This is a genomic window from Streptomyces sp. NPDC059169, from assembly GCF_042755225.1.
GTDB lineage: Bacteria > Actinomycetota > Actinomycetes > Streptomycetales > Streptomycetaceae > Streptomyces.
Genome location: NZ_JBHZCF010000004.1, coordinates 121,346 through 178,874, shown reverse-complemented (window position 1 = coordinate 178,874; position 57,529 = coordinate 121,346). Strand labels below are relative to the sequence as shown.

Below are 57,529 nucleotides of genomic sequence, written 5' to 3'. Positions count from 1 at the left end.
GCTGCTCGAGCTCGTACGGCTCCGCGGCGCGCACGGCAAGCGGGTCCACGAACTGTCCGGCGGCATGCGGCAGCGCGTGGCACTGGCCCGGGCCCTGGCACAGGACAGCGACCTGCTGCTGATGGACGAACCGTTCGCCGCGCTCGACGCGATCACCCGTGACGTGCTGCACGACGAGCTCACCCGGATCTGGAGCGAGACGAACCTCTCGGTCCTCTTCGTCACCCACAACGTGCGCGAGGCGGTGCGGCTCGCGCAGCGGGTGGTGCTGCTGTCCTCCCGCCCCGGCCGGGTGGCGCACGAGTGGCGGGTCGACATTCCGCAGCCCCGCCGCATCGAGGACGCCGCCGTCGCAGAACTGTCCGTCGAGATCACCGAACAACTGCGTGGGGAGATCCGCCGCCATGGCCAGCACTGACATCCGCGACGACGTCGCACGGACGGACGCTGAGCGGGGCGCCAGGGGCGACGACCTCGCCGGTCTGGAGGCCGGCCTCGACGCGCTCGACGCCGTCCAGTCGCACCGGCCGCCGGTGCGCCAGGTGCTGGTGCAGAAGGTGTTGCCGCCGCTGCTGGCGATCGCACTCGTCCTGGTCACATGGCAGGTGCTCGTCAAGCTGAAGGTGACCGATGACTACAAGCTGCCTCCGCCGTCCGCGGTTTGGGACAGCCTGTCCGAGATGTGGTTGCAGGGCACGCTGCTCGACGTCGTGTGGACCAGCGTCTCCCGCGGCCTGCTCGGCTTCCTGCTGGCGCTCGCCATCGGCACGCCACTCGGTCTGCTCGTCGCCCGAGTGACGTTCGTCCGTGCGGCCATCGGCCCGATCCTGTCGGGACTGCAGTCGCTTCCGTCGGTGGCCTGGGTGCCTCCTGCCGTCATCTGGCTCGGACTGAACGACTCGATGATGTTCACGGTGATCCTGCTCGGCGCGGTCCCCTCGATCGCCAACGGGCTGGTCTCGGGCATCGACCAGGTGCCGCCGCTGTTCCTGCGGGCCGGCCGCACCCTGGGAGCCACCGGACTCAGGGGGACCTGGCACATCGTCATGCCTGCCGCCCTGCCCGGCTACCTGGCCGGACTGAAGCAGGGCTGGGCCTTCTCCTGGCGCTCGCTGATGGCTGCCGAGATCATCGCGTCGTCGCCCGACCTCGGCCTCGGCCTCGGCCAGTTGCTGGAGAACGGCCGCAACAACTTCGACATGCCCGGGGTGTTCCTGGCGATCATCCTCATCCTGATCGTCGGAATCGCCATCGACCTGCTGATCTTCAGCCCGCTGGAGCGTTGGGTGCTCCGCAGCCGCGGGCTGCTCGTCAGGAGCTGAGTTCCCCGTGCACGCACCGGCGCTCCTCGTCATCGCCCACGGCAGCCGCGATCCGCGGCACGCCGCGACCGTGCACGCCCTGGTGCGACACGTCAGGTCGCTGGAGCCAGGGCTCCGGGTGTCGACGGCCTTCCTCGATTTCAACGCCCCGTCCGTCCCGCAGGTGCTCGAGCGGATGGCCAACGACGGGGTCCGCGAGGTCATCGCGCTGCCGCTGCTGCTGACCCGAGCCTTCCACGCGAAGGCCGACATCCCGTCCGTGCTGAACGCGGCGCGCGTCCGGCATCCGCGGCTGCGGATCACCCAGGCCGATGTCCTGGGCCCCTCGCCGCTGCTGCTGGACGCGGTGGAACGGCGGCTGTACGAGGCCGGGCTGACACCGGCGGACAAGCGCTCGACCGGGGTCGTCCTGGCCTCGGCGGGCTCCTCCGACCCGGAGGCGATCGCAGTGATCGCTGACATGGCGCGGGAGCTGCGGCACACCGGTTGGTGCGCCGTGCGACCTGCGTTCGCCTCCGCCACACTGCCCCGCACCGAGGACGCCGTCCGGGCGCTGCGTGCCGAAGGGGTGCGCCGGGTCGCGGTGGCGCCGTACGTCCTCGCTCCTGGCCGCCTGCCCGACCGCATCGCCGCCGGCGCCGCAGAAGCGGGCGCCGAGGTCCTCGCTGCCGTGCTGGGGCCGTCTTCCGAGGTGGCGGGCCTGTTGCTGGAGCGCTTCGCCGAGGCTCTCCTGGCGCCGGTGCTCGAGGCGACCGGCGCCTGAACCGCCCGAGCCTCGCCGGAAGCCGGAGCGTGTCAGGGGGTCCAGTCGGGATCCCGTCCGGAGGCGGCGAGTGCCGTGTCGAACGGGCTCGCCGAAGCGGGCAGGAGGACCGGGCCCGCGAAACCGTCGTACTGCCGGTAGAGCTCGGCGTGTTCCTGGACGACGGAGAGGACGTGTTCCGCGGCGGGTGGGGAGATCCGGTACTCCTGGCCGGTGGCCCGGGCCGCGTCCCAGCCGTGCACGGCGAGTTCCTTGACGATGAGCGAGGCGAGCTCGGGGGCGGGCAGTGCCATGGAGCCGAGGTCGACGGTGCCCTCCCAGACTGCCGGGTCCGCCCATGCGGCGACGCCGCGCTCCAGTTGGGCGGCGTAACGCTCCGCCCAGTCGGGCTCCGCGGCGAAGTCCCGACCGGTCAGCTCCTCGGGCAGTTGCGCCCGCAGGGCACGGTGCTCCAACCCGTGGGACGTGTACAGGACCCAGTGGTTGACGAGGTCGTGCACGGTCCACTCCTTGCAGGGAGAGGGACCGGACAACTGCTCGGGGGCGATGCCTCGGGCGATACGGGTGGCCTCTGCGGCGCACTCCACGAGGTGGGACCGGATGTGGTTCATGTCGGCCACGCTACGGAGGGCGAACGTAGGGGTCTTGAACGAACGCGACAGGGCTGTTCCCGCGCCCGGGCCGTTCGCCGTCCTGCCCAGCGAGCCGTCAACCGCCACGATGAGGCGGGCGAACCTCCAGGAAGCGGTGCCGGCCACGCCCCCGGTAGAGCAGGGCGTCCCAGCCCAGCCCTTCGAGTACGCCCCGACAGACGGTGAGCGCGTCCTCCTCCTGACCGCCCGCCCCGCTGCCGCGCGGACCGAGCCACTCGACGACGACGGATCCGGGCTCGCCCGTCCGCACCCGGTACCCCGTCGCCACCCTGCGGCCCTCCGCGTCCACCGCGGAGGGAGCGATGCCGGAACCTTCGAGACCGAGCGCCACGGCCTGCGCGATCCGGCCGTGCTCCCATGCCGCCGGCACCGCCTCGGGGTCGGGCGCGTCGGCGTTCGTCAGCCTGCGGATCTGCAGCAGACCCGCCAAGGCCACCCGAACCTCGGCGGCACGTCCTTCGCTTGCCCTTCCGGGGCCCGGACCCTGCTGTACGGGCCCGTCCCCCGTGGCCGCCGTGAATGCTTCGTCCATGCGTACGAGCCTGGCACATCGGAGTCCGGGCCCATCGGGTGTCCCACCACCCGACTGTTCACGACGCGCCGAGCACGGAACGGGGGCCGGGCGCCCGCACGGACCCGGCCCGAACGGCACGCTCCTGCGTGCGGGCCGGCCGCACCGCCCGGGCACGCCGCCGGGCACCGGCGTCCTGCCCTGCCCGGGGGACCACCGAGCTCGCCCATCCGGAGGAGAAACCGGGCCCGGCCGCCTTCGGGCTCGCCCCGGAGGACATGTCTGCCCGTGCGGTGACACGACCGTGGCACCGCCGTGACGGACGCCGTGCCGTGGCACGGCACGCTGGCGAAGAGGAGGTCGACATGTCGTTCCACTACCACAAGCGGATCACGCTGGTCCCGAGGCTGGTGCACCTGTACGTCACCACCCACGGGTGGTCGCTGAGTCTGGGCACCCGTCGCGCCCACGTCACTCGGGACAGCGGGGGCAACCACAGCGCCTCCGTGCGGCTGCCGGGAGGTTTCAGCTGGCACCGCAGCTCTCGTCGGCACTGAACGGCGTGGCCTGGTGGAAGTAGAGCCGCCAGGACCCGTCGCTCCACCGCCACAGCGAACTACGGTGTGCGTGGGCGCCGTTGTCGTCGGTGACGAAGGTCAGGTGGACGACGCCGGGAGCGATTTCGTCGCCCGTCATGCGTGACGCGGCGATGGGGACGGCGTCCGGGTCTGCGTCGCCCTCCCGGACGAGCGACTCGATGATCGCCGCGCGCTCCCAGCGGCGCCCGGACGCGCCGAACTCCAAGAAATCCGGGTGGAGGAGCGCGGCCAGGAGCGCCGGATCACGCCGCACCGAGGGGTCGAGGAGACGCAGTTCGCCCGCGATCGCCGCCGCGACCGCGGGGAGCGCATCAGGCGCCACCGGGTCCTCCCGTCATCGAGGCCAGCTTGACGGCCGTGTTCCAGTTGCGGGTCGTGGCCAGGACCCCCCTGAGGAGGCCCGGCCTGCCGAGCACCTCGGCGAGCTTGGACCGGCCGAGCCCTTCGGGTGCGTAGAGGTACAACGCGCGGTCGCCGAGGCGGAATTCCTCCGGGAGGTGGGCCGCGGCGTCCACGGACGCGAGCCGCGACGGGGCCACCTGCTCGGAGAGGTACCTGACGTGCAGTTGCCGGCCCTCCAACTCGGTTGCGGGGAAGGGGCAGTCCGCCACGACGGCCGAGAGGTAGGGACCACTGCGCACCAGGCAGTCGACCGCGAAGCCGAGCCGCTCCTCGATCGCACGCTCGATGTCCCGCGCGAGTTCGTCCTCGTCGGAGCCCGCCGCCGTGGTGAAGACGGCGTTGCCGCTCTGCAGGTAGGTGCGGGCGTCGCCGTGGCCGAGTTCCACCAGCAGGGCGCGGAGGTCCGCCATGGGGACCTTCCGGTGCCCACCGACGTTGATCCCTCGCAGCAGCGCTGCATACGCTTCCGTCTTCGCCATGCGCACACCATAGGACGGCCGCCGTGCCCCGTGGGGGACGGCACGGCGGCCGCCGGTCATCGCTGCGGGCCGAGGACTACTCGACGACCTTCAGCAGTTTGTTGGGCGTTCCCTCGCTGGGGTTGCCGATCTTGTCGGCGGTGGCGCCGTCCGTCAGGGCCTTGGCGACCTGCTCGGGGGTGGCGTCCTGGTGCCCGGCGAGGTAGACCGCGGCGGCGCCGACGACGTGCGGAGTCGCCATCGACGTGCCGGAGATGGTCTTCGTGCCCTCGTCGCTGTCGTTCCAGTCCGACGTGATGTCCGAACCCGGTGCGTAGATGTCCACGACCGAGCCGAAGTTGGAGAAGTCGGACTGCATGTCGTCCTTGGTCGAGGAGGCCACGGTGATGGCCTCCTCGACGCGGGACGGGGAGCCCTGGCCCGCGTCGCTGGACTCGTTGCCCGCGGCGACGGCGAAGGTCACGCCGGAGGCGATGGCCTTCTGGACCGCCTCGTCGAGCGCCGGATCGGCGGTGCCCCCGAGGCTCATGTTGGCGACCGACGGGCCCTTGTGGTTCTTGGTCACCCAGTCGATGCCGGCGACGACCTGCTCGGTGGTGCCGGAGCCCTGGTCGTCGAGGACGCGCACGGCAACGATGTTCGCCTTCTTGGCGACGCCGTGCTCCTTGCCGGCGATGGTTCCCGCGACGTGGGTGCCGTGGCCGTTGCCGTCGTCGGCGGTGTCGTCGTTGTCGATGGCGTCGAAGCCGTGCGTGGCGCGGCCTTCGAAGTCCTTGTGGGAGATGCGCACCCCGGTGTCGATGACGTACGCGGTGACGCCCTCGCCGCCGTTGTCGGGGTAGGTGTACTTCTCATCGCCCTCGGTATCGGCCTGGTCGATGCGGTCCAGGCCCCAGGACGGCGGGTTCTCCTGCGTCGCGTTGATCGAGAACGTCTTGTTCTGGACCACCTTGGCGACGGCCGGATCGGCGGCGAGGCGCTTGGCCTCGGTCTCGGAAAGGCCGCTGGCCGAGAAGCCGTTGACCGCCGAGCTGTAGTTGCGCTGCAGTGTGCCGCCGTACTCCTTGGCGAGCTCCGCCTTGTCCGCCTTCTCGTCCAGCAGGACGATGTAGCTCCCGGCGACGGCGCCTTCGGCGTTCGCGCCGTAGATCTTGCCCTCGGCCGGAGCGGGCGCGGCTCCGGCGAACGGGCCGTTCAGTACGGTCACTCCGGCAGCGGCGGCCACGGCGGTGACCGCCGCGGTGAGCTTCATCCTGCTCGCGCGCTTGTGAGATGCCATGAAGAGGGGTCTCCTCGTCATCAATTTGTGGGGGGATTCGCCTCCGAAGAGAAATCTTTCGGGGGCTGCCTCGAAACCCTGACCGATTGACGCGCCCAGATCAACCCCTTCATGCAGCTGTGACTTACTCAACAAGTATCCGTAACAAGAAAACGGCCAGCTTCGCCCAACTCGGACTACACCTCCCTTTACGCTCTCCCCTCCCTCTCCCCCCGCTCTCCTCTTCGTCTCCTCAATTCCTCCCCTCGCCCTCCCCGTTCCCTTCCCCGCGTTCAAGCGGGCGCGCGTGTAAGGGAATTCGCCGGCCAACCAGCCCCTCGGGAGAGTGGTTCCCGATCGCGCGGCAGACCGAAGCCGTTACGGGTTCCGCCGTTCGGCACGACCGGCTGTCCTGAAATCACCCCTCGGATCACCGGGAACAGGACGGCGACATCGCCACCGCGTTGCATCCGAGGAGGAACCGGCACAGGAGCACCGGAACCGACGTCGGACCGCGGCGACAGGTTGGGCCGGGGTGCGGACGGCCGGTCGCCGAGAGCCCGGATCCCGCGCGGAGTCGGAGGACACGGCCGTCTTCCTCCGGGCCAGAACGGTGGGAGGACGGCGGTGGGCACTGCGTTCCCGCTGCGACCGGGCACGGTGGAGAAGGAGCGCGGACGCGGCGGCGGAAGGGGCCACGACGGAGTCGCCCGCGAAGCTGGCGGCCCATTCCCGATGGGGTTGCGGAACGTTCGCGCAATTCCGAGCACACGGCACCCGAGAGACGGTCGACCATCGAATCGCCTCCTCGCACCGAAGGCCGTCTCGAACGTCCGGACGGAGCACGGGAACTGGGGAACGCCGGAACGGTTCCTCACGGTACGACCGCACGGCAGGACCTCCGCGGCCCCTCGACGCGGATTGTCGGAGGCGGAATTCCGCGCGGCACCGGCGACACATGGGCGTTCTCCCCGCGGCCCCCGGATAGTCCTCGCCCGCAATCGCCGCCGAGCCCGCGGTCGGCACCCCTCGTGCCGGCTGACCGACCGGCAGAGCCCCCACCGGCAGGGCAGATCTGCCGACGGTTCCGGCCCACCCGAATGCGAGAATGCGCGCCATGGACGAGAGACGCGCGCGGGAGGTTCTGGCGGCAGCCGGGTTCGATGGGGGCGGGGAACTTCTGGCGCTGGGCGAGAACGCGGTGTTCGCGATCGGCGAGCTGGTCGTGAAGGTCGGCCGTACTCCCGAGCTGCGGGAGCGTGCCGAGCGGGAAGTCGCCGTGTCCGCCTGGCTGGACCGATCAGGAGTGGCCGCCGTGCGGGCCGCCGAACCGACCGCGCGCCTGGTCGAGGGACATCCGATGACCGTGTGGCATCGGCTTCCCGAGCCCGTGCGTCCCGCGGAGCCCCGCGATCTGGCTCCCCTCCTCCGTCAGGTGCACGCCCTGCCCGCCGCTCCGTTCCACCTTCCGCGGCGGGAGCTGCTCGACGGTGTCGAACGCTGGCTGCGTCTGGCCGGAGACGCGATCGACCCCGCTGACGCCGCCTACCTGAGGGGCCGCAGGGACCACTTCACAGCGGCGGCTGCCGCGCTGACGCCGCACCTCAGCCCGGGCCCGCTGCACGGTGACGCGCTCCCCCGCAACGTGCACATCAGCGCAGACGGTCCGGTCCTGGTCGACCTGGAGACCTTCTCATCGGATCTGCGCGAGCACGACCTGGTGGTGCTGGCCCTCTCCCGCGACCGGTACGGACTCGACGCCGCAGCCTACGACTCCTTCACGCATGCTTACGGGTGGGACGTCCGGGACTGGGAAGGGTGCGACGTCCTGCGCGGTGCCCGCGAAACCGCGAGCTGCGCCTGGGTCGCCCAGCACGCTCCGTCCGACCCGAAGGCGCTGGAGGAGTTCCGCCGCCGTGTCGCCTCGCTGCGTGACGGCGATCGGAGCGCGCGCTGGTACGCCTTCTGAGGCCGCCGGCCCTTGGCGCGCCATGCCCTGACCGATGAGGTGCAACCCGACGCTGCGCTCGCCCGGTTCGGTGCCGAGGGTCGCCAAGTGCACCACCGGGCGGCAGAGCCGGTCGACCATCGCTCCGCCGCGTGGTAGGGGCTCGGCAGAGCGCCGGGGCACCCCGACCGGGCCCCGCCCGTGTGCGGCGGCGCGGGACGGAGCGTGCCGCCGGCGCAGCGGTCAGCCGGCGTAAGGGATGACGGGCCAGGCAGACTCGACCGTCGCCTCGGGGTTCGATGTGCGCCGGAGGTAGGACTGCAACGACGCCGCCTGCTCGGCCGCCGCACGCACCTGGAGGTCGTGGAGGTCCGCCGGTGCCAGTCCCCCTATGCCCCGGTGCCGGCGCCCCATGGACCGGGCCGCCCGCGCCGCCGCCACGGCATCCGCGACCGCGTTGTGCGCGTCGTCGAGCGGCACGCCGTAGTGCTCGCAGAGTGCTTGGAGGTTCCGCTTTCCCTTGCGGTACCGGTCGACGTGCTTGTCGAGGACCAGGGGGTCGATGACGGTCGACGCCCCTCCGCGCAGACGCCTGACCAGTGGCTCCTTCCCGTACCGTCGGCACTCACGGTCGAGCAGCGAGAGGTCGTAGCGCGCGTTCATCACCACGAGCGGGGTATCGGAGTTCAGTACGTCCGCGACGGCCGACGTGATCTCCTCGACGGCGGGCGCGGGCGGTGTCCCGTGCGCGCGGGCGTGGTCCGTGGAGATGCCGTGGATGGCCGCGGCCTGCTCGGGGATGGGCACCCCAGGGTCGAGCAGCCACGTGCGGGCGCGCGGAGGACCTCCCTCCGGATCCACGGCCACAAGCGCCGCGGTGACGATCCGGTCGGTCTCGACGTCGGTCCCCGTCGTCTCCAGGTCGAAGGCCACGAGCCGTCCGTTGACCCAGCTCATCGCAGCGGTCCGTCCAGCAGTGCACCGCAGGACCGAGGGCGGGACGATATTCCCCCCGGGTCGGGCTCCCCGTCCCGGGCGAAGAGCGGCACGGCCCGCGCCCGTCGGCTCCTCGACACCCCTGCCGCCTCGTGCACCACGGACCGCGCGGCGCGGCACCCCGTCGACCGTCCGCCAGCCGTGCCGTACGCCTCGACCGGCCATGCGGACACGTCGCCGCTCGGGCGCCGGGCGCTCCTCCCGCCCCGCGCCACGACGGTCGCCCCGTCCACGATGCGCTGCGCGGGCTGATGCGTGCCGGTCGCCTCCGGGTCGATGCCGGCCGGCGGCTCACGGTGCCAGGACATGCTGCCCCCTCCTCGGTTGTGCGGTGGTGCGTGGTGCTCCCCCTCGGACACACCCTCGCACGCACCACTGACAGTCAGGACGCGGCGGGCCACTGACAGGACGGATCAGGACACGGGTCGCGAATCCATCCACACCGCCTCGAATTCCTCGCGGTAGGTCTGGAAGAGCCCGTGGTCGGCGTCCTGCCCGGCCCGCACCACCGACCGCCCCCCGCCCCGCAGCACCAGCACCGGCACCTCCATGCCACGCGCCCTCCGCAGGTACGACTGCACCACGGCGAGCCCGTCCGGCCCGTCCCCGTCGACGAGGTAGGCCGTGAAACGGGGGGTCTCGTCGAACACTTGGATCTCGAAGGCCCCCGGATCGCGCAGTTTCGACCGCACGCGCCGCATGTGGAGGATGTTCATCTCCACCGAACGGCTCAGCTCACCCTTCTTCAGGCCGAGCTCTCGCTCACGCCGTTTGACCGCACTGCTCGCCGGGTTGAGGAAGAGCAACCGCACCCGGCACCCCGACTCGGCGAGCCGCACCAGCCGTCGCCCCGAGAAGTTCTGCACGAGCAGGTTGAGCCCTATGCCGATGGCGTCGAGACGCCTGGCACCGCCGAACAGGTCCTCGGCGGGCAACTGCCGCTGCAGTCGGACCCGGTCGGGATGGACGGAGACCACGTCCGCATAGCGGTCCCCGACGAGGTCCTCGACCGCGTCCACCGGCAGCCGGTCCGAAGACGGCACCCCGGCCCCGCTACCGAGGATCTCCAGCAGCCGGGCCGAGGCCCGCTCGGCCTGGGCGAGCACGGTCTCGTTCAACGCCCTGTTGCGGGAGACCACGTTGCGCGTGACCTCCAGCTCGTCCAGGGCCAGCTCCACGTCGCGCCGGTCGTCGAAGTACGGTTCGAAGCACGGCCAGTGCTGGACCACCAGCTCCCGCAGCTGCGGGAGGGTCAGGAAGCTGAGCACGTTGTCGTCGGCCGGGTCGAGGAGGTACCCCTTGCGGCGCGACACCTCGCGCACCGCGACGGCCCGCTGCACCCACTCTTGGCCGGCCGGGCCGGCGGCCGCCACGACCCAGTCCTCGCCGTGCACCGGTTCGTAGATGGGACGCAGCACGGCGGCGACCACCGCGCGCAGCCGCTGTTCCACCAGGTTCAGCCAGATGTAGGCCCGCCCGGCCCGCTGTGCGCGCGTGCGCACTTCACTCCAGACGTCCGCGTCCCAGTCCAGCTCGGCCCCGATCTCGACCGGCCGGGCGAGGGAGACCGCGCCGGGTGGTACGTCAGCGGAGTCTCCCTCGTGACCTGCGTCACCAGGTGGCAGCTCCAGACCTCCCGAGCTCACCCGTGCACCGCCTTCTGTTCCCGGACGCCCGTCTTCAACGATCAAGGAAGGGTACTCCGGGAGCGGGAGGCGGTGCAGCCGGATCCCCAGGGTCCTCGCTCAACTCCCGGACGACGGGGCTCCGTTCTCGGTGGCGAGATCTGCCGGAGTGAGGGGATTCATTGCGGTTACGTCCCTGGGTGCGAGCCGGAATCCCTGCCAGTGGACCGGCATCGGCTGCTGGTCCTCGTCACGGGCGATGTGGTGGAACCCGATGTTGACCCACACGACGGGATTTCGCAGATCTTCCCCATTGACCCATTTGTCCACACTGGTGGGGGCGTTGGGCCCGCAGTCGAGCGTGTTGTTGCTGGCGAACTGCTCACAGGCCCGGTTCTGGGTGAAGTAGACGTCGTGCTGGGTGAAGGGCCGGCCCGGGTGCTTGGCGGACGGCCCCGGCACGATCTCGTAGCTGCGAGGGTGTCCGTCCGCGTTCCGGCCGGTCGCGCTCACGACGCGCCACCAGCGCATGGACTTGGCGTCCCCGGCGAGCTCCTTCGTCACGGGGGTGCAGGTGGTCTTCGTCGTCGGACTGCCGTTGCCGTTCGGCGGGGTGACCACGGAGTCGTACTGCTCGACCCGGTCCCGGGCGCCGCCGTCGAGCCCGAAGTTCAGCCGCCAGAAGACGTTGTGGCTGTGGCTGGTGGCGTAGTCCTCTGCACCCTTACCGATCGGCCACCCCCGACCGTCGCCCGCGTCGTAGTCGACGGGCGAGAGACTGCCCGTAGCTCCGATGTTGGCGGATATCGTCCCGTCGGAGGAGAAGCGCCACTCGGTGATGTACTCGTACCAGGAGACCTTGTTGACGGTGTAGACGAGGAGGTCCCGGCCCTCCTCCTGCCAGACCCTGGTGCCGTCGTCGCTCGCCATCCGGTAGGCGTGGCCGCGTGAGCGGGTGGTGGTGCACAGGCCCTTGACGTAGCCGGAGTCCGGGACCTTGACGGAGCGGATGGTGCCGCCCGGACACTCCGCCGGCTTGAGCTCCTGCAGGCCGTAACCGAACCCGAAACCGGTGAGGTCGTCGAACTCGGCCTTCCCGTCGTCATAGGGCACGTGGACCTGGGCGAGCTTGGCACTGGTGAGCACCTGCAGGGGGCGCGGCTCGCCCTTCGGACGGTAGCCGACCCGATCCAGCACGAGCCCCGCTGACGAGTCGTAGTGCCAGCACATGTTCCAGGTGGTGCCCCCGGCGAGCCTCTCGGTGATGCGCTGCGGGGCACTGCATCCCGGCGGCGGGACGGGTCCCCGGGGGGCGGCGGCACGTGCAGCGGGACCGGCCGAAGTCAGCGCGCCGGCCGCCAGGACGACGGCGGCGAGCACCGGACCGGCCTTGCGGGCGGCCGGGAACGGTACCGGGACACGCGTGAATCTACTCTTGTCCATGCGACGGGACCCCTCAGGCGGACGGCGTGGCGACGACGGTGCGGGCGCTGAGGTCCACGACCAGATGCCTGGTGTCGATCCACGGCCCGTTGGTGATCTTGGTGATGATCCGCACGCAGCGGTGCACCCCGCAGGCGTCGAGCCGCTGCGGGACCCTCGCCTCGCTGTCCTTGCGGTACACGTAGCCACTCAGGGTGAGGGGTTCCACCGACGTGAGGGCGCTTCCGGTGGCATCCAGGTAGTCAGCCTTCATCCCCGCGCCGAGGGGGCTGGCCAGGATCAGCCCGGCTGCCTCCCGCAGCTCCGCGCGGCGCGGTGACGGCTGGACGCCCTGCTGGGCACCCCGGGTCTCCACCCGTGAGGCGGTGAGGTTGACGGTCGCCGTCACGAGCTGGTCGGTCCGGTAGTCGTAGTAGGACACGACGGCCCGGCGCGGGGCGGCGACGTTGTCCCCCGACGGCTCGGGTTCGGCCAGATCGGTGGCGAGTACCTGCGGGCCGTGCCCGCCCGAGACGTTCTCCCCGCTGCGCACCACCGGCGCGACGGCCAGCTGCTTCGCGCGCTCCAGTTCGCCGTCCGTGAGCGGGTCCCTCCCGACGCCCTTGTCGCCCTCCGTGGGGGCCGCGGCGACGACACCGGGGCCGGGAGACGCGGCGCCCGGTCCTGCACCGGACCCGCCCCGGCCTGTATCCTGCTCCCCTGACGCTGCGGACAGGCCCTCAGGAGCGCCTTCCGCTCCCGCCGCTCCGGGCAGGGTGATGCCGACCATCACAGCGGTACCCGTCACTGCAATGGCCGTGCCCGCCACCACCTTCCCCAGATGGCGGCGCACTAATTTGCGCACTTTTTCCCCTTCTGCCGCCCCCCGTTCGATGTGGTCACCCGGTAGGACGGTGGTAAGTCCTAGGTGGTTGCCCTTCTTTCGGGAAGGATCGGCCGAGAGGTCCCCCGCACCCGGATCAGAAGTGGAAGAGTCTTATCTATGCAGGTCTGGCCGGGACAGGCGTATCCCCTCGGCGCCACCTACGACGGCGCCGGCACCAATTTCGCGGTCTACTCCGAGGCCGCGAACCGCATCGAGCTGTGCCTTCTGCACGACGACGGCTCGGAGACCGCCGTCGAGCTGCGCGAGACCGACGCGTTCGTCCGCCACGCCTACCTGCCGGGGGTCATGCCCGGGCAGCGGTACGGCTTCCGGGTGCACGGGCCCTACGCCCCGGAATGCGGCCAGCGCTGCAACTCCGCGAAGCTGCTCCTGGACCCCTACGCCCGGGCGATGAGCGGTCGCATCGACTGGGGTGAACCGGTGTACGGCTATCACTTCGACAGGCCGGACGCGCGCAACGACCTCGACTCCGCCCCGCACACGATGGCGTCGGTCGTCGTCAATCCGTACTTCGACTGGGGCGACGACCGCCCGCCCCGCACCGACTACCACCGCACGATCATCTACGAGGCCCATGTGAAGGGTCTCACGATGCTCCACCCGGCGCTCCCCGAGGAGCTCCGCGGGACGTACGCCGGCCTCGCCCACCCGGCCGTGATCTCCCACCTCACCGAACTGGGCGTCACAGCACTGGAATTGATGCCGGTGCACCAGTTCGTGAACGACCACCGGCTGGTCGACGCGGCGCTGAACAACTACTGGGGCTACAACACCATCGGGTTCTTCGCCCCGCACAACCGCTACGCGTCCTGGGGCGACCGGGGGCAGCAGGTACTGGAGTTCAAATCGGCGGTGCGGGCCCTGCACCAGGCGGGCATCGAGGTGATCCTCGACGTCGTCTACAACCACACCGCCGAAGGCAACCACCTCGGCCCGACCCTGTCCTTCAGGGGCCTCGACAACGCCTCGTACTACCGGCTGACCGAGGACCGCCGCTACTACATGGACACCACGGGGACCGGCAATTCGCTGCTGATGCGCTCCCCGCACGTACTCCAGCTGATCATGGACTCACTGCGGTACTGGGTCACGGAGATGCACGTGGACGGCTTCCGCTTCGATCTCGCGGCGACGCTGGCCCGGCAGTTCCACGAGGTGGACCGGCTGTCGTCGTTCTTCGACCTCGTACAGCAGGATCCGGTGGTCAGCCAGGTGAAGCTGATCGCGGAGCCGTGGGACGTCGGGGAGGGCGGCTACCAGGTGGGGAACTTCCCGCCGCTGTGGACCGAGTGGAACGGCAAGTACCGAGACACCGTACGGGACTTGTGGCGCGGCGAGCCGCGTACGCTCGCGGAGTTCGCGTCACGGCTGACGGGCTCCTCCGACCTCTACCAGGACGACGGCCGCCGCCCTCTCGCCTCCGTCAACTTCGTCACCTGTCACGACGGCTTCACCCTGCACGACCTCGTCTCGTACAACGAGAAGCACAACGAGGCCAACGGGGAGGGCAACCGGGACGGGGAGAGCCACAACCGGTCCTGGAACTGCGGGGTGGAGGGCGACACGGACGATCCGGAGGTCCGGGAGCTGCGCAACCGGCAGATGCGCAACTTCATCGCGACGCTGATGCTGTCCCAGGGGGTGCCGATGCTCAGCCACGGCGACGAGTTCGCCCGCACTCAAGGGGGCAACAACAACGCCTACTGCCAGGACACGGAGCTCTCCTGGGTGCACTGGCCGGATACGACGACCGACGAGCCGGGCACGCTGCTCGCCTTCACCCGGGCGATGGTGTGGCTGCGCCGCGACCACCAGGTCTTCCGCAGGAGGCGGTTCTTCCACGGCCGGCCCGTGGAGGGCACGCACGACGAGCTGTCGGACATCGCCTGGTTCACTCCCGAGGGTGAGGAGATGACCCAGCGCGACTGGCAGGCTGCGCATGCGAAGGCCCTGACGGTGTTCCTGAACGGGCACGCGATCTCCGAGCCGGGACCGCGGGGTGAGCGAATCTCGGACGACTCCTTCCTGCTGATGTTCAACGCAAGCGCCGACGAGCTGGACTTCGCAGTGCCGGTGAACCACGGGCGGCAGTGGGAGGTCGTGGTGGACACCGCACGGTCCGAGGGCGTTCCCCCGGGCCAGGGGCCCAAGGTGGCGGCGGGCGAGCGGGTGCGGATGATCGGCCGGAGCCTGACCGTGCTGCGCAGGCCCGCTTAGCGGGGAAGGAGTGGGCGGACACTCGTCGTATCGTACGAACGTGGGCTTCGGTCTGCATCCTGTCGAGCTGCGCCGGGCCGCGCGTCGCCTTCTGCCCGGTGGCCTTGTTGTGCAGGTGCACGGCCCTGGACTTGGTGACGCATTCGTTCCACACCCGGCGACACCGGTCCCACTCGCCACCAGAGCGGCGCGGGCGGCACACCACACGCGCAGCCGGTAGGTGTACCTGGCATGACCCACGCCATCGGTCCCCGCCGCTGCAGTCACGCCGTCACCCCCTCTCATTCCTGTCACCTGCCCTGCCCTCACACGACCATACGAGCGAAATTCGCACACCCACACCCAACTCCCAGCACCATCACCCCCATCAGCGACGACAGGCACACACATTCGCCTTCACCCGACTCCTCCGGGCGAGCGCGGTGGCGCTCCGCGCCCACAGGCCGGATGCGGCGACGCTCCGCGTCACTGTCACGGGATGCGGTTCCCCCAGGCGTGAACGCCGGGGCCTCCTCGCAAGACGCCAGGTGAACGTCGGGTGGTCCGTCCGCATTCGTTCCGGCGCCGATGACACAGTTCCCCCTGATGCGGGTACGTACGTTCGCATGACGCCCACCGCCACGTACCGGCTCCAGCTCCAGCCGGACTTCCCGTTCTCCGCGGCCGAGGCCGCGGTACCCCGCCTCGCGGACCTGGGGGTCTCGCACCTCCACCTGTCACCCGTGCTGGAAGCGGTGCCGGGATCCACGCACGGCTACGACGTCGTGGACCACGGGCGGGTCAGGGAGGAGCTCGGCGGCGAACGGGGCCTTCGCGCACTCGGCCGGACCGCGCACGAGCACGGACTCGGTCTGGTGCTCGACATCGTGCCCAACCACATGGCCGCCTTCCCACGCCACAACCGGGCCCTGTGGGAGGTGCTGCGGGAAGGCCCCGCCTCTCCGTACGCGCGCTGGTTCGACATCGACTGGGAGGCGGGGGACGGACGGGTGCTGCTTCCGGTGCTCGCGGAGCGGCTCGGCCACGAGCTCGGTGCGCTGCAGGTGGTCGGCGGGTCGCTGCACTACGGCGAACACGAGTTCCCCCTCCGCGAGGGTACGTCCGGGCTGCCGCTGCCCGAACTGCTGGACGCACAGTGGTATCGGCTGGGCTGGTGGCGGCTCGCGCGAACCGAGCTCAACTACCGACGCTTCTTCACCGTTTCGGAGCTGATCGGCATTCGGGTCGAGGATCCCGAGGTGTTCGCCGCCACCCACGCGAAAGTCCTGGAGCTGGTCCGGGACGGCGTCGTGGACGGGCTGCGGATCGACCACCCCGACGGGCTGGCCGACCCGGAGGGCTACCTCCACCGGCTCGACGGGGCGACCGGCGGGTGCTGGACGGTCGTGGAGAAGATCCTCACCCGTGCCGAGCGACTGCCGGCGACCTGGCCGGTCGCGGGCACCACCGGGTACGACGCCCTCCACCGCGTCGACGGCGTCTTCACCGACCCGGCGGGGGCCGCGGAACTGTGCGACCACTACCGGGACTTCACCTCGGTCGCCGGTGACCGCGGCGGTTTCTGGGACGCCACCGTACGGCGCTCCGCGTACCGGGTGGTGACGCACGAACTCGCCGCGGAGATCGAGGCTCTCACCCGGCTGGCGCAACGCGCCTGCGAGGCGGACCCGGAGTCGCGCGACCACGCGCCGTGGGCCCTGCGCACCGCGCTCCGCGAGCTGCTGGTGCGGGTCCCGGTCTACCGCCCGTACCGCACGGGCGGCGCATCGGTCGTCACCGCGGAAGCGGCGCTGGGCGCGAAGGCGGCGTTCGCGGTCGCCGAGGAGGCCGAGGCCGTCGAGGTGATCCGGGACCTGGCGTTGGGCCGGCGCGGAGGGGGCCCGGACCGGGAGGCGTTCCGCGCCCGCTTCGCCCAGACGTCCTCGGCGCTGCGCGCCAAGTCCGTGGAGGACACCGCCTTCTACCGATACGCCCCGCTGATCTCCGCAAACGAGGTCGGCGGCGACCCGGGGCAGCCGGCGGTGAGCCCGGAGGAGTTCCACGCCTACTGCACCCGGATCGCCCGCGACTGGCCGGATTCCGCCACGGTCCTCTCCACGCACGACACGAAGCGCAGTGCGGACCTGCGGGCCAGGGTCACGGTCCTGTCGGAATGCCCGGGACGGTGGGAACGCCTGCTCAGGGAACTGGCCGGGACGGCTGCGCCCGACGCCCATCTGGCGTGGGTGGCCTGGCAGACGGCCTTCGGCTTCGGGATCCCGCATCCGGAGCGGTTGCGCCCGGCCCTGCTGAAGGCGGTGCGGGAAGCGGGACTGCACACCAGTTGGACCGAGCCCGATCCGCAGTACGAACAGGCTGTGGGCGACTTCGTGGACGCCGGACCCGCCGGCGCCGGTCCGCCGATGGACACGCTGGCGATGCTCGCCCGCGAGCTCGCCCCGTACGCACGGGCCAACCGCCTGGGCGCCGCCCTGGTGCAGCTGACGATGCCCGGCGTTCCCGAGCTCTACCAGGGCACCGAGCACGAGTACCTGGCGCTGGTCGACCCGGACAACCGGCGGCCGTTCCGGGAGGCGGAGCCCGACGAGAAGACGGAGCTCACCCGCGCGGCCCTGCGGCTGCGCCGCCGCCGTCCCGACGTGTTCGGCGCGTCGGGCAGCTACGCGCCCCTGGAGGCGGCCGGAGCGGCGGCTGGACACTGCCTGGCCTTCTGCCGCTCCGGGGCGGCCGTGACGGTGGCGACCAGGCTTTCCCTCCGGCTCGCCGAGAAGGGCGGCTGGGGAGACACGTCCCTGGTGCTGCCCGCCGGCCGGTGGACCGACGTGCTCGCCGGGGGGCGCACGTACCGGGGCGGCGTACCCGTGCCGCTCGGTGGGCTCCTCGCCGACCGGCCGGTGGCACTGCTGGAGCGGACGGCCGGGTGACGGATCAGCCGAGCGCCTCCCCCGCCACCGTGCGGTCGAGCGGCCGGCGCCCCTTGGGCTGCTGCGGCTCGGGCTGTACCGGCACGGGGGGCAGGGGGCGTTCCACCGGTTCGCCCACCTCGACGGTGAACGGCTCCCCGTGGTGCAGGAACTGCAGCGGATCCCCCTCCACCAGCGTGTAGCGGGCGGCGGACCTGCCGATGTCCACCCGGAGCCTACGACCGCGCACCAGCACGGTGAACCTCAGCCGGCTGAGCCGTTCGGGCAGCCAGGGCGTGAATCTGAGTCCGACGTCCGGGCCGCCCTCGCCCCGGTACTGGCGCATCCCCCCGAGGCCGAGGACGAGCGCCATCCAGGTGCCCGCGAGGGAGGCGATGTGCAGCCCGTCGCGGGTGTTGTGCTCCAGGTTCTCCAGGTCCATCAGGGCGGCCTCGCCCAGGTAGTCGTAGGCCAGCCGCAGGTAGCCCGTCTCGGCGGCCATGATGGCCTGGATGCATGCGGAGAGCGAGGAGTCCCGCACGGTCAGGCCCTCGTAGTAGGCGAAGTTGCGAGCCTTCTCGTCGTCCGTGAAACGGTCCCCGCAGGTCAGCATGGCCAGGACCAGGTCCGCCTGCTTCACCACCTGCTTGCGGTAGAGGTCGAAGTACGGGAAGTGCAGCAGCAGCGGGTACTGCTCCGCCGACGTGCCGTCGAAGTCCCAGCGCTGGAAGCTGGTGAAACCGGCCGACTGTTCGTGTACGCCGAGCGCCTCGTTGTACGGCACGGCGATCCGGTCCGCGGCGTCCCGCCAGGCCGCCGCTTCCTCGTCGTCGACGCCCAGTTCCTCGGCGCGGTCGACGTGGCGTCCCGCCGCCTCCGCCGCGGACAGCAGGTTCCGCCGTGCCATCAGGTTGGTGAAGACGTTGTCACGGGCGATGGCGCTGTACTCGTCGGGACCCGTGACGCCGTCGATGTGGAAGACGCCGTCCGCGTCGTGATGGCCGAGCGAGTGCCACAGGCGCGCGGTGTGGACCAGCAGGTCCAGGCCCGGTCCCCGCGCGAACTCGTCGTCCCCGGTGGCGTGCACGTAGCGGACCACGGCCACGGCGATGTCCGCGTTGACGTGGAACGCGGCCGTACCCGCCGGCCAATAGGCCGAGCACTCCGCCCCGGTGATGGTGCGCCAGGGGAACGCGGCCCCGGACAGCCCGAGCTGGTGGGCCCGGTCCCGGGCGGCGGGCAGGGTCGCGTGCCGCCACCGCAGCACCGGGGCGACGGCCTGGGGAGCCGTGTACGTGAGCACCGGCAGGACGAAGGACTCCACGTCCCAGAACGAGTGACCGTCGTAGCCGGTGCCCGTCAGTCCCTTGGCGGGGATCGCCCGCTCCTCGCCGCGGGCAGCGGCCTGGAACACGTGGAACAGGGCGAAGCGGACGGCCTGCTGGACCTCCGCGTCCCCCTCCACCTCGACGTCCGCGCAGGACCAGAAGTGGTCCAGGTAGGAGCGCTGTTCCGCGAGGAGACCTTCCCAGCCGGTACTGCGGGCGGCGGCGACCGCTCCGGCCACCTGGTCCTGGACGGCCGGCAGGGACCTCTCCGCGGACCACCCGTAGCCCACGTACTTCACCAGCCGCAGCCGCTGCCCCGGGGCCAGCGCGGCCGTGACCGTGAGCCTGCTGACGTCGGGCTCGCTCTCGGAGGACAGGGTCGTGCCCTCGGGCCCTTCGACGATGTGGTCGGCCGCCGTGGCCACCCGCTGTCCGCTCTTCCTCGTACGGTGCACCAGGCGCAGCCGGGTGTCCTGGGCGAAGTGGTCTTCCCGCTCCAGCGGGGACTCGATCGCCGCCGCGACCCGCGGATCACCGGCTTCGTGCGGCAACTGCTCGTTCGCGACCAGTTCGGACTGGACGGCCACGGTGACCTCGTCGTCCAGCGGTTCCACCTCGTAGCGGATCGCCGCGATGGCCCGCTGGGTGAGCGACACCAGCCGATGGGCGGTGATGCGCACGGTGCGGCCGGACGGCGACGTCCACTCCGCCGTGCGGCTCAGCACCCCGGTGCGGAAGTCCAGCACCCGCTCGTGGGTGGTCAGCTCGCCGTAGCGCAGGTCGTAGGGGTGGTCGTCCACGAGCAGGCGGATGATCTTGCCGTCGGTGACGTTGATCAGCGTCTGGCCGGACTCGGGGTAGCCGTAGCCGGCCTCCGCGTACGGCAGGGGGTGCAGCTCGTGGACTCCGTTGAGGTAGGCGCCCGGCAGTCCGTGCGGCTCGCCCTCGTCGAGGTTGCCGCGCCATCCGATGTGCCCGTTGGCCAGGGCGAACAGGGACTCGCTCTGGGCGAGGACGTCGAGGTTCAGCTCGGTCTCACGCAGGCACCACGGCTCGACCGCGTAACTGGGATGGATGATCATCGCGACTCCAACAGTTCGGCGAGGTCCTTCACCACGACGTCTGCGCCGTGGCGCCGGAGCTCCTCGGCCTGCCCGGAGCGGTCGACGCCCACGACGAGCCCGAACCCGCCGGCCCGGCCGGCCTGTACGCCCGCGAGGGCATCCTCGAAGACCGCGGCGGACCGCGGTTCCACGCCCAGGGCGCGGGCCCCGGCCTCATAGGTGTCCGGCTCCGGCTTTCCGCGCAGCCTCTGCTCACGGGCCACGATGCCGTCGATGCGCACCTCGAAGAGGTCGTCGATGCCGGCGGCAACCAGGACGTCGCGGCAGTTGGCGCTCGACGACACCACGGCGCGCCGTAGCCCCGCGTCGCGGGCGGCCGTGACGTAGGCCACCGACCCCTCGTACGCCTCCACGCCCTCCTCACGGATCTTCGTGAGCACCAGGTCGTTCTTGCGGGTACCGAGCCCGATCACGGTCTCCCGGTCCGGACCGTCGTCGGGCGAGCCGTCGGGCAGCTCGATGCCGCGCGCCGCGAGGAAGGTGCGGACGCCGTCCTCGCGGGGCCGGCCGTCCACGTACTCGTCGTAGTCGCGCACGGCGTCGAACGGCACGAAGTCGGTTCCCTCGCGGTCGGCGCGCCGGCGAAGGTAGTCGTCGAACATCTGCTTCCACGCGGCCGCGTGGACCTTCGCGGTGCGCGTCAGGACACCGTCGAGATCGAACAGGCAGGTACGTACGTGATCCGGAAGCCCCAGCATGCGTCGAGGCTAGAAGGGGGCTGCGGTCCCCGGGGCTGCGGATGCCGCCAGCACGCCAGGCGTAGCCCGTGGGGATGATGCCGGAGGTGCCATACGGAGCAGTCGGGGCGGACACCGCCTCCGCGCGGTGCCGCCCCGGCCGCCGACCGCGTCGGTTGGCCACCCGACGTCAGTGGCCGTCCGGCAGACTCCAGTGGTACGGCTCGATGAGCCGGTCGATGGACGCGGGCCCCCAGGACCCGGGGGCGTAGGTCTCAACCGGCGGCGGCTGCTCCAGCAGCACCGTGGACGCCTCCCAGAGGCGCTCGATCCCGTCGGCGCGGGTGAAAAGGGACTGGTCGCCGAGCATCGCGTCGAGAATGAGTCGTTCGTACCCCTCCAGGGCGTACATGGAGTTGAACGAGGTGGCGTAGTCGAACACCATCTCGACCTCGTCCAGCCGCATTTCCGGGCCGGGCTCCTTGACCAGGAAGCGGGCTGCGACCCGTCCGGGGTCGGCGAAGTCGACCACCAGCTCGTTGTTCCGGCCCTTCTGCACACCTCCCCGTGCGGACAGCGGGAACATGCGCAGGGCGGGTTCCCGGAAGCCGAGGGTCACGACGTGCCGGCCCTGCGCGAGGGACTTGCCCGAGCGCAGGAAGAACGGCACACCGGCCCAGCGCCAGTTGTCGAGCTCCACGCGCAGGGCGACGAACGTCTCGGTGTCCGACTGCGGGTCCACACCCGGCTCGTCCCGGTAGCCCTCGTACTGGCCGCGAACGACGTGGGCCGGGTCGAGCGACCGCATGCTCTGGAAGACCTTGTTCTTCTCGTCCCGCAGGGACTTCGCCTCGAAGGCGGTCGGCGGTTCCATCGCCACGAAGCCCATGAGCTGGAAGAGATGGGTGACGATCATGTCGCGGAAGGTCCCGGTGCCTTCGAAGAACTGGGCTCGACCTTCGATGCCGATCTTCTCCGGGACGTCGATCTGCACGTGGCTGATGTGGTCCCGGTTCCAGATGGGCTCGAAGAGACCGTTGGCGAACCGCAGGGCGAGGATGTTGTCGACCGATTCCTTGCCGAGGAAGTGGTCGATGCGGAAGACCCGGGACTCGTCGAAGACGGCGTGGATCGTCGCGTTGAGGGCGCGGGCCGAGGGGAGGTCCGTCCCGAACGGCTTCTCCACGATGACCCTGGCGTTGTCGGCGAGTCCGGTCGCGCCGAGCAACTGGACGACGGAGGAGAACGCCTTCGGCGGCACTGCGAGGTGGAACAGTCGGCGCGGGCTGCCGCCGACGGCCCGCTCGGCCTCCCGGACCGCGGCGAGCAGTGGCTCGGGGGCGTCCGGGTCGGCTGCTCCGAAGGACAGCGCGTCCTCGAAGTCCCGCCAGGCCGGCCCCTCGGGCTTCGAACTGCCGAACTCCGCGACGGCCTCCCGCGCCCGCTTGCGGAAGTCGTCGTCACTGGGCGCCACCGCGGCCGGCGCCGAGCCGACGATACGGAAACGGCGCGGCATCAGCCCCGCCTTGGCGAGGTGGAACAGGCCGGGCAGCAGCTTGCGCCGGGCGAGGTCGCCGGTCGCACCGAACAGCACGATCACGTGGTCATCTGGGACGGTGGGACGACCGTCCGACTCTGTGGAGGCGGCCACGGGTCACCCCGCCTTCTCGGCGTGTCCGCCGAACTCGCCGCGCATCGCGGAAAGGACCTTGTCGGTGAACTCGCCGAGGCCGCGCGATTCGAAGCGTTGCATCAGCGAGCTGGTGATGACGGGCGCAGGCACGCTCTCGTCGACCGCCGCCAGAACCGTCCAGCGGCCCTCCCCGGAGTCCGACACCCGCCCGGTGTACTGGTCGAGCTGTGGGGAGCGGGCCAGCGCGTCGGCGACCAGGTCGACCAGCCACGAGCCGACGACCGAACCACGCCGCCAGACCTCGGCGACCTCGGCGACGTCGATCTCGTACTGGTACGCCTCCGGCTCGCGCAGCGGGGCGGTCTCGGCGTCGACGGTCCGGCCCCGCAGGCCTGCGTCGGCGTGCTTGATGATGCTCAGCCCCTCGGCGATGGCGGCCATCATGCCGTACTCGACCCCGTTGTGGACCATCTTCACGAAGTGGCCGGCGCCGTTCGGACCGCAGTGGAGGTAGCCCGCGGGAGCGGTGCCGTCGGACCGGGTCCTGCCCGGAGTGGGTTCGGCCGTGCCCGTGCCGGGGGCGATGCTTCGGAAGAGCGGGTCCAGCCGGGCCACCGCCGTGTCCTCGCCACCGATCATCAGGCAGTAGCCGCGTTCCAGGCCCCAGACGCCGCCCGAGGTCCCGCAGTCGACGTAGTGGATGCCGCGGGGCTGCAACTGCTTGGCGCGGGCGATGTCGTCCCGGTAGTAGGAGTTGCCGCCGTCGATGATGGTGTCGTCGACGTCCAGCAGCGCGGACAGTTGGTCGAGGGTCGGCTGGACGACGCCCGCCGGCAGCATCATCCAGAGGTTCCTGGGCGGGTCCAGCTTCTCGACGAGGTCCTGGAGCGAGGACGACGCGGTGGCGCCCTCCTTCTCCAATTCCCGGACCGAGCCGGGATCGAGGTCGAAGACGACGCACGTGTGACCGTCGCGCATCAGCCGGCGCACCAGGTTGGCGCCCATCCGGCCGAGCCCGATCATGCCGAGCTGGGTGGGTGTGTCCGTGGTCATGACCGGCCTCCCCGGTTCAGGTGAGTGCAGAGCTCTGGGCGGACATCCGTGCCATCAGGTCGCCCCAGGAGGCGACGAAGGATGCGGCTCCTTCCCGCTGGAGCAGGGCGGCGAGTGCCTCGACGTCCACGCCGGCCGCGGCGAACCGGGCGAGTACCTCGTCGCAGTCCCCGCCGTCGGCCGGCATGGGTTCTCCCACCTCGCCGTGGTCGTAGAAGGCCTCCAGCGTGGTGTCGGGCATGGTGTTGACGGTGAACGGCGCCGCCAGCCCGTGGACGTAGAGGGTGTCGGAGGCCTCCGGGTCCTTGGTGCGGGTACTGGCCCACAGCAGCCGTTGCATGCGGACGCCCGCGTTCTCCAGCCGCTGCACCCGGTCCGAGTCCATCAAGGAGCGGTACGCACGGTAGGTGTCGAGCCCGACGGCCAGGCCGAGCCGGTCCTTCAACTCCTGCGGCACACGGTCGGCGACGGCGGCGTCCCAACGGGACATGAACACGGACGCGACGGAACCCACGGCCGGGTCGACGCCCTGCTCGGCACGGCGTTCGACACCGTCCAGGTAGGCGTTCGCGGCGGCACGGTACTGGTCCGCGGAGAACAGCAGGGTGACGTTCACCGGCACCCCGGAGGCGATGCATTCGGTGATCGCCGGAAGCCCTTCCCTGGTGCCGGGAATCTTGATGAACAGATTGCGCCGGCCGGCGCGCTCGAACAGCTCCTTGGCGGCCTCGACCGTGCGCGCGGTGTCGTGGGCGAGCTCCGGGGACACCTCGAGGGACACCCAGCCATCCACGCCGTCCGTACGCTCGTGGACGGGCAGGAACAGGTCCGCCGCCCGGCGCAGGTCCTCGAGAGCGAGCTCGAAGAACAGCTCCTCACCGGAGAGGCCGCGGGTGGCCCCTTCGGCGATCGCAGCGTCGTAGTCGCCCGACGCGATGGCCTTGTCGAAGATGGACGGGTTCGACGTGAGGCCGGTGACCGAGTACGCGTCGACGTACCGCTGGATCTTTCCCGAATCCAGCATGCCGCGCGTGATGTTGTCCAGCCACAGGCTCTGCCCGTGCTGCCGCAGTGCTTCCGTCGCCTTCACGCCCTCGCCTCCTCGCGGGCCGTCACCAACTCGCGCGCGACCTGCGCCACCCGCTGCGGTGTGAACCCGAATTCCGTGAGCAGTTGCTTCAGGGGCGCCGAGGCGCCGTAGGTGTGCATACCGATCATGGCGCCGCGATCGCCCACGTACCGCTCCCATCCGAACGTCGACGCCTGCTCGATGCCGACCCGTGCGGTCACCGACGGCGGCAGGACCTCGTCCCGGTATTCCCGCGGCTGACGGTCGAACAGCTCCCAACAGGGCATGCTGACGACCCGTGCCCTGATGCCCCCTGCGGCGAGTTCCTCCCGCGCGGACAGCGCGAGGGACACCTCTGACCCGGTGGCGAGCAGGATCACCTGCGGATCGCCGGAAGGAGGGTCGGCCAGGACGTAGGCACCGCGCGCCACCCCGGCGGCGGGGGCGAGCCGGGTCCGGTCGAGGGTGGGCAGCGCCTGGCGGGAGAGGACCAGCGCGGCGGGCTCGTGGCGGAGCGCGGCGACCACGCGCCACGTCTCGACGACCTCGCCCGCGTCACCCGGCCGGAAGACGAGAAGCCCCGGCATGGCCCGGAGTCCTGCGAGTTGCTCGACCGGCTGGTGGGTGGGTCCGTCCTCACCGACGCCGATGGAGTCGTGGGTGAAGATGTGCAGTACGGGGATCTCCATCAGGGCGGACAGCCGGATGGCGGCCTTGGCGTAGTCGGAGAAGATCAGGAATCCCGACCAGTACGGGCGCAGCTTGGTGAGGGCCATGCCGTTGGCGACGGCCGCGGCCGCGTGCTCGCGAATGCCGTAGTGGAGGTTGCGTCCGGCGGGGTTGCCGGGCTCGAAGTCCCCCGCGTCGCCGAAGGTGAGACGGGTCTTGGTGGACGGCGAGAGGTCGGCGGAACCCCCGACGAGCCAGGGCACGTGCTGCGCCACGGCGTTCAGCACGTCTCCCGACGACTCCCTGCTGGCAACGCCCTTGGGGTCGGCGGGGAACTCGGGAAGACCACGGTCCCACCCGTCGGGCAGCTCCCGGCGCTGCATCCGCTCCAGTTCGTCGGCCCGTTCGGGATGGGCAGCCCGGTAGCCGTCGAGCAGGCTCTCCCACTCGGTGCGCAATGCGGCGCCCCGGGCGCCGATGCCTTCGGCGAACCCTTCGCGGACGGCTTCTGGCACGCAGAACTGCTCGTCCTCGGGGATCCCGAGGAAACGCTTGGTGGCGCGCACGCCGTCGGCTCCGAACGGCGCCCCGTGTGCCTGCGGCGAGTCCTCGACGGGCGAGCCGTAACCGATGTGACTGTGCACGACGATCAGGGTGGGGCGTTCGGTCTCGGCCCGGAAGGTGTGGAAGGCCCGCGCGGCGGCGTCGAGGTCGTTGGCGTCGGCGACGGTGGTGACGTTCCAGCCGTACGCCAGGAAGCGGGCCGCGACGTCCTCGGTGAAGGTGATGTCGGTGTGACCCTCGATGGTGACCCGGTTGGAGTCGTAGATCCAGCAGAGGTTGGACAGCCCGAGGTGGCCCGCGAGCGAGGCGGCCTCCGAGGAGATGCCCTCCATCATGCAACCGTCCCCGGCGAGCGCGTACACGTCGAAGTCGAAGAGCGGGAAGTCCGGACGGTTGTACCGACCGGCGAGCCACGTGCCGGCGATCGCCATCCCGACGGAGGTGGCCACTCCCTGCCCCAGTGGCCCGGTCGTGGACTCGACGCCGCTGGTCCAGCGGTATTCGGGGTGCCCGGGACAACGGGAGTCGAGCTGGCGGAACGACTTGAGGTCGTCGAGCGTCACCGCGGGGCGGCCCAGTACCTCGTAGTCGGGATCCACCGCGCGGACCCCGGTCAGGTGCAGCAGCGCCCACAGCAGGGTCGAGGCGTGTCCTTCGGAGAGGACGAAGCGGTCCCGGTTGGGCCAGATGGGGTCCTGGGGGTCGAACCGCAGGAACCGCTGCCACAGCGTGTAGGCGACGGGCGCGATCCCCATGGGGGTGCCCGGATGCCCGGACTCCGCCTTCTGGACTGCGTCCATGCAGAGCCCGCGGATGGTGTTCACCGACAGCGTGTCCAGGTCGGTCATGAGCATTGTCCGATCTCGGCGTCCTGATCCGGTGTCCTGGGGCTGGCCCGGTGTGCTGGGCCGGCCCGGCGGCGGCACGTCGAGCGCCGCGGTGGGGCCCCCTGCTTCGCAGCGTGCCCGGCTCGTCCCCGCCCCGACTCACCCGTCGCGGGTGAAAAGCCCGCGACGGTGGCGGTCCGTACCGTTCCTGCGCGTGCTGCGGTCCACCCGGGGTGTACGGCAGGCGCAACCGTGCCAGTTCTGGTCCCCCGGTCCGCCGCGCATCACGCGTGGGGCACGACGGCCACCGGGCAGGGCGCGTGGTGGAGCACGGCGTGCGTCACGGATCCGATGTGCGACCCCCTCGCCGCCCGCCGCCGGCCTACGACGACGAGTCCCGCGTTCGACGCCGCCTCGACGAGGTGGCTGCCCGCCCTTCCGGGGGCGGCCTCCTCGGACACCTTCACTGCCGGGAACCTGTCCCGGAACGGGCGCACCGCGGCGGCCAGGGCGGACTCCCGCTCGGCCGTCTCCCCCGAGTCGTGGTGGAAGGCCGGGTGGTGCCAGGTGTGCACGACGTGCAACGGGGCGGTGTGCCGGGCGGCGTAGTCGAACGCGAACTCCAGGAGTTCGGCCTTGACGTCGCGGACGTCCAGTCCGACGACCACCCGGCGCATGGCGCCGCCGCCCGCCGGGCGTCCGCCGGAGTCCGGCCGCACGACGACGACCGGGTTCCGGGCGTCGGCCACGACCTCCTGCGCCACCGAACCGATGATGAAGCCTCCGACGCCACCGAGCCCGTTCGAGCCCAGCACCAGCATTTGGGCGTCTGCCGCCTCCCCGAGCAGCATGCTGGCGGGGGAGTCCTCGCGCTCCTCCGTGGTGAGGGAGAGCTCCGGGTGGCGCGCCCGCGCCCGTTCTTCGGCGGCCTCGACCAGGGTCCGGGTCCGCTCGGCCGTGGTCTCCCGTGACGGCTTGACGCCCTGGAGCAGGTGCTCCTGCCACTGTGAGGCGTTCACCAGCCGCAGCCCGGCGCCCCGTGCCGCGGCCTCGTCGGCGGCCCACTCCACCGCGGCCAGGCTCTCCTCTGAGCCGTCCACTCCCACAGCGACCGGTCGGGACATGCTGCTCTCCTTGCCTCGGGATCGTGCGGAAGGCCGTCACGAGGGCCGTCACGGGCTTCACGCAAGAGGGCGCCTGATCACGAAGCTACCCATGCACCGGACGGGGCGCGATTCAGGGCATCACGGACGGTGAGTCCCACTCCGCGCGTCCTGGTGGCCGTGCGGTCCGGGCCTCGCGCGGTCCGCGCGCCCAGGATTCCCGCAGCGCCTTGGTGAACGCGGCTGCCGCGCCCGGAAGGGTGGCCCGGGAGAACACGGCCGGCGCACGCCGCCACGGCGGGCTCGACCTGCAGCACGACGGGCCGGCACGGTGAAGGTGGCCACGGCGCGCGACGGACGCCGCGGGCACCGCCCCGGGGGTGCACCCCGTCGGCCCAGACGTGTCGGAGACGGTGGCGGAGGCCCGGCTGATCGTCGGTGGGGAGGCGGAGCCCTCGGACGTGGCGCGGCACGTGCGCCCAACCGATGCGCTCCCGGAGGTTGTGGATGAGGCGTTCCTCACCCTGACGGGGCGGCGACTCCAGCAGACCGGGCGGGCTCCGGCACCGCAGCGCGCGTCAGCGCGCGTCAGCGCGCGTCGAGCCGGAAACCCATCCGCCCGAAGCCCACCATGTCGCTGGCCTTGACCACGACCGAGCCGGTGACGCGACGGCCGTTGACGGTGGTGCCGTTGGTCGAACCGAGGTCGCGCAGCACCCAGAGACCGCCGTGCAGGACCAGTTCGGCGTGGCGGCGCGAGACGGTCTCGTGGCTGAGCCGCAGCCCGTTGGACGGGTCCCGGCCTATGCGCAGCGGGTACGGGCCGGGCTCGGGCAGCAACAGCGGGGGCAGCCGCTCGGCCTTCCAGGCACGGCCGAGGCGCGCGGAGAACGCGGAGACCCTCCCGACCGCACCGAACAGCCTTTTCGTCAGACGGCCTTCGGTGTGCAAGTCCGCCACGAGCGCCTGCAGTTCGTCGGGCCTGCGCGCGGCCAGGGCCAGTTCCATCCGCCGCACGAACGTCTCGTGGGACAGCCGGCCCTGGACGGCGCCCTCCCGGAGGATCCCCAGCACGCGGTCCCGCTCGGCGTCGGAGGCCCTCGCGGGGTAGGTCTGGAACTCGTAGGAGGACGTCACGTGGGCGATTGTCGGGCTGACCGCCCCGAGGTGTCCAGCACGGACGGCGCAGACCAACGAGGCTGTGACACGGCGTAGACGGCACGCCCGGCAGGGGAGGGGCCAACGTCGCCCCGGGCAAACGGGTGGACGGGTCCCGCCCGCACCGTCTAGCGTGATCACGACGCCCGTGAGCGACGGAAGGAGGCGAGTGCAGTGCAGACCACTCCATTCCCGCGCTCCCGCCCCGTCCACCCGGCGTTCACTGTCTGACCGGGGGCGCAGCAGGCACGTTCCTTCCGGAGGACTTCCCATGACCGATCTGGTCATCCGTGCGCTCTCCGAGCGCGATGCAGACCTTTTCGACACCCTTCCCGACCCGCTGGGCACCGGACGAGCGCTCGCACGGGCCACACACCGCCCCGAGTGGAAGCGCGTCGCCCTGCGCGACGGTGGGGTCGTCGCTCGCGCCGCCTGGTGGGGCGGCGCCGACGATCCCTCGCCCGTGCTGCTCAACTGGTTCGACGTGGCCGAAGGCGAGGAGGAGGCGGGCGCCGAACTGCTGCGCACGTCACCGTTCCAGGTCGAGTACGAACTGATCCTGCCGGCGGGCTGGCGCGAGGACCCGGCGCTCGCGGCGGCCGCCGAGGCGCGCCTGCGAGCCGCGAAGGCGGCGGGGATGGAGGTGCTCGTCGAACGCTTCCAGTACCGGTGGACGCCGGAGCGGGGCCTGCCCGAACGCCCCGGGCGCCTGGAGTTCCGTCCCGAGCCGGACGACGACGCCATCCTCGACGTGCTGCGCCGCGTGCACACCGGGACGCTGGACGCGCACGCACGGCGGGCCATCGCGGAGGGCGGGTTGGACCAGGCCGCGCAGGAGGAGCTGGACTTCTTCCGCTGGTGCCCGTCGCCGCGCGAGTGGTGGCAGTTGGCGTACACCCGGGAGGGCGAGCTGGTCGGGCTGCACATCCCGGCTCACAACCCGTCCGGACCGTGCATCGGCTTCATCGGTGTCGTGCCGGAGCAGCGGGGCCGCGGGTATGCCTACGACCTGCTCGTGGAGTGCACGCACGTCCTGGCTCGCCACGGTGCCGAATTCGTCGCGGGCGCCACGGACCAGCACAACTTCCCGATGGCGGGCAACTTCACCAAGGCCGGGCATCCCGTCGTGCAGGAACGCATCCATCTGGTCTGATCCCGCCCGGCGGGGCGGTTTCGCTGCCGCCCGTTGATCGGGTTCGGGAGTGACCGTGGGCCCCGGTCACCCCCGAGCCCCCTGAGCCCCCTGAGCCCCCTGAGCCCCCTGAGCCCCCTGAGCCGATCGTGGCGTACGCGGGCCGCTACCCGGTCCGCACCGCGTCGTAGCGGGTGGTCGCGCCCCTCCGCGCGGTCCGTGTGGCCGGCCCCGTTCGGTGCCCTGAGCCCGCACCCGTGGCCAGGCCCCTCAGCGGCCCGTCGACCGCTGGGCGCGGATCACGTCCCGGTACCAGCTGAACGACGCCTTCGGGGTGCGCTCCATGGTCGTGTAGTCGACGTGGACGAGGCCGAAGCGCTGCGCGGCGCCCTCCACCCATTCGATGTTGTCGGTCAGCGACCAGACGAAGTAGCCGCGGACGTCGACGCCCTCCTCCACCGCCCGGTGCAGGGCCCGCAGGTGACCGTCGAGGAAGGCGATGCGCGAGCGGTCGTCGACGCCGTCGTACGAGCAGCCGTTCTCGGTGACGTACACCGGCGGCAGGCGGTCGCCGTACCTTTCCTTGAGGGTGACGAGCAGTTCGCGGAGCCCGTCGGGGACGACCGGCCAGCCGAAGCGGGTGCGTGGGACGCCTTCGATCTCGCGCAGCCCGAAGGGAAGGTCCGCGGGCATCCCGAACCCCGCGTACGAGCCGAGGGCATCGGGTGCGGGCGCACCGACCAGCATGGGGCTGTAGTAGTTGACGCCGTACCAGTCGAGGGGCTGGGAGATCACGGCCAGGTCGTCGGCGACCGGGCCCGGCATCAGTCCGTCGAAGCCGTCGGGATAGCGGCCGGTCAGCAGCGGATCGGCGAACAGCCGGTTGGTGAGCGTGTCGTAGACCTCGGCCGCGGAGCGGTCCTCCTCGCCGTCACCCGCGGCGTGCACGGGCGAGTGGGAGACTGCCGGCCCGACGTTGCCCGCGCCTGCCGCGCGCAGGGCCTGGACGGCCAGTCCGTGGGCGAGGAGTTGGTGGTGGGCGGCGGGCAGCGCGTCGAAGAGGAGCTTCTTGCCGGGGGCGTGCTCGCCGAGGGCGTAGCCCAGCATGGTGACTTCCGCTGGTTCGTTGATCGTGATCCACATGGGGACGCGGTCGGCGAGGCGCTCCGCGACGGCCCCCGCGTAGTCGGCGAACCGCACGGCGGTGTCGCGGTTCAGCCAGCCGCCTGCCTCGTCCAGCTGCAGCGGGGTGTCCCAGTGGTACAGGGTCGGGGCGGGGGCGATGCCGTGGCCGCACAGCTCGTCGACGAGCCGGTCGTAGAAGTCGAGTCCGGCGGCGTTCACCGGGCCGCTGCCGCCGGGCACCACGCGCGGCCAGCTGATGGAGAACCGGAAGGCCCCGGCGCCGAGTCCGTCGAGCAGCGCGACGTCCTCGCGGTAGCGCTCGTGGAAGGCGGTGCCGCGCGAGGCGTCGGAACCGTCCTTGATGCGGCCGTGCTCCGCGGCGAAGGCATCCCAACCGGAGGGGCCCTTTCCGTCGGTGTCTGCGGCGCCCTCGGTCTGGAACGCGGACGCGGACGCGCCCCACAGGAAGCCGGGAGGGAACGCGGGCATCGGTGTCGCGGACGGCGATGTCATGGCGGGACCCTAGTACCGGCGAGTACGGCGCCTCCAGACCCCGGAGTTGCCAGGATGGGTACGAGTGCTAGTGCCACCTACACGACAGGGGATCGATCACCAGTGCTGTTCGAGGTATGGGCACCGTATGCGCAGGAACAGGTCGCTCTGTGGCTTGAGGGCACCGAGCGGAGGATGGACCGGGACCCGGCGCGGCCCGGCTGGTGGACCGCGGAGGCGGCGGCCGCCGACGGGACGCGGTACGGCTTCGTCCTCGACGGCGGCCCGCTGCGGCCCGACCCCCGCTCGCGGCGTCAGCCTGAGGGGCCGGACGGCCCGAGCGCGGTGGTCGCGCCGGACGCCCACGTCTGGCGCACCGACGACTGGGCCGGCCGCGAGTTGGCCGGCGCGGTCCTCTACGAACTGCACGTCGGCACGTACACCCGCGAGGGCACGCTCGACGCGGCGACCACCCACCTCACCGAGCTGGCGGACCTGGGCGTCACCCACGTCGAGCTGATGCCCCTGTGTCCCTTCCCGGGGACGCACGGCTGGGGCTACGACGGGGTGTCGCCCTGGGCGGTGCACGAGCCGTACGGCGGCCCCGCGGCGCTCAAGCGCTTCGTCGACGCGGCGCACGGCCTCGGTCTCGGCGTCGTCCTGGACGTCGTGCACAACCACCTCGGCCCATCGGGCAACCACCTGCCCGCCTACGGCCCGTACTTCACCGACACCCACCACACGCCGTGGGGCTCCGCGGTCAACCTGGACGCCTCGGGATCGGACGAAGTGCGCGCCTACCTGACGGACAGCGCGCTGGCCTGGCTGCGCGACTACCGCTTCGACGGTCTGCGACTGGACGCGGTGCACGCGCTCGCCGACAACCGCGCGCTGACGTTCGTGGAGGAACTCTCCTCAGCGGTCGACCGGTTCGCCACGGACGTCCGCAGACCCGTGTTCCTCATCGCGGAGTCCGACCGGTGCGATCCGCGGACCACGACACCCCGCGAGGAAGGCGGACTGGGCCTGCACGCGCAGTGGAACGACGACTTCCACCACGCCCTGCACTGCGCCCTCACCGGTGAATCGCAGGGCTACTACGCCGACTTCGCACGAGCTCCGCTCACGGCCCTGGCCAAGACCATGGGGCACGTCTTCTTCCACGACGGCACGTACTCGAGCTTTCGCGGCCGCACCCACGGCCGACCCGTCGACCGAACGCACACACCCGCACACCGCTTCCTCGGCTACGCCCAGACCCACGACCAGATCGGCAACCGGGCTCTCGGCGACCGGCTCTCCGCCCGGCTCTCACCCGGCCTGCTCGCCTGCGCCGCCGCACTCGTGCTCACCTCGCCGTTCACCCCGATGCTGTTCATGGGCGAGGAGTGGGGTGCCGGCACGCCGTGGCAGTTCTTCACCGACCACCAGGACCCCGAGCTGGCCGAGGCCGTTCGCCTGGGCAGACGCCGGGAGTTCGCCCGGCACGGCTGGGCCGCCGACGACATCCCCGACCCGCAGGACCCGGCCACCCGGGAGCGTTCCTGCCTGGACCGCTCCGAGCGGGCCCGGGAGCCGCACGCCCGTCTGCTGGCCTGGTACCGCGAGCTGATCGCCCTACGGCACGCGGAACCGGACCTGTCCGACCCGGATCTGGAGTCGGTGCGGGTCGCGTTCGACGAGGCGGCCCGCTGGTTCGTCTTCCGGCGCGGCGACCTGCGGGTGGCCGCGAACCTCGGCCGGGAGACGGCCACCGTCCCGCTGGGCAGCGGGGGTCGGGTACTGGCCGGCTGGGACGGTGTCGAACCACCGGGCGAGGACGGCCTGCTGGTGCTGCCGGGCGAGTCGTGTGTGGTCCTCGCCGACCGGTGAGCACGGTGAGAGCCGCGCTGACGACGAGCGGGACCCGGGCCACGGCGGGCGGGCGACGCGCCGCTCCCCGGGCACCGCCCGCTATGCGACGATCGCCATCTCCCGTGGGGTGTTGTTGAGGCGGCGGCCCCCGTCCTCGGTCACCGTCACGATGTCCTCGATGCGGACCCCGAAGCGGCCGGGAAGGTAGATGCCCGGTTCGACGGAGAAGCACATGCCCGGGACGAGCGGGAGCACCTCGCCCTCGATCATGTAGGGCGGCTCGTGAGTGGTCACGCCGATCCCGTGACCGGTGCGGTGGATGAAGTGCTCCCCGTACCCGGCTTCCTCGATCACCGCGCGCGCCGCGCGGTCGACGTCCTGGCACGCTGCGCCCGGTCGCACCGCCTCGAACCCCGCCTGCTGGGCCTCGCGCACGACGTCGTGGACGCGCCGCTCCTCCTCGGACGGCTCGCCGACGTGCACGGTGCGGGTGGTGTCCGACCCGTAGCCGTCCTTGAGGCCGCCGAAGTCGAGGACCACCATGTCGCCCTCCCTGATGGTGCGCTCGCCCGCCTCGTGGTGCGGATCGGCGCCGTTCGGTCCCGAGCCGACGATGGTGAAGTCGACCTGGGAATGGCCGAAGCGCAGGAGCAGTGCGGCGATGTCGGCGGCGATGTCGGACTCCTTGCGGCCGGAGAACCGGACCTTGAGGACCTCGCGGTAGGCCTCGTCGGCCGCCGCCCCGGCGGCCTCCATCCGGTCGAGTTCGCGCGCGTCCTTCACCGCGCGCAGCAGCGGCAGGGCGTCCGTGAGGGCCGTGTACGTCGTGCCGGGCAGTTCGCGCTGCATACCGAGCAGGTGCATGGCCCACGTGTTGTCGCTGATCCCGAACCGCCCCTTGCCCTCCAACAGCGCAGCCGTGACGGCGTACGGGTCCTTCCCGTCGGTCCAGGGACGGAGGGACAGGGCGGGGGCACCGGTGGCGTGTCCGGCGTCGGGGGCCTCCAAGGCGGGCACGACCAGGACTGGGTCCTGTCCTTCGACGAGCACGAGCGTCGTGAGCCGTTCGGTGACCGGGGGCGCGTAGCCGGTGAGGTACGCGAGGTCGGGCCCGGGCGCCACGAGGAGGCCGGAGAGCCCCGCCTCGGCCGCGGAGCGGGCCGCACGAACCATCCTGGCCCGGTAGTCGTCGGCGGTGAAGGGCGCGGGCGGCACGGGCTGGGAAGCGGTGGACATGGGGCTCCTCCTCGACTCGTTCACAGTGCCGGCCGACCCCGACGACCGTGTTCCGCGGCCCGTGCCGGGGGCGGGCCGCGCCGGTCAGTCCCCGAGCGGTCAGTCCTCGTCGCGACCGTGCGCGACGAGACGTTCCAACAGGTCCCGGAATTCCCCGCCGACCACGATCCGCAATCCGTCGCCGTCCACGTCGCGGTCGCTGAGCTGGGTCAGCGTCCCACCCCGCCACCAGTAGACGAACGGGGTGATCGCCCCGGGGGTGTCCGCGAACCCGGATGCGGCGAACGCGGCCATGGCGTTCAGCGAGGGGATGACGCTGCTGTCCCGGATCACGTGGAACGCGAGCTGGTGCCGGAAGGGGAGCGCCACCAGCGCCCCGTCGGCCGTGATGTGTTGCCCGGTGACCTGCCGGACGAGCGCGTCGAGTACCAGGACCCGGCTGGCGGTGTAGAACGAGTCGCCGACGACCACTTCGAAGCACATGCCCCCGGCGTCCGCGACCGTCTCGTGGCCCTCGATCGGCAGCCCGCGCAGATTGGCCATGGCACGCTCACGCAGCCCCGGTACGTCGCCGAGCGGCTCCAGGGCGTCGTCGGTGAGCATCATGACGCTCTCGGGGAGATCGAGGGCGAGCACCTCGCTGAGTCCCGGTGCGAGCGATCTGGCGTAGCGGAACGTCTTCCGGTCGAGGCCGTCCGATCCGATCACCCGGGGGTAGAGCTGGGCGCGGATCTGGTCCGGCGACAGGGTGTCCAGGGCGGACGGGGCGTCCATGGTGCGCAGCACCATGCCGACGTGCTGGCGAATGACCGTGGGCCACACCCGGGGACCCCGGTCGTCGTTGTGGCAGACGGCCGCCAGATTGGCGAGACCGAACTGGCGACCGGCGCTGTCGGTGACCACGTCCGCGTAGACGGTGACTTCAAGGCCCTGCTCCGCGAACGCCTCCCGCACCTGTGCGCGGAAGCGTGCGCCCTCGCCCACCGAGAGGAAGGCGAACTCGGCGTCCCGGGGCACATCCGTCCCGTCACGCTTGGGTCCTCGCCGGAACAGCCCCACGTCAACCCCCGCTCGTGCTGTCTGCCCTCTGGTTTCCTGTGCGTGTGCTCAGGTTTCGAGCGTACCTACCGCACCGTCACTCGTGCAGTCGGCCCCGTGGCGCTGCGGCGACCGTCCCGGTCCGTCGCCCACGCCCACGGTCACGGCCCGGCGGCCCGCAGGGGCACGGCGCCTCCCGCCCGGGACCAGCGGAACCGCCGGCCGAGCGGTGCAGTACCTTCCCTGCTGCACCGGAACCGCCCGGTGTTCGCCCCGGGGGGACGCACACATGACCACACGCACCACCGTTGCGGCACGGCCCGCCTCCGTTGCGGTACGGACCGCGAGGGCCGCCGTGACCACGCTGGCGCTCTGCGTGCTCCCGTCGTGCTCGCTCACGGACGACGCCCCTTCCCGCTACGCCCAGGACTACGCCGAACACGAACCGCTCCGGGTGGTCGGCTACCCGTCCTCGGGATCCCTGCAGGTCGTACAACAGGTCGTCTGGCGAATCGCCGACGGAGACGCGGACGCCCTGCGGGCACTCGCCGGCAGTGACGGCACGCGGAGCGAGACGCAAGCGACCGCCGGCGCCTGGATCAGGCATTTCCGCACGGGGGCGCGGGGAAAGGTCACAGCCGACTTCTACGACGAGGGGGGCGAGCGCCAGACGGTCGTGCTCTACTTCCACGGCACCTCCCAGCGGGCGGCCGTCGACGTACGGCTCGACGGTGTGGGAGGGGAGGACGGCTGGCGGGTCCGGATGAACGCACCGGACCCGGCGCGGGACCTGCCCGACTGGGTCCCCGCAGCCCCCGGTGCGCTGGGCTCGAAAACCCCTGCGTGACGGCGTCCCGCGTGCCTCTGCTGTTGGTGCCCCGCCGACCGGTCGCGATCCGGCGACGGGGCACCGAGTGGTACGCATCGGCGGGCCGACCTGCTCAGCCGGTGCGCCCGGTGCGCGGCCCGTCGATGACGCACCGCCCGACCGGGTCGCGGATCACGGATCACGGATCACGGGTCACGGATCGCGTGCAACCCGCTGTCCCCCGAGCCCGTCCCGCATCACCCGCTGCGCCAGGACCGCCCGGGCCTCGGCCAACTCTGCGGCGATCCGCCGTTCACTCTCGCCGTCACGACGGCCGCGTCCACCGGCGCCGCGCGCAGCAGGCACTCGCGACGCAGATGGGTCGGCGGGTGGGTCGCGTCGACGCTGTGTCCTCTACGGGCGCTCACGCGCCGCTGGCGCTCGCACTCGATCTCGGGAATCGACCCGATGTCGGCTGCGAGCCGCTCCCACAGCCCTTGCCACGCTTCGTCGGCACCGGCACCGACCGGCACCGCGGGAGCGTCTTGGTGCCTGCTGCTTGCTCGCCTCCCGCCGGAGCATGGTCTCGGCCGACCGGGCGACGAGCAGCCGGTCCATGAGCCCCACCACGGCCGCTGTCGCCCCGGCCCGCGCGGCCATACGCGTCGGCGAGGCACCCGCCGCGCTGCCCGCCCGCATCGTCAGCTGGTCGAGGAGCACCAGTACCCCCTGTCACGGGCCGGCGGCCGCCGCTCGCCGCGGGGCACGCCGCGCCGGGCGCGTACGGGAGATTCATCCTGGCCGTCCGCGACGACCTGCATTCGACCACACGGACGAGATCGTGGCCTCCTGTGGCGGGCGCTCGGCGACGGCACTGGCCCCGCGGCCGTTCCCGGGCACCGCTCCCCACCGCCGGCGTGCTCGCGCATCGGTTGCGCCCGGATCAGATCACGCCCCGGGCGCCGGGCCGGCAGCGGTGCCAGCGCCCGGATCCCGGACCGGATCCATCCGGACGGTGAGATGGGCGCGGTACCTGCCGTGGGCCACCAGGCGCGCGTTCACCTCGTCCGATTCCCTGACCCACCGCTCGGCGTACGCACGCTCCTTTCCGAAGCGCACGTGACGGTCGACGAGGCGCTGCACGCGGAACCGTTCGTCCAAGTGCAGGTACCACACCTCGTCGAGGAGCGTGCGGAGCTGCGCCCAGGGGCCCTCGTCGTGCAACAGGTAGTTGCCTTCGGTGACGACGAGCGGGACGTCCGGCGGGACGGGAATGCTGCCCGCCACCGGCTCTTCCAGCCCCCGGTCGAACGCGGGTGCGTACACGGTCGTGCCGCGTTCGGGCCCCCGCAGCCGGGCGAGCAGTGCGGCGTACCCGGCGGCGTCGAACGTGTCCGGGGCGCCCTTGCGCTGCATCCGTCCGAGGCGCCGCAGCTCGACCTGCGCGAGGTGGAAACCGTCCATGGGTACGAGGACGGCGCTCCCGGCAAGCCGTGCCACGAGCTGTTCCGCCAGCGTGCTCTTTCCCGCCCCGGGCGGACCCGCGATCCCGAGCAGATGACGTCGTCCGGGGTGGGTCAGCCGCCTGGCGCGGTCCACGAGCTGCTCCATCGACGGATCCATGCCGCATTGTCCCGTACTGGAGCCTCTCGACGGGTACCGCCATGGTCGCTCGTACGGACCAAGGCATCCTCTTCGCCAGGCACCCTCTTCGCGGATCGGGAATGCGTCCGGCGCAGACCAGGAGTTGACGGCGCGGACCGTCCGGCGGCTCGCGAGCCGGGTGCGGAGGGGCACGGCCGGCCGACGGTGACGGAGGCGGTCGGAGACCGCGGCCCGTTCCCGGAGCCCTGGGCGCCGGAGGACCAGGCGGCGGGTGCGTCGGCGGACGTGCGTGGGCGATACTGGGGCACCCCCACCGAGGAGAACACGGATGTCCACGTCGCTGCCCCGCATCGCCCTGGTCACGCTGGTCGTGCGTGACTACGACGAAGCCATCTCCTTCTACCGCGATGCCCTCGGCTTCACCCTGGTCGAGGACGCCGACCGCGGCGACGGGTCCCGGTGGGTGGTCGTCCGGCCCGGCGGTGGCGGCGGCACCGACCTGCTCCTCGCCCGCGCCGCGGGCGAGGAACAGCAGGCGAGCGTAGGCGCCCAGACCGGTGGCCGGGTGGGATTCTTCCTGCACACCGACGACTTCGCCCGCGACCACGCGCGGATGACGGCGGCGGGCGTGCGCTTCCTGGAGGAGCCCCGCCGCGAACCGTACGGCACGGTGGTGGTGTTCCAGGATCTGTACGGCAACCGCTGGGACCTGCTGCAGCCCGCGTGAGGTCGCTGCACGGACTCCTCCGGTCGTGACCCCGCCGCACGATCGCCATACTCGTCCGATGGACGCGACCAGGGCTACGTGGCGGAACACGACGCACGACTGGACGAAGGACGTGGACGCCGACCACCTCTCGTACATCAGGAGCGATCCGGCCGCCTTCGCCCCGGGTGGGCTGCCGCACCTGATCCTCGAAGTCGTCGCCTACGCGGCCGACGAGGCGGACGCGAGGGGCGGAGGGCACTGCACGGTCACATTCCACGCCGACGGGTCGGTGTCCGTCGCGGACGACGGGCGTGGCACAGACACCCGCTTCGACGACCGGGGGCGAGCCGTGAAGAAGCCCGTCATGGCGTCGAAGGACCTCCGGTTCTTCGACCAACCGGACGCACCGCTGCTTCCCGACGGCCGGCCCCGTCGGGGCATGTCCGTCGTCGCCGCGCTCAGCGGACAACTCGTGCACGTCAACCGCCGTGCAGAGGGGTCCTGGGTCCAGCACTACCTACACGGTGTTCCCGCAACGGATCTGACACCGATCGAAGACGACGGCACGACCGGGACGACCGTCCGCTTCTCCCCGGACCCCGACCTGTGTACCGCAGGGGACGTGCCTCCCGACGCGATGGCCGGGCTCCTCACCGGGTGGCCTCAACTGTCCGTCCGGGTCGACGATCGCAGGACTGGCTGAACGGCCGGGCTCTCCCGTGTCCGTCGTCGGCCGCGCGTCTCCGTTTTACCCGCCGGCCGACCACGAACGGCCGACTGGCGGAACGGGATCGCTTCATCCCTCGTCCGTCTCCGGCCGACGCGGGGCCCACATCGCCGTACTGGCCGTGGCCCCCGCCCCTTCCGTCCGAGGCGCCACCGCGCCTCCGCCCCGACCTCACGGAGGACCAACGGGCCACCGTCTCCTACGGCTTCGCCCCTCCATCCACTCCCCCACCCTCTCCTGGATCCGCGCCCCCCACGGCAACCCCGAAGCCATGCGCCGCGAAGCGCCGACGGGAAGCCCCGGGGTCACTCCGCGTCCGGAACCAGCCTGAGCGAGATCGAGTTGATGCAGTACCGCTGGTCCGTTGGGGTCGGGTAGCCCTCGCCCTCGAATACGTGCCCCAGGTGCGACCCGCAACGGGCACAGCGCACCTCGGTCCGCACCATCCCGTGTGAACGGTCGGACTCGAGCTCCACCGCGTCGCTGTCCTTCGGATCGTAGAAGGACGGCCATCCGCAGTGGGACGCGAACTTCTCACCCGAGGTGAAGAGTTCCGCGCTGCACGCTCGGCACGAGTAGACACCCTTCGTCTTGGTGTCCGTGTACTCACCGGTGAAGGCAGGCTCGGTGCCGGCCTGGCGCAGCACGGCGTACTCAGCGGGGGTCAGCTCAGCTCGCCACTGCTCGTCCGGCTTCTCGACGTCGTACGCCATGCTCGCTCTCCTCGGTTCGGACTCAGTTCGTCAGGTGGGCGAGGATCTGCGGACCGAGGTCCGTGACGTCGCCCGCCCCCATGGTGAGAACGAGATCACCGGGCTCGGCCATTCCCGCGATCACCTCGGGAACGGCCGTCTTGTCGTGGACGGTGGTCACGTCGGCGCCCGCCGCGGTCGCGGCGTCGGTGATCAGGGCGCTGGTGACGCCGGGGATCGGGTCCTCGCGGGCGGGGTAGATGTCGAGGACGACCGAGGCGTCGGCGAGGGCCAGGGCCCGGCCCATCTCCGTGCCGAGCTCCTGGGTTCGGGAGAACAGGTGCGGCTGGAAGACGACCAGCAGCCGGGAGTCGCCCGCCGCGGCGCGCATCGCTTCGAGATCGGCGGTCATCTCCGTGGGGTGGTGGGCGTACGAGTCGATCACCTGGACGCCCTTGGTCTCGCCCTTGAGCTGTAGACGGCGGCCGACCCCGGTGTACGCGGTCAGTGCGTGGGCCAGCCCGACGGGGTCGACGCCCGTGCGGATGCCGGCGGCGAGTGCGGCGGCGGCGTTGTGGGCGTAGTGACGGCCGGGGACGGAGACGGTGAAGGTGATCTCGCCGCGGTCCTGCAGGGTGATGGTGACCTCGCTGGTCATGCCCTTCGGCGTGATGGCGACGATGCGGACGTCGGCGTCCTCGTCCTCGCCGACCTTCACGATCGTCAGGTCCTCGCGGGCGGACACCCGCGCGGCCAGCTCCCGGGCGCCGGCGTGTTCGCCGACGACCAGCGAGCCACCGTGCGGGATCTTGGCGACGAAGGCCTCGAAGGACTCGTAGATCTCGTCCATCGACGCGTAGTTGGCGTGGTGGTCGAGTTCGACGTTGAGGACGATCGCGACGTCCGGGTCGTACTTCTGGAAGCTGCGGTCGCTCTCGTCGGCCTCGGCGACGAAGACCTCCCCGTCGCCGTGGCTGGCGTTGGTGCCGGGCCCCGCCAGATCGCCGCCGATCGCGTACGACGGGTCGAGGCCCAGCTCGGTCAGGGCGACGGCGAGCATCGACGTGGTGGTGGTCTTGCCGTGGGTACCGGCGACGGCGATGGTGCGCGACGTGCTCATCAGCGCGGCGAGCGCGTCGGAGCGGTGGACCACGGGCACGCCCAGCTCGGCGGCGCGGGCCAGCTCGGGGTTGTCTGCGCGGATGGCACTGGAGACGACGACGCACGACGCGTCCTCCGCGAGGTACTCGGCCGCGTGTCCGATGTGCACGGTCACCCCGAGCTCCCGGAGCGCGTCCGCGGTGGCCGACTCCTTGGCGTCGCTGCCGGCGACGTGCGCCCCGCGCTGGGCGAGGATCTTGGCGATCCCGGACATCCCGGCGCCGCCGATGCCGATGAAGTGCGGCCGTTCCATGGCGGGGGGGATGCCGGTTGCCATGACTGTGTCTCCCAGGGGTGCGACGTCGTGCGAGGTGCCCAGCCTATTCGCTGTGCGCGAAGAGCTTGAGCACCGGTACGCCGACCTTGTGCCGGGCCCGGGAGGCCCAGTCCCGGTGGAAGAATTCCTCCACGTAGTGGGGAGCGGTCAGGACGATGACCTCGTCCGCGTCCGCTTCGTCGACGACGGCCTTCATCTTGTCCAGCGGATGGTCCTCGACCACCTGGCCGACGGCCTCGGACCCGGTGGCGCGCAGCGCTGCCAGCGAGTGTTCGAGGGCGCGTTCGGCGGGCTGTCTCGCGGCGTTGCCCTCGGGTTCCTCCCCTTCCCGGACGGCATCCTTCAATTCCCCCATGGCCACGTCGTCGATGGCGCGCAGCAGGAGGTCGGCCTGGTCGCCGCGCGGCTGCATGAGGACGATGAAGGAGACCGGCTCGTCCCCGTGCAGCGTGGTGACGAAGTCCACGTCGGTGGACGTGAGGGGCTTCTCGATCATCAATACGCTTGTGAACACCTCAGGAGCCCTTCTGCGGAAACCATCCTTCCCCGTGTGCGCACGGGGAACTGAGAGTAGTGTGCCCAGCTCCGGCTAACCGGAACTGTAAATTCCGCCGATTGTCAGATCCGACGGTATCGGGTGAAAAGGAACCCTTCCTCTTCCAGTACGGAGGCCAGCGCCATACGCTCCGGCACCGCCCGCGACGGCCCGCCGGCGATCCGCTGGGCGTCCCCCGCGGCGAGGGTCGGCGACAGCGTCAGACAGAGTTCGTCCAGCACCCCGGACGCTACGAACTGCCCCAGCAGCCGCGGCCCGCCCTCGGTGAGCAGCCGCCGCATGCCGCGACCGGCGAGCGCCCGTACGGCACGGTCGGGGTCGACCCCCGGGCCGTCCCCCGCGACCAGCACTTCCACCCCCGCCTTCTCCGCGGCCGCCATCCGCTCGGGAGCAGCCGCCGCTCCGGTCAGGACCAGAGTCGGCACCAAGGGCGAGGTGAACAGCGGCAGCGAGAAGTCGAGATCGAGGCTCGCGCTGACCACCGCGACCGCCGGAGCCGGTCCCTGCCCGGCGGCCGCACGACGCTGGGCGAAGGCCTCGCGAGCCCGAGCCGGGCGGTAGCCCTCCTGCCGTACCGTTTCCGCACCCGCGATCACGACATCGGCCAGGGCCCGCAGGGTGCCGAAGATCCGCATGTCCGTGTCGGACGAGAGCGGTTGGGAGCGTCCGTCGTGCTGGGCCGCCCCGTCCAGGGACGACACCATGTTCGCCCGCAGCCAGGCGCCTTCTGCCGCTGGATACGCATAAGCGTCGGCGAGCTCGTCGAGCCCCCACTCACGGTCGGTGGTGTCGACTGTCGGATCGGTCACAGGGAACAGGCGTCGCATACCGAGCAGTCTGGCACGGTACGGCCCGTCTTCGCCCCGCCTCGACGCCCCCCGCCCCCAGCCCCCGCCGCACCCCGTCCGCGAAGGGGCCCCGGGCAGCCGATTGACCTGAGCATGACCGTCCGGACCCCGGTGCGCGGCGACTCAGTACAGTGGATGGTTGTGTCGACCTCCCCGATAACCGAAGCGGCCCCGCTCTCGCTGTGCGCCCGCGAGCCCCACGTCCCCGCCGACCGCCTGGTCGCCGAGATGGTGCCGCCGCCGCGCTTCGACGCGGTCCGCTTCGACACGTACGTACCCGACCCGAACCAGCCCAGCCAGGCCGAGGCGGTCACGGTCCTGGGCTCCTTCGCGGCGGGCCTCGGCGGAGCGCACGCCAGCGGCAGCGGCAAGCGCCGGTGGTTCACCCGGAAGCCCGCGGCACCCACTGCACCGCTCGGGGTCTATCTGGACGGCGGGTACGGAGTCGGCAAGACCCATCTCCTGGCCTCCCTCTGGCACGCGACGCCCGCCGAGCCGTCACTGAAGGCCTTCGGCACGTTCGTGGAGCTGACCAACCTGGTCGGGGCGCTGGGCTTCCAGCAGACGGTGAAGACCCTCAGCGGCCACCGGCTGCTGTGCATAGACGAGTTCGAGCTGGACGACCCGGGCGACACGGTGCTCGTCTCGACTCTGCTCGGCAAGCTCGTGGACGCGGGCGTCGCCCTCGCCGCCACCTCCAACACCCTGCCCGGCAAGCTCGGCGAGGGCCGCTTCGCCGCCGCCGACTTCCTCCGCGAGATACAGGGGCTCTCCGCGCACTTCCGGCCGCTGCGGATCGACGGCGAGGACTACCGCCACCGAGGGCTGCCCGAGGCACCCGCGCCGTTCTCCGACGAGCAGGTCGCCAAGGCCGCCCACGCGACCCAGGGCGCCTCCCTGGACGCCTTCCCCGCACTGCTTGAGCACCTCGCGAGCGTCCACCCCAGCCGGTACGGGGCCCTGACCGACGCCCTGCGGGCCGTGTGCCTCACCGACGTCCAGCCGGTGCCCGACCAGTCCACCGCGCTGCGTCTCGTCGTCCTCGCGGACCGGTTGTACGACCGCGAGGTCCCGGTCCTCGCCTCCGGCCTCCCCTTCGACCGACTGTTCAGTGAAGAGATGTTGAAGGGCGGCTACCGGAAGAAGTACTTCCGGGCAATCTCCCGGCTGACGGCGCTGGCCCGCGACGCGAAGGGGCTCGTCGACCAGTAGGTTGGGGCCGGTTGGGACCGATTCACTGAGAAGGGATCCATCATGGCCACCACGCGTCAGGCGCACACCGTTTGGGAAGGCGAACTGCTCACGGGTTCGGGCGTCGTCACCTTCGACTCCTCAGGCATCGGGGACTTCCCCGTTTCCTGGCCGTCGCGCGCCGAGCAGGCGAACGGCAAGACCAGCCCCGAGGAGCTGATCGCCGGCGCCCACTCCAGCTGCTTCTCGATGGCCCTCTCGCACGGGCTCACGGGTGCCGGTACGCCACCCACCCGCCTGGAGACCAAGGCGGACGTCACCTTCCAGCCGGGCGAGGGCATCACCGGGATCCACATCACCGTCGAGGGCCAGGTGCCCGGCCTGGACGAGCAGGGTTTCCAGGCCGCCGCCGAGGAGGCCAAGAAGAACTGCCCGGTGAGCCAGGCCCTCGCGGGGACGAACATCACTCTCACCGCCAAGCTCACGTAACACCGCACGCCGTGCGGCACCGGCTCGGTCGGTGCCGCACGGACTGCCGCACGGGCCGGCCGTGACGCCCCCACGGACCCTGCGGCACAGGTTTCCCACGGGGTCACGGTGGCGCGCGTGCTTCACGCGCCTTCAGATGCGTGCTACACACATGCGGGTCACATCTCCTGTCCTCCCCCAGAGCCTTCGGCGCCGGGGGCGTCTGCCCACAGGAAGGTCGCCTCATGTCAGTGACACGACGTCACGCCATCGCGCGTACATCTGCGTCGCTCGCCGGTATCGCTTTCACCGGAGCCTTCACCGAGCTCTTCACGGGCACCTCCGCCGCCCGCGGCCACGCCGGCTACGGCCCGCTCGTCCCCGACCCCGACGGGCTTCTCGACCTGCCGAAGGGCTTTTGCTACCGAGTGCTCTCCCGACAGGGCGACCAGTTGCGATCCGGTGAGGGGCCGGTGCCGAGCAACCACGACGGCATGGCCGCCTTCGCGGGCCGCAGCGGGCGGGTCCACCTCGTGCGGAACCACGAGAACCGGGCGGACGCCGCCGTCGCGGTCCCCACGGTCGCCGGCCTCACCTACGACCCCGGCGCCAAGGGCGGGTGCACGGCGATCACCCTGGACGGCCGGAACAGGGTACTGGGCGAACGCGTCGCGATCGCCGGCACGGCCGTCAACTGCGCAGGCGGACACACGCCTTGGGGTACCTGGCTCACCTGCGAGGAGACCGAGGACAAGGCCGGGACCAACGGGTACGCCAAGGACCACGGCTTCGTCTTCGAGGTCGACGGCGCCGACCCGCAGTGCACCGGAGCCGTACCACTGACCGCGATGGGCCGCTTCCAGCACGAGGCCATCGCCGTCGATCCGCGCAACGGGACCGTGTACGAGACCGAGGACGCGTTCGTGAAACCGTTCGGCCTGTTCTACCGCTTCCTGCCCGAGAAGCCGCTGGGCGGGACGGGTTCGCTCCGGGCGGGCGGCACGCTGGAGGCGATGCGGGTGCCGGGCGTACCCGACCTCTCCGCGATCCAGGAGACCGGCGCGTCGTTCGACGGCATCGAATGGGTCCGCGTCCCCGACCCGCTGGCGCGGCGGACTCCGATCCGGTTGCAGGACTTCGGCCCGAAGGGCATCACGCACGCCCAGAAGCTCGAAGGGTGCTACTGGGGCGGCTCGTCCGTCTACTTCGTCTGTAGCTTCGCGCACAGCGCGGACGGCTCGGCGGCCGACCACTTCGGACAGGTGTGGCGGTACGATCCGCACCGGCGCCGACTCACCCTCGTGATCGTCTTCGGCCCGGACACGGACGTCCGACTGCCCGGCGAGTCACCGGACAACATCTGCCTCGCGCCGAGCGGCGGGCTGATGGTGTGCGAGGACGGCAACGGGGCGCAGCACGTCTACGGGCTGACGCGGCGCGGCGAGGTCTACGCGATGGCCCGCAACCGTCAGAACACGGGCACCACCAGAGCTCCCGCGTGGGGCGAGTTCGCGGGCGTCACCTTCTCGCCCGACGGCAGGACGATGTACGTCAACTGCTACGACCCGGGAACCACCTTCGCCGTCACGGGTCGCTGGCACTGACCCGGTCGTCGCCCGGTGCCGGGACGTAGGTGCAGCGCTGCTCGCCGCCCACGACCGTGCCCGTGGGCAGGGAGTCGGGTCAGTGCGCCGCAGCGCGCCGCTCCTCCCTGGCCGCGGCCTTCCGCAGGCCCACGGACAGCAGCCACGCCCCGATGAACAGTGCCGTGGCGATGCCCAGGGTCCGCCAGCGCAGGTCCTCCGAGACGGCCGGGCCCGAACCGGCTCCGGGGTGAACCGTGTTCAGGGTGACGTGGAAGAAGAAGACCAAGGCGACCAGGTACAGGCCGTACCAGGCGGGCCTGCTCCAGGACTTGAGGGTGTGGCCGTCCATCCCGGAGAGTGGCAGCAGGCCGAAGACGACCACCTGCACACCGGCGACGACGGCGAGTCCGAGCGCGTAGCCGATCACGTACGTCAGGCTGTCCTCCGAGGACTGGCGAGCGGCCTCGACCCGGGGTCCCCCGAGGATCCATACGGCCAGCGAGGCCGCCAGCACGCACATGCCGCCGAGCAGGACCGCCTGCCCGTCGGGTATGCCGGAGGGAGGGGTGTCGGGTTCCCGGCGGGGCGGTTCAGCGAGGAGCGTGTAGACCGCGACGAGGCCGTAGACGTACGGGACGGGCAACTCGAGCACGCGCGAGAACAACGCCATCACCAGCGCCAGGGCGATCCCCACGGGAACGACGCGCAGTTCGGCCCGGACACCGCCCCGGCCGGGACGCAGGAGCGAATCCTTCGTCTTCTCGTAGGTGACGAGGATGACGAGGACGCCGAAGGCCGCGCCCAGCGCCTTCACCGCGGACCGGGCGGTCATCGCCGTGTCGGCGTCGGCCCAGCACTCCAGTGCCCCGCCGAGGATGGCGTAGCAGCCCATCCGGACCCAGCCGGGGAGCCGGGCCGCCCTGGGTCGACCGCCGTTCCGGGACGCCCGTCGGCGCTGGCGCCACCAACGGCTGACGGCGTTCTCGGCGAGGTGGGGCGGGAACGCCTTCTCCAACAGCAGGACCAACAACAGGAACCAGGCAGCCATGCCCGCTGATCCCGCCAGGTCCTTCAGCGCCCAGGAGACGTCCGACGGGGTACGCAGGGCCCCTACGAGACCGACGGTCCGGTGGTCGCCCTCCTCGTGCCTGCCGGGCGGGCTGCCGGAGGCGGGCGGGCCGCCGGACCGGCTCGGTGACGGAGAGCTGCCCGCACCGGTCGGAGCGGACGGCGATCCGGTGTCGGTCGGAGCGGACGGCGTTCCGGTGTCGGTCGGCGTGGGCGAGGGAGGCGGCGTGATCCCCAGCGGAGGCTTCTCGATGGCCCCGGTCTTCTGTTCCTCCCTCTTCGGCGTCCCCTGGGGCAGGTAGAGGGTCCACAGCCGGTCGGCCGGGAGGTCCATCCGGCCCGCGCGTTCGCGCGACCGGCCGGGGCAGTCGAGGTCCACGGGCATGCGCCCCTCGATGTCACCGGGGACTTGCGCGTGCAGGTCGATGAACTCCCAACGCCCCTCACCCGCATTGCCCTTCTCGGAGTCGTCGTCCAGCCGGGTCGGCAGGGCCCTGCCTCCGACGACGATGGTGCCCGAGGTGCAGGCGGTGGGGTAGTCGGTCATGTGGATGGTGACCTCGGACGTCGGACCGGTGGGTCCGGGCGGGCCGGTGGGTCCGGGCGGGTCCACGATGAACGCCTGGGAGTCCCGGACACCTGCGGGGCTCGCGCAGGTGGCGGTCACCTCGTGCCGGCCTTCCGCGGCGGAGGAAGGAACGGTGAGCCTGGTCGTGAAGCCCCCGCTCGCCCCGGGGGCCGCCGATGCGGAGGGTAGGGCGTCCCAGAGCACGCGTACGGCCCCGTCACAGGAGAATCCGCTTCCGTCGACACCCACCGAAGCGTCCTGCTTCCTGTGGGCGACGGACAGATGGATGTGGGGGTCGGGCCGGGTCCTCTCGGACACGACCCTGAAGGAGGCCCGGCGCTCCGGTGGTCCGGCGATGCAGCGGGCGCGAACCGTGTAGGTGCCGGGGGCCGTGTCGGACGGGACGGTAACCGAGTACGTGAACGAACCCTCGTCACCGGCTGGAAGGGACACCGATGCCTGTCCCTCGATGGAGAGGGTGAGCTGCCCGGCCCGTCCTTCCCGCGCCGGATCACAGTCGAAGCCCGTGCCGCTGACGGAGACCGGGACGGGGGCGGAGTCCCGCCCCCGTAACTCGACCCGTTCCGGGGAGAGCGTGAGCTGCGGATCGGCGGGGGGCTCGGGGGGCCTCGGGGTGTCATCCGTCCCGGTGGGGCTGGGGGTGGGCCTCGGTCCGCTGGTGGAAGCGGAGGGCGACCGCGGGTCCGTCGGCCCTGCCGTGGTCGGAGCGGTACTTTCGGCCGGCTCCGCGCCGTTCGCGGCGGTGGCGTCAGCTCCGCCCGGCACCGCCGCACCCGCCACGAGGAAGGCGAGCGCCAACGCTCGCAACACCCGTCGCCCCGGCCCGCCCCACCTCATGCCGCGCCCGCTTTCCGCCCCGCACGCCCTTCCCCCCGGACGTGCTCCATCGGGCTCCACGGGTGGGACGTCCGTGCCGCCGCCGTCGCTTCCCGCTCGGCGGGCGCGCGGGAAGCGCCCCACGGGCGCGCGGGAGCACCGAGCCGGCCAGGCACACGCTTCGCGCCCGACCACCGCATCGGCTTCGGGCCGGCGGACGTGGGGCGGGTGCCGGAAGTGGTTGGTTGTGCCTGTGCGCCCTGTGCTTCCATGCCGGAGTGAGCATCGAGAACTCCGGGACCACGGTGGAAGGGCCGGACCGCTGGGTCCGACGGAGGACACAGGCCGACGTCCATGCGTGCGTGCGGGTCCTCGAGGAGGTCCACCGATGTGACGGCTATCCGGTGAACTGGCCCGACCGGCCGGTTGCGTGGTTGTCACGGACTTCCCTGTTGGGAGCCTGGGTCGCTGGACTCGACGACCGTCTCGTCGGCCACGTCGGTTTGTCCCGCAGCGGCGAGGGCGATCTGGCCGCCGGCTTGTGGAGCGCGCGGAACGGGGCGAGCAGAGCCCCGGCTGCGGTGGTCAGCCGACTGTTCGTCTCTCCTCAGGCCAGGGGGCACGGGATGGGTGCACTGCTGATCGGGCACGCCGTTGAGGAAGCACGACGTCACGGCGTGCATCCGGTGCTCGACGTCGTGGCATCCGATACCTCTGCCGTGGCCTTGTACGAGCGGCTGGGCTGGAAACTGATGGCGACGGTCGAGCAACGGTGGAGTCCGTCTCAGCTCGTGGTCATCCGGTGCTATGCGGCGGCGGCGTGATGTGTCCCGTCGCCGCACGTCGTCGACGACCGCTACGAAGACCGTCGCCGGACGGCGGACCAGCGACTCGGCGGTCCCCGTGGCCACGGTGGGGTGCCATGGTGAGGATCGGCTCTGGGCGGCTTCGAGCTACGGGAAACCGCTCCGCCGCCCGGACGCCGCCGCTGTCCCCACCCGCCGGACGACACGGCGCGGCCCCGGGCATCCGCCGATGCCCGGGGCCGCTCCCCTCCTGGCCTTCCTGACCCTTAGCCGTGCCGGCGGTTCTCGTTCACAGCGCCGCCGTTGCCGCCCACACCGGCATCGGCACCACCGTCATCGCCGTCTCCGACGTTCCCCGCGCCGCCGTCACCAGCACCCGCGTTCCCCGCGCCGCCGTCACCAGCACCCGCGTTCCCCGCGCCGCCGTCACCAGCACCCGCGTTCGCAGCTCCGCCGTTGCCGCCAGCGCCGCCGTTGCCGATCTGGGCGCCCACGGCCTGCAGCGCGGTCGTCACCGGCTGGAAGAAGGTCTCACCTCCGGCGGTGCAGTCACCGCTTCCGCCCGAGGTGAGGCCGACCGCGTTGCCGTCCCTGGTGAACATCGCGCCACCGCTGTCACCGGGCTCGGCACACACATTTGTCTGGATGAGCCCCGTGACGGTGCCCTCCGGGTAGTTCACCGTGGCGTTGAGGCCGGTGATCTGACCGTCGTGGAGGCCCGTCGTGCTGCCCATGCGGAACACCTGCTGGCCGACGGCCGCCTCGGCCGCCTGCTTGATGTCCACCTTCTGGCCGTTGCCGACGTTGACGGAGCTGGCGGCCTGGGTGTTCGGATCGTCGTACGTCACGAGTGCAAAGTCACCGTTGCCGGGGAAGACGGCGTCCTGGACCGTGCCGATCGGCGCGCCGTTCTGGGAGTCCGACCACTTGCGGGCTGCCACACCGCAGTGGCCCGCCGTGAGGAAGCCGGGCGTTCCGTCCTGCGTCGTGACGTTGAAGCCGAGGGAGCAGCGCGCGCCTCCACCGAAGATGGCGTCGCCGCCCTCGACGAAGGTCTTGAACTCGCCTCTGGACTTCTGGACGCGGGCCACCCCGTCACCCAGCGACTTCACCGCGGACTCCACCCTGTCCCAGCGGCCGCCGGTGACCGTACGGTCCGCGGTGACCAGGATCTGGTTGGTCCTGGGGTCGACCGCCCAGGCCGTCCCGGGGACGGTCGCCCTGCTGGACAGCGTCCTGGTCGCGGTCTTCAGTGAGGCGAGGCTGTTCCGGACGCTGCGCGCCACCGCGCCGGCCTTCTTGACCTCGACGTTCACCTCGTTGTTGTCGCCCACGACGTTGACGACGAGTTGCTGCTTCGACGCGTCGTAATAAGCGCCGCCGTAGGAGTCCTCGCCGAGCTGTTTGGCGAGCTGCTGGAGAAGGTCCGATGCGGATGCTGCACTCAGCTTTCTGGGGTTGTCCTTCTTGTCGCCTGACCCGTCCTGCGAGGCGTTGGCGTTCGGCAGCAGTATGGCCGCTGCGGCGATGCCCACCGCCCCGGCTCCAGCGAGAATGGCTTTCCGCTTGGGTATTCGCCTGTGACTCAACTCTTCGCCTCCTGCGGGGGTACGGACTCCGGTCGCCGGAGAGGGACCGGGGGGACGCGTCCGACCATCCATACGGATGCGGAACCGCGTTTTGTTCATCGCCTCCGCAAAGAAATATTTTTGACGGACGATCAGAGTGAGGCGGTGACCACGATGAGTCGGATGATCGTATATTTTCTCTGAGTGACCACCTTTGTCCGTCGACTGGCGGCGCTCGCGGTGCTCCCCGCCGCGCTGATCGGGTGCGGTACGGGCGGACGTGAGCCCGTTCCCGCCGCCCCGCCGACCGTCCCGCCCCCGGCGGCCCAGGCTCCCGAACCCCCTGCCACCGCAGAGCCGCCGACCCTGTCACCCGGCCGAGCCGGCCTGGCCCCCGTCTTCGAGAGGTCCACCGCTCCGGCCGGGAGCACCGGGAAAACCGTGGCCCTCACCTTCGACGCCGATATGACGGCAGATCAGGGACCGCGGGCGGCGAGAGGCGAGCGTTTCGACAATCCCCCGCTGATCGCCTCGCTGCGGCGACTCGAGGTCCCGTCGACCGTGTTCATGACGGGCAGATGGGTGGAGGAGTACCCGGACCAGGCACGCTCCATCGGCGGCGATCCGCTCTTCGAAGTCGCCAACCACTCCTACAGTCACCATGCGTTCGCTTCCCCCTGCTACGGCCTTCCCGAGGTCCGCAAGGAACAGATGGCCTTCGAGGTCGAACGAGCCTTCGCCGCATTCCGCGCCGCAGGAGTGAGGAACGTGGTCCCCTACTTCCGCTTCCCCGGCGGCTGCTACGACGACCGCGCCCTGCGCGCCCTGGCCCCGGCGAGGGTCACGGCCGTGCAGTGGGACGTCGTCAGCGGCGACGCCTTCGCCGAGAACCCCGGTGCGGTCGCGGAGGAAGTGCTGTCCAAGGTGAAGCCCGGCTCCCTGGTCGTGATGCACTGCACACGCAGTGCCGCCCCCGTCACCGACGAGGCTGTCCGCAGGATCGTCCCGGCACTGCGCGGGCGCGGCTACCGATTCGTGAAGGTCTCCGAGTTGATCGCGATGTCTGCGCGGCACGCGGACACCGGAGGGGGAAGCCAGCAGTAAGGAGCGGATCGACGGGGCGACGTCGACCCGCTCCTCGGCGACCGCCGCATCCCCCGCTCACACGCCCCCCTGCGGCCTCGCCGCTCCTCCGTCCCGCCCCGTCAGCCCGTCAGCCGTCGCCGTCGTCCAAGCGACCGCTCGGCCGACTGGTCACGGTGACCACCGGCCGCCGCCAGGACCACCGCTGGCAGAATGGGCAGGTGAACAGCACCGACAGCCCCTTCAAGCAGGAGCCCACCGCGCGCGACGAGGCCCCGCAGTTCGTCCTTCCCCTCGTGGTACGGATCGAGAAGGCCGCCCCGCCGTCCCGCACCGACGCGCTCCAGACCGCGGCCCGCGCCGTCCTGGTGCTGCTCTCCGACGAACGGGCGCTGGGGGACGGGGAATGGGCGCAGGCCGTGCGCGCCTGGCAGGACGCCCGGATCCGGAAGGTGGTCCGACGGGCACGCGGAGCAGAGTGGCGGAAGGCCTCGGCGCTCCCGGGCATCACGGTGACCGGCGAGTCGGCCGAAGTACGGGTATTCCCACCGGTGCCGTTGGACGGCTGGCCCAAGGAACTGGCGAAGCTCCAGGTGTCGGGCACCGAACTGGACGACCCCGCGGAGCCGGCCGCCGCTGCGGCGGCCGCCCCGGCCCGGCTCTGGCTCAATCCGGCACTGGAGATGTCGACGGGCAAGGAAATGGCGCAAGTCGGGCACGGGGCACAGCTGCTGTGGTGGGACATGACCGGACCACAGCGCACTGCGTGGCGCGATGCGGGGTTCCCGCTGACCGTCCGCACGCCGGAAACCGACCGCTGGGACGCACTCACGGCGAGCGGTCTCCCCACGGTCCGTGACGCCGGCTTCACGGAGATCGCCCCGGGCTCGTGCACGGTCGTCGCAGAGCCGCCCCTCTGGTTCGGAACCCGTGTCGCAGGCCGTTGAACGGGACGGCTCCCTCGTACGTACCCCCTGGTGCTGCCAAGTAGGTTGAACCACCGGTTCGCAGCCGGTCGGTTCTGCGATACGCATAACGGCTCAGGAGGCACACTTGCTGCGGCGCATCAACGGCTCAGCACTCATCATCGCGGCGCTGATCGCCACGGTCGGGGCACTCGCCTACCCCGTATGGTCCTATGCCGACCGTTCCGGAACCGGACAGGCCAACCTCAACGCCTCGACCGTGGCGACGCAGTGGGGCCCGCTGTCCGCCACCGACCGCGACTTCCTCGTGAAGGTGCGCCTCGCGGGGCTGTGGGAACTCCCCGCCGGACAGCAGGCGATCGAACGCGCGCCGAGCAAGGCCATCAAGGACGCGGGCGATCACCTCATCGTCGGTCACACCGATCTCGACCAGCGCGCCAGGGACGTGGCGGCGAAGCTCGGCGTGCAGTTGCCCAACCAGCCCAACGAGCAGCAGCAGGGCTGGCTGCGCGAACTGTCCGCGGCGAGCGGCAAGGAGTACGAGTACAAGTTCGCGAACCTGCTGCGCAACGCGCACGGCAAGGTGTTCTCACTGATCGCCCAGGTGCGCCACACCACCCGGAACACGCTCATCCGACAGCTCGCGAGTGACGCCAACCAGACGGTGCTGGACCACATCACCATGCTGGAAGGGACCGGGATGGTCGACTTCGACTCCATCGCCAACGAGGCCGCGGGCGGAGCCACCGCCAGCCCCACGGGTCCGCCTCCGCCGAACGGCAACCTCCCCCCGGCCCCGGCTCCGGCGTCCCCGGGGGCGAACGTCCAACCCACCTCGCAACCGTCGACGCAGCCCGGAGCTCCCACGGCCGTCAACACCAATCGCCCGGCACCCGGAGTGAGCCCGGCGGGCTGACGGACCGGCCGGTTCGGCTCGGCGTAGATCGGCCCGGCGTAGATCGGCCCGGATTCGGCCAGGTACGTACCGGTACGGATCAGCACGCACACGGTTCCGCCGTGAGCGGCAGCCGCACGGCGGAACCTCAAATGAAGCTCTGAACGTCCCCTCCTCTGGATTCGGGACGGCCCTTCGGGGCCATTACCCGAGCACGCCGCACCCCACGGACCGCCGGCGCAGAGGAGGGGACCATGAACGCACCCGGAGGGCTCGGGCAGCCCGCACACCCGCGGAGACTCGGCTCCGGCATCGGCTGGCGTCCGGAGATCGCGGACGCCGTGGAGCAGCTCCCCGGCATCGACTGGGTCGAAGTCGTCGCGGAGAACATCTGCACGGGACACCTCCCGCCCTCCCTGGTACGGCTCAGGGAACGCGGCGTGACCGTCGTCCCGCACGGCGTCTCCCTGGGCATCGGCGGTGCCGACCGCCCCGACCCGGGGCGACTGGCCGACCTGGCGGAGCGGGTCGAGGTGCTTCGCTCGCCACTCGTCACGGAGCACATCGCCTTCGTGCGGGCCGGAGGCCCGCTCACTGCGACGCCGCAGTTGGAGGCCGGCCACCTCCTGCCCGTCCCGCGCACCCGGGACGCCCTGGACGTACTCTGCGAGAACGTGCGCATCGCCCAGGATTCGCTGCCGGTTCCCCTCGCGCTGGAGAACATCGCCGCCCTCGTCCGCTGGCCCGGCGAGGAACTGACGGAAGGGCAGTTCCTGGCCGAGCTGGTCGAACGAACCGGTGTGCGCCTCCTCGTCGACGTCGCCAATCTGCACACCAACCACGTCAACCGCGGCGAGAACCCGCTGAAGGCGCTCGCCGAACTGCCCGTCGAAGCGATCGCGTACGTCCATGTCGCGGGCGGCGTGGAGCGCGACGGCGTCTGGCACGACACCCACGCCCATCCGGTCCCCCGCCCGGTCCTCGACATCCTGGCGGAGCTGCGGTCCCGGACGGACCCACCGGGCGTGCTGCTGGAACGGGACGACGACTTCCCCACGGCCGAGGAACTGGCTGCCGAGCTGGAGGCGATCCGCGCGGTGGTGGCGCCGGGCCGGCAGGAAGCGGTGGTCGCCGGTGCGCAGGGCCGCACGGGGCGGGACGCCGACGATCGGCCCGGACGGGTCGGGTGGGGTTCCGTGCCGGTTCCGGGGGGAGGCTCCACGGCGGGCCCACTCACGCGTGCCCCGTCGGCGGGGGGCTCCACCGTGGGGAGTGCCGTCCCCGGCAGCCCCGGCACGCCTGAGGACGCCTCCGTACCGGACGTCGCGCTGCCGGCACCCCCGGTACCCCGAGGCCACGCGACCCCGGGAGCACAGTCGGGCGGGGCTCCCGCAGCCGCCCCGCCCGCCACCTCCCGCTGCGATACCACCCGCGAGCGGCTCGCACTCGCCCAGGCGGCGCTACTGTCCGCACTGGTCGCCGGGACCCCCGCGCCGGAGGGCTTCGACCCGCGGCGACTGCGCGTGCAGGTTCGGGCCCTTGCCGCCAAGCGGGCCGAAGTCGTGGCGAAGGTGGCCCCGGAGCTGCCCCGCATCCTCGGGAGCGGCTACCGTCCCGCCTTCCTGGCGTACGCCAGGTCGAGACCCATGCGGGACGGGTACCGCAGGGACGCGCTGGACTTCGCCGAGCAGCTCCTCCTCGCGGGGAGGCCGGAAGACCCAGTCGCGCGACGGCGGCTCACCCACTGGTGGCAGGACCGTGCCGGGTCCCGGCCGCCGGGCCGTTCCGTACGGCTCGTCAGGGCTGCGCGCGCCGCACTCGTCAGGAGGTGACCCGGTGTTCGTGAACCTGCTCGCCGTCGCGGTGTACGTCGCCGTGGGCCTCTCCTCTGCCTTGCTGTTCAGGGGGACCAGGGCATCACGCCATGCATCCGGCGGCCGCGTCCACGACATGCTGGAGGCCGCCTTCCTGTACGGCGGTCCCGCCCGCGCCGCGGACACGGCACTCGCCGCGATGCAGGCCGACGGGCGGTTGGCGGTGGGCGGGCCGGGCATCGTCTCCGTGGTGCGTCCGGTGGCGCACGACCCGGTCGAGCGCGCCGTGGTCCACGAGGCCGCGGTCGCGCCCAACGGGGCGCTGCACACCCTGCGGTTCGCCGTGATGCGCAATCCCGCGGTCCAGGAGATCGGCGACGGGCTCGCCGCACGCGGGCTGATGCTCCGGCCCGGTACGTCCCGCACCTGGCGCACCTGGGGCGTCGTCCAGCTCGTCTCCTGCGCCCTGGTGTTTCCGCTCTCCATCGCTCTGACGGTGGTGGAGTACGCCGGACACGACAGGTCCACGGGTCTGCCGTTCCCGTTCGTCCTGAAGGTCCTGCCCGCTTGGCCGGCGGGTCTGATCATCGGAATCGTATGCCTGTCGGCCGCGGGACGCCGGGTCACCGCGTCGGGCCGACGGGCGGCCGGGGAGTTCCGGGCGGCCCACGTCCACGACGCGGACGCGGGTCATCGGGTGGCGCTGCGCGGGGTCCGAGGGCTGACGGACCCGGTGTTCCGGAGGCAGCTGATGACTGCTGCGGCGGGCGCCCGCGCCGGGGGTTCCCACCACGCCGGCAGGACGCACACCTCCGACGGCGGGCTCGATCCCGCCGCGACGTACGCCGCCACCGGCGCGGTCATGTGGTGTGCCGCGTCGGGTCACGACTCCGGGGGTTCCGGTGGCGGAGGCTGCGGAGGCGCGGGCGGCGACTCGTGCGGCTCGTCCGGCCCGGGTGGCAGCTGTGGTGGAGGCTCGGGGGGCGGATCCGGCTGCGGCAGCAGCAGCGGTTCCGGCTGCGGCGGGGGCTCCAGCTGTGGTGGCGGCGGCTCCGACTGACGCCCGTCGGCTCCCGAAGGGGCCCCGGCGATGCCACGTCCCGTGTTCCGCGGGCACGACGCCCGTGCGTCCAGGGCGCCTTGAACGAGAAGGGGGCGCCGGGGGGGGGGGGGGGGGAGGAGGCCGGCCCCCCCCCGCCAACCCCGTGTTTTTGCTACCTAGGGCAGCATGCAGAGGGACGCCGCTCTA

General features: G+C 71.6%; 50 protein-coding genes (1 of these 50 only partly in view). 21 read left to right on the top strand and 29 right to left on the bottom strand.

The genetic code is table 11. From position 1 onward, the window contains the following. The 3 genes in view from ACFXOM_RS09355 to ACFXOM_RS09345 are tightly spaced (at most 7 nt apart) and all read left to right on the top strand, a layout consistent with a single transcriptional unit that may run on beyond the window. A protein-coding gene (locus ACFXOM_RS09355) for an ABC transporter ATP-binding protein (RefSeq protein ID WP_384933338.1) crosses the window boundary here: on the top strand, positions 1–418 show its 3' portion. 374 nt of this gene lie to the left of the window's left edge; the window shows 418 of its 792 coding nt (coding positions 375–792); its start codon lies beyond the left edge, outside the window; its stop codon occupies positions 416–418. Continuing rightward, the gene (locus ACFXOM_RS09350; protein WP_384933340.1) at positions 405–1,322 is read left to right on the top strand and encodes an ABC transporter permease; all 918 of its coding nucleotides are present in this window, start codon (positions 405–407) and stop codon (positions 1,320–1,322) included. Before ACFXOM_RS09355 ends, ACFXOM_RS09350 begins: the two co-directional genes overlap by 14 nt. 7 nt (positions 1,323–1,329) lie before the next feature. Continuing rightward, positions 1,330–2,085 (top strand): sirohydrochlorin chelatase, encoded by a 756-nt coding sequence (locus ACFXOM_RS09345; protein ID WP_384933342.1) that lies wholly within the window; start codon positions 1,330–1,332, stop codon positions 2,083–2,085. Between the two features lie 32 nt (positions 2,086–2,117). Here ACFXOM_RS09345 and ACFXOM_RS09340 read toward each other — a convergent pair whose 3' ends face one another. Next, complete coding sequence (locus ACFXOM_RS09340; RefSeq protein WP_384933344.1) at positions 2,118–2,696, bottom strand: TIGR03086 family metal-binding protein; 579 nt, start codon at positions 2,694–2,696, stop codon at positions 2,118–2,120. A 97-nt stretch (positions 2,697–2,793) separates the two neighbouring features. Beyond that, a complete protein-coding gene (locus ACFXOM_RS09335; RefSeq protein WP_384933347.1) occupies positions 2,794–3,270 on the bottom strand; it encodes a hypothetical protein in 477 nt (158 codons plus the stop codon). Between the two features lie 311 nt (positions 3,271–3,581). On the opposite strand from ACFXOM_RS09335, the gene ACFXOM_RS09330 reads away from it, so the two are divergent. After that, on the top strand, positions 3,582–3,806 hold the full coding sequence (locus tag ACFXOM_RS09330) for a DUF4236 domain-containing protein (RefSeq protein ID WP_384933349.1): 225 nt from the start codon (positions 3,582–3,584) through the stop codon (positions 3,804–3,806). Here the strand turns inward: ACFXOM_RS09330 and ACFXOM_RS09325 are convergent. From ACFXOM_RS09325 to ACFXOM_RS09315, 3 genes are all read right to left on the bottom strand, one after another. Then, positions 3,775–4,170, bottom strand: coding sequence for a DUF4440 domain-containing protein (locus ACFXOM_RS09325; RefSeq protein ID WP_385037534.1), 396 nt, complete (start codon positions 4,168–4,170; stop codon positions 3,775–3,777). The two genes, ACFXOM_RS09330 and ACFXOM_RS09325, sit on opposite strands and share 32 nt — an antisense overlap. After that, the gene (locus ACFXOM_RS09320) at positions 4,160–4,729 is read right to left on the bottom strand and encodes a DUF1697 domain-containing protein (RefSeq protein ID WP_385037531.1); all 570 of its coding nucleotides are present in this window, start codon (positions 4,727–4,729) and stop codon (positions 4,160–4,162) included. The genes ACFXOM_RS09325 and ACFXOM_RS09320 overlap by 11 nt, the downstream gene beginning before the upstream one ends. A 76-nt stretch (positions 4,730–4,805) precedes the next feature. Continuing rightward, positions 4,806–6,008: a S8 family peptidase gene (locus ACFXOM_RS09315; protein WP_384933357.1), complete on the bottom strand. Its 1,203-nt coding sequence runs from the start codon at positions 6,006–6,008 to the stop codon at positions 4,806–4,808. Between the two features lie 1,096 nt (positions 6,009–7,104). Here ACFXOM_RS09315 and ACFXOM_RS09310 point away from each other — a divergent pair. Then, positions 7,105–7,956, top strand: a complete 852-nt coding sequence (locus ACFXOM_RS09310; RefSeq protein WP_385037528.1) for a phosphotransferase enzyme family protein — start codon at positions 7,105–7,107, stop codon at positions 7,954–7,956. Positions 7,957–8,178: 222 nt separating this feature from the next. On the opposite strand, the gene ACFXOM_RS09305 is transcribed toward ACFXOM_RS09310, so the two are convergent. From ACFXOM_RS09305 to ACFXOM_RS09285, 5 genes are all read right to left on the bottom strand, one after another. After that, positions 8,179–8,892, bottom strand: a complete 714-nt coding sequence (locus ACFXOM_RS09305; RefSeq protein ID WP_384933362.1) for a 3'-5' exonuclease — start codon at positions 8,890–8,892, stop codon at positions 8,179–8,181. After that, positions 8,889–9,239, bottom strand: a complete 351-nt coding sequence (locus tag ACFXOM_RS09300; protein ID WP_384933364.1) for a hypothetical protein — start codon at positions 9,237–9,239, stop codon at positions 8,889–8,891. The genes ACFXOM_RS09305 and ACFXOM_RS09300 overlap by 4 nt, the downstream gene beginning before the upstream one ends. Positions 9,240–9,344: 105 nt before the next feature. Beyond that, positions 9,345–10,577 carry an SAV2148 family HEPN domain-containing protein gene (locus ACFXOM_RS09295; protein WP_384933367.1) on the bottom strand — a complete coding sequence of 411 codons (1,233 nt, stop codon included), beginning with the start codon at positions 10,575–10,577 and terminating at the stop codon, positions 9,345–9,347. Positions 10,578–10,676: 99 nt separating this feature from the next. Further along, the gene (locus ACFXOM_RS09290; protein WP_385037525.1) at positions 10,677–11,999 is read right to left on the bottom strand and encodes a copper amine oxidase; all 1,323 of its coding nucleotides are present in this window, start codon (positions 11,997–11,999) and stop codon (positions 10,677–10,679) included. 13 nt (positions 12,000–12,012) lie between these two features. Next, positions 12,013–12,843 (bottom strand): Tat pathway signal sequence domain protein, encoded by an 831-nt coding sequence (locus ACFXOM_RS09285; RefSeq protein WP_385037523.1) that lies wholly within the window; start codon positions 12,841–12,843, stop codon positions 12,013–12,015. Positions 12,844–12,981: 138 nt separating this feature from the next. Between ACFXOM_RS09285 and glgX the strand changes: the two genes are divergently transcribed. Together glgX and treY are read left to right on the top strand one after the other, a co-directional pair. After that, positions 12,982–15,102, top strand: coding sequence for a glycogen debranching protein GlgX (gene glgX, locus ACFXOM_RS09280; RefSeq protein ID WP_384946566.1), 2,121 nt, complete (start codon positions 12,982–12,984; stop codon positions 15,100–15,102). Between the two features lie 605 nt (positions 15,103–15,707). Further along, positions 15,708–18,026 (top strand): malto-oligosyltrehalose synthase, encoded by a 2,319-nt coding sequence (gene treY, locus ACFXOM_RS09275; protein ID WP_385037520.1) that lies wholly within the window; start codon positions 15,708–15,710, stop codon positions 18,024–18,026. A gap of 4 nt (positions 18,027–18,030) precedes the next feature. Here the strand turns inward: treY and ACFXOM_RS09270 are convergent, their stop codons facing one another. The 8 genes from ACFXOM_RS09270 to ACFXOM_RS09235 form a co-directional block, all read right to left on the bottom strand. Further along, positions 18,031–20,415 carry a glycoside hydrolase family 65 protein gene (locus ACFXOM_RS09270; RefSeq protein WP_384933380.1) on the bottom strand — a complete coding sequence of 795 codons (2,385 nt, stop codon included), beginning with the start codon at positions 20,413–20,415 and terminating at the stop codon, positions 18,031–18,033. Next, a complete protein-coding gene (locus ACFXOM_RS09265; RefSeq protein WP_384933383.1) occupies positions 20,412–21,155 on the bottom strand; it encodes an HAD family hydrolase in 744 nt (247 codons plus the stop codon). Before ACFXOM_RS09265 ends, ACFXOM_RS09270 begins: the two co-directional genes overlap by 4 nt. 169 nt (positions 21,156–21,324) lie before the next feature. Continuing rightward, on the bottom strand, positions 21,325–22,785 hold the full coding sequence (gene zwf, locus ACFXOM_RS09260; protein WP_384933386.1) for a glucose-6-phosphate dehydrogenase: 1,461 nt from the start codon (positions 22,783–22,785) through the stop codon (positions 21,325–21,327). 3 nt (positions 22,786–22,788) lie between these two features. Beyond that, positions 22,789–23,820 carry a phosphogluconate dehydrogenase (NAD(+)-dependent, decarboxylating) gene (gene gnd, locus ACFXOM_RS09255; protein WP_384933389.1) on the bottom strand — a complete coding sequence of 344 codons (1,032 nt, stop codon included), beginning with the start codon at positions 23,818–23,820 and terminating at the stop codon, positions 22,789–22,791. A gap of 16 nt (positions 23,821–23,836) precedes the next feature. Beyond that, positions 23,837–24,910, bottom strand: coding sequence for a transaldolase (tal, locus tag ACFXOM_RS09250; protein ID WP_384933392.1), 1,074 nt, complete (start codon positions 24,908–24,910; stop codon positions 23,837–23,839). After that, the gene (tkt, locus tag ACFXOM_RS09245) at positions 24,907–26,970 is read right to left on the bottom strand and encodes a transketolase (protein WP_384933394.1); all 2,064 of its coding nucleotides are present in this window, start codon (positions 26,968–26,970) and stop codon (positions 24,907–24,909) included. The genes tal and tkt overlap by 4 nt, the downstream gene beginning before the upstream one ends. Positions 26,971–27,233: 263 nt before the next feature. Next, positions 27,234–28,073 carry a universal stress protein gene (locus ACFXOM_RS09240; RefSeq protein ID WP_384933397.1) on the bottom strand — a complete coding sequence of 280 codons (840 nt, stop codon included), beginning with the start codon at positions 28,071–28,073 and terminating at the stop codon, positions 27,234–27,236. Between the two features lie 567 nt (positions 28,074–28,640). Beyond that, positions 28,641–29,189, bottom strand: coding sequence for an FHA domain-containing protein (locus tag ACFXOM_RS09235; RefSeq protein ID WP_385037517.1), 549 nt, complete (start codon positions 29,187–29,189; stop codon positions 28,641–28,643). A gap of 292 nt (positions 29,190–29,481) precedes the next feature. Here ACFXOM_RS09235 and ACFXOM_RS09230 point away from each other — a divergent pair, with 292 nt between their 5' ends. Then, positions 29,482–30,363, top strand: coding sequence for a GNAT family N-acetyltransferase (locus ACFXOM_RS09230; protein WP_385037514.1), 882 nt, complete (start codon positions 29,482–29,484; stop codon positions 30,361–30,363). Positions 30,364–30,612: 249 nt separating this feature from the next. Here the strand turns inward: ACFXOM_RS09230 and ACFXOM_RS09225 are convergent, their stop codons facing one another. Beyond that, entirely contained in the window at positions 30,613–31,980 is a 1,368-nt protein-coding gene (locus tag ACFXOM_RS09225) for a GH1 family beta-glucosidase (RefSeq protein ID WP_384933406.1), read from the bottom strand. A 102-nt stretch (positions 31,981–32,082) separates the two neighbouring features. On the opposite strand from ACFXOM_RS09225, the gene treZ reads away from it, so the two are divergent. Continuing rightward, positions 32,083–33,831 (top strand): malto-oligosyltrehalose trehalohydrolase, encoded by a 1,749-nt coding sequence (treZ, locus tag ACFXOM_RS09220; RefSeq protein WP_384946575.1) that lies wholly within the window; start codon positions 32,083–32,085, stop codon positions 33,829–33,831. An 81-nt stretch (positions 33,832–33,912) separates the two neighbouring features. On the opposite strand, the gene ACFXOM_RS09215 is transcribed toward treZ, so the two are convergent. After that, positions 33,913–35,049 (bottom strand): M24 family metallopeptidase, encoded by a 1,137-nt coding sequence (locus tag ACFXOM_RS09215; RefSeq protein ID WP_384933412.1) that lies wholly within the window; start codon positions 35,047–35,049, stop codon positions 33,913–33,915. 99 nt (positions 35,050–35,148) lie between these two features. Continuing rightward, complete coding sequence (locus ACFXOM_RS09210) at positions 35,149–36,108, bottom strand: hypothetical protein (protein ID WP_384933415.1); 960 nt, start codon at positions 36,106–36,108, stop codon at positions 35,149–35,151. Between the two features lie 268 nt (positions 36,109–36,376). Here ACFXOM_RS09210 and ACFXOM_RS09205 point away from each other — a divergent pair, with 268 nt between their 5' ends. Then, positions 36,377–36,934 (top strand): hypothetical protein, encoded by a 558-nt coding sequence (locus ACFXOM_RS09205; protein WP_384933418.1) that lies wholly within the window; start codon positions 36,377–36,379, stop codon positions 36,932–36,934. 218 nt (positions 36,935–37,152) lie between these two features. On the opposite strand, the gene ACFXOM_RS09200 is transcribed toward ACFXOM_RS09205, so the two are convergent. Next, positions 37,153–37,428 carry a hypothetical protein gene (locus tag ACFXOM_RS09200; RefSeq protein ID WP_384933421.1) on the bottom strand — a complete coding sequence of 92 codons (276 nt, stop codon included), beginning with the start codon at positions 37,426–37,428 and terminating at the stop codon, positions 37,153–37,155. A gap of 415 nt (positions 37,429–37,843) precedes the next feature. Then, entirely contained in the window at positions 37,844–38,518 is a 675-nt protein-coding gene (locus tag ACFXOM_RS09195; protein ID WP_385037511.1) for a nucleoside/nucleotide kinase family protein, read from the bottom strand. Positions 38,519–38,840: 322 nt separating this feature from the next. Between ACFXOM_RS09195 and ACFXOM_RS09190 the strand changes: the two genes are divergently transcribed. After that, entirely contained in the window at positions 38,841–39,227 is a 387-nt protein-coding gene (locus ACFXOM_RS09190; protein ID WP_385037671.1) for a VOC family protein, read from the top strand. A gap of 58 nt (positions 39,228–39,285) precedes the next feature. Then, positions 39,286–39,912 (top strand): ATP-binding protein, encoded by a 627-nt coding sequence (locus tag ACFXOM_RS09185; RefSeq protein WP_384933426.1) that lies wholly within the window; start codon positions 39,286–39,288, stop codon positions 39,910–39,912. Positions 39,913–40,241: 329 nt separating this feature from the next. Here ACFXOM_RS09185 and msrB read toward each other — a convergent pair whose 3' ends face one another. The 4 genes from msrB to ACFXOM_RS09165 form a co-directional block, all read right to left on the bottom strand. Beyond that, positions 40,242–40,649, bottom strand: coding sequence for a peptide-methionine (R)-S-oxide reductase MsrB (msrB, locus tag ACFXOM_RS09180; protein ID WP_384933429.1), 408 nt, complete (start codon positions 40,647–40,649; stop codon positions 40,242–40,244). A 22-nt stretch (positions 40,650–40,671) separates the two neighbouring features. Continuing rightward, entirely contained in the window at positions 40,672–42,066 is a 1,395-nt protein-coding gene (gene murC, locus ACFXOM_RS09175; protein ID WP_385037508.1) for a UDP-N-acetylmuramate--L-alanine ligase, read from the bottom strand. A gap of 43 nt (positions 42,067–42,109) precedes the next feature. Further along, entirely contained in the window at positions 42,110–42,580 is a 471-nt protein-coding gene (locus ACFXOM_RS09170; RefSeq protein ID WP_384933434.1) for an indole-3-glycerol phosphate synthase, read from the bottom strand. Positions 42,581–42,684: 104 nt separating this feature from the next. Continuing rightward, positions 42,685–43,449 (bottom strand): pyrimidine reductase family protein, encoded by a 765-nt coding sequence (locus tag ACFXOM_RS09165; RefSeq protein ID WP_384946580.1) that lies wholly within the window; start codon positions 43,447–43,449, stop codon positions 42,685–42,687. A 156-nt stretch (positions 43,450–43,605) separates the two neighbouring features. Here ACFXOM_RS09165 and zapE point away from each other — a divergent pair, with 156 nt between their 5' ends. The 3 genes from zapE (at position 43,606) to ACFXOM_RS09150 (ending at position 46,733) form a co-directional block, all read left to right on the top strand. Continuing rightward, complete coding sequence (zapE, locus tag ACFXOM_RS09160; protein ID WP_384933439.1) at positions 43,606–44,682, top strand: cell division protein ZapE; 1,077 nt, start codon at positions 43,606–43,608, stop codon at positions 44,680–44,682. A 42-nt stretch (positions 44,683–44,724) separates the two neighbouring features. Further along, positions 44,725–45,150 carry an OsmC family protein gene (locus tag ACFXOM_RS09155; protein ID WP_384933442.1) on the top strand — a complete coding sequence of 142 codons (426 nt, stop codon included), beginning with the start codon at positions 44,725–44,727 and terminating at the stop codon, positions 45,148–45,150. A gap of 224 nt (positions 45,151–45,374) precedes the next feature. After that, entirely contained in the window at positions 45,375–46,733 is a 1,359-nt protein-coding gene (locus tag ACFXOM_RS09150; RefSeq protein ID WP_385037505.1) for an alkaline phosphatase PhoX, read from the top strand. A gap of 79 nt (positions 46,734–46,812) precedes the next feature. On the opposite strand, the gene ACFXOM_RS09145 is transcribed toward ACFXOM_RS09150, so the two are convergent. Continuing rightward, a complete protein-coding gene (locus tag ACFXOM_RS09145) occupies positions 46,813–49,170 on the bottom strand; it encodes an FGLLP motif-containing membrane protein (RefSeq protein WP_385037502.1) in 2,358 nt (785 codons plus the stop codon). 380 nt (positions 49,171–49,550) lie between these two features. Between ACFXOM_RS09145 and ACFXOM_RS09140 the strand changes: the two genes are divergently transcribed. After that, a complete protein-coding gene (locus tag ACFXOM_RS09140) occupies positions 49,551–50,012 on the top strand; it encodes a GNAT family N-acetyltransferase (RefSeq protein ID WP_384933645.1) in 462 nt (153 codons plus the stop codon). A 248-nt stretch (positions 50,013–50,260) separates the two neighbouring features. Here the strand turns inward: ACFXOM_RS09140 and ACFXOM_RS09135 are convergent, their stop codons facing one another. After that, on the bottom strand, positions 50,261–51,583 hold the full coding sequence (locus ACFXOM_RS09135) for a S1 family peptidase (protein WP_385037499.1): 1,323 nt from the start codon (positions 51,581–51,583) through the stop codon (positions 50,261–50,263). 183 nt (positions 51,584–51,766) lie between these two features. Between ACFXOM_RS09135 and ACFXOM_RS09130 the strand changes: the two genes are divergently transcribed. The 5 genes from ACFXOM_RS09130 to ACFXOM_RS09110 all read left to right on the top strand — a co-directional run bounded on the left by ACFXOM_RS09130 (position 51,767) and on the right by ACFXOM_RS09110 (position 57,340). Next, positions 51,767–52,666: a polysaccharide deacetylase family protein gene (locus ACFXOM_RS09130; RefSeq protein ID WP_385037496.1), complete on the top strand. Its 900-nt coding sequence runs from the start codon at positions 51,767–51,769 to the stop codon at positions 52,664–52,666. A gap of 200 nt (positions 52,667–52,866) precedes the next feature. Next, positions 52,867–53,592, top strand: coding sequence for a peptidyl-tRNA hydrolase (locus ACFXOM_RS09125; protein WP_384933456.1), 726 nt, complete (start codon positions 52,867–52,869; stop codon positions 53,590–53,592). A gap of 109 nt (positions 53,593–53,701) precedes the next feature. Then, positions 53,702–54,487: a DUF4142 domain-containing protein gene (locus tag ACFXOM_RS09120; protein WP_384933648.1), complete on the top strand. Its 786-nt coding sequence runs from the start codon at positions 53,702–53,704 to the stop codon at positions 54,485–54,487. Between the two features lie 233 nt (positions 54,488–54,720). Next, positions 54,721–56,298, top strand: a complete 1,578-nt coding sequence (locus tag ACFXOM_RS09115) for a DUF692 domain-containing protein (protein ID WP_385037493.1) — start codon at positions 54,721–54,723, stop codon at positions 56,296–56,298. Positions 56,299–56,302: 4 nt separating this feature from the next. Beyond that, a complete protein-coding gene (locus ACFXOM_RS09110; RefSeq protein ID WP_385037490.1) occupies positions 56,303–57,340 on the top strand; it encodes a TIGR04222 domain-containing membrane protein in 1,038 nt (345 codons plus the stop codon). Positions 57,341–57,529: the final 189 nt, after the last annotated feature.

What these genes read in the sequence shown, in the direction of transcription:
- ACFXOM_RS09195 (WP_385037511.1), bottom strand. Translation starts at nt 38,518, where the DNA reads ATGGATCCGTCGATGGAGCAGCTCGTGGACCGCGCCAGGCGGCTGACC.
- ACFXOM_RS09115 (WP_385037493.1), top strand. Translation starts at nt 54,721, where the DNA reads ATGAACGCACCCGGAGGGCTCGGGCAGCCCGCACACCCGCGGAGACTC.
- gnd (WP_384933389.1), bottom strand. Translation starts at nt 23,820, where the DNA reads ATGACCACGGACACACCCACCCAGCTCGGCATGATCGGGCTCGGCCGG.
- zapE (WP_384933439.1), top strand. Translation starts at nt 43,606, where the DNA reads ATGGTTGTGTCGACCTCCCCGATAACCGAAGCGGCCCCGCTCTCGCTG.
- ACFXOM_RS09315 (WP_384933357.1), bottom strand. Translation starts at nt 6,008, where the DNA reads ATGGCATCTCACAAGCGCGCGAGCAGGATGAAGCTCACCGCGGCGGTC.
- ACFXOM_RS09310 (WP_385037528.1), top strand. Translation starts at nt 7,105, where the DNA reads ATGGACGAGAGACGCGCGCGGGAGGTTCTGGCGGCAGCCGGGTTCGAT.
- tkt (WP_384933394.1), bottom strand. Translation starts at nt 26,970, where the DNA reads ATGACCGACCTGGACACGCTGTCGGTGAACACCATCCGCGGGCTCTGC.
- ACFXOM_RS09225 (WP_384933406.1), bottom strand. Translation starts at nt 31,980, where the DNA reads ATGACATCGCCGTCCGCGACACCGATGCCCGCGTTCCCTCCCGGCTTC.
- ACFXOM_RS09320 (WP_385037531.1), bottom strand. Translation starts at nt 4,729, where the DNA reads ATGGCGAAGACGGAAGCGTATGCAGCGCTGCTGCGAGGGATCAACGTC.
- ACFXOM_RS09300 (WP_384933364.1), bottom strand. Translation starts at nt 9,239, where the DNA reads ATGTCCTGGCACCGTGAGCCGCCGGCCGGCATCGACCCGGAGGCGACC.
- ACFXOM_RS09305 (WP_384933362.1), bottom strand. Translation starts at nt 8,892, where the DNA reads ATGAGCTGGGTCAACGGACGGCTCGTGGCCTTCGACCTGGAGACGACG.
- treY (WP_385037520.1), top strand. Translation starts at nt 15,708, where the DNA reads ATGACGCCCACCGCCACGTACCGGCTCCAGCTCCAGCCGGACTTCCCG.
- ACFXOM_RS09340 (WP_384933344.1), bottom strand. Translation starts at nt 2,696, where the DNA reads ATGAACCACATCCGGTCCCACCTCGTGGAGTGCGCCGCAGAGGCCACC.
- glgX (WP_384946566.1), top strand. Translation starts at nt 12,982, where the DNA reads ATGCAGGTCTGGCCGGGACAGGCGTATCCCCTCGGCGCCACCTACGAC.
- ACFXOM_RS09155 (WP_384933442.1), top strand. Translation starts at nt 44,725, where the DNA reads ATGGCCACCACGCGTCAGGCGCACACCGTTTGGGAAGGCGAACTGCTC.
- ACFXOM_RS09265 (WP_384933383.1), bottom strand. Translation starts at nt 21,155, where the DNA reads ATGCTGGGGCTTCCGGATCACGTACGTACCTGCCTGTTCGATCTCGAC.
- ACFXOM_RS09230 (WP_385037514.1), top strand. Translation starts at nt 29,482, where the DNA reads ATGACCGATCTGGTCATCCGTGCGCTCTCCGAGCGCGATGCAGACCTT.
- ACFXOM_RS09165 (WP_384946580.1), bottom strand. Translation starts at nt 43,449, where the DNA reads ATGCGACGCCTGTTCCCTGTGACCGATCCGACAGTCGACACCACCGAC.
- ACFXOM_RS09150 (WP_385037505.1), top strand. Translation starts at nt 45,375, where the DNA reads ATGTCAGTGACACGACGTCACGCCATCGCGCGTACATCTGCGTCGCTC.
- ACFXOM_RS09290 (WP_385037525.1), bottom strand. Translation starts at nt 11,999, where the DNA reads ATGGACAAGAGTAGATTCACGCGTGTCCCGGTACCGTTCCCGGCCGCC.
- ACFXOM_RS09240 (WP_384933397.1), bottom strand. Translation starts at nt 28,073, where the DNA reads ATGTCCCGACCGGTCGCTGTGGGAGTGGACGGCTCAGAGGAGAGCCTG.
- ACFXOM_RS09350 (WP_384933340.1), top strand. Translation starts at nt 405, where the DNA reads ATGGCCAGCACTGACATCCGCGACGACGTCGCACGGACGGACGCTGAG.
- ACFXOM_RS09215 (WP_384933412.1), bottom strand. Translation starts at nt 35,049, where the DNA reads ATGTCCACCGCTTCCCAGCCCGTGCCGCCCGCGCCCTTCACCGCCGAC.
- ACFXOM_RS09185 (WP_384933426.1), top strand. Translation starts at nt 39,286, where the DNA reads ATGGACGCGACCAGGGCTACGTGGCGGAACACGACGCACGACTGGACG.
- murC (WP_385037508.1), bottom strand. Translation starts at nt 42,066, where the DNA reads ATGGCAACCGGCATCCCCCCCGCCATGGAACGGCCGCACTTCATCGGC.
- ACFXOM_RS09270 (WP_384933380.1), bottom strand. Translation starts at nt 20,415, where the DNA reads ATGATCATCCATCCCAGTTACGCGGTCGAGCCGTGGTGCCTGCGTGAG.
- ACFXOM_RS09335 (WP_384933347.1), bottom strand. Translation starts at nt 3,270, where the DNA reads ATGGACGAAGCATTCACGGCGGCCACGGGGGACGGGCCCGTACAGCAG.
- msrB (WP_384933429.1), bottom strand. Translation starts at nt 40,649, where the DNA reads ATGGCGTACGACGTCGAGAAGCCGGACGAGCAGTGGCGAGCTGAGCTG.
- ACFXOM_RS09205 (WP_384933418.1), top strand. Translation starts at nt 36,377, where the DNA reads ATGACCACACGCACCACCGTTGCGGCACGGCCCGCCTCCGTTGCGGTA.